We start from the raw sequence: 55,894 nt of genomic DNA, 5'->3' as shown, positions 1-55,894 counted from the left end.
CGCCGCCCGGCAACCGGATCGGAAGCCGCGCGACGGGGGCGGAGCGGGATGGAACTGCGGGACATAGAGATCTTTCTGACGCTCGCCGAGGAGCTTCACTTCGGTCGCAGCGCCGAACGCCTGAAGGTCTCCCCGGCTCGTGTCAGCCAGGCGATCAAGAAGCAGGAACGTCGCATCGGGGCGCAGCTTTTCGAGCGGACCAGCCGGCATGTACGCATGACTCCCCTTGGCGAAGAGTTGCACCGGAGGCTGAAGCCGGCCTTTGAGGACATCCAGGCGGCCATGGCCGAGGTGACGGCCATCGCCCGTCGGCCTCCCGCCACGCTGACAGTGGGGGTGATGGGTGCGCAGATGCATGAGATGCGCTCGGTCCTCGACCACTTCCGGTCCCGGCACCCCGCCGTCGAACTCCGTTTCAAAGAGGTGTTCTTCAGTGATCCGTTCGGAGCGCTGCGGGCCGGTGAGGTCGACACCTTGGCCGCCTGGCTGCCGGTGCGCGAGCCGGACCTCACCGTCGGCGTGGTGCTGCGCGAGGAACCGCTTCGCCTGATGGTGGCCGCGGACCATCCGCTTGCCGGGCAGGTGACGGTGAGCATGGAAGTGCTCGGCGACCACAAGGTGCCGAGCCTGGCCGGCTCCGTGCCCGCCTACTGGGTGAGCGCTGTCCTGCCGCTCTACACACCGGCGGGGCGCCCGATCCGCCGCGGCCCGTCCGTGGCCACCTTCTACGAGGTCCTCGCCCTCGTCGCGATAGGGGATGTGGTGTGCACTGTCCCTGACGAGGGGCGGCGCTACTACGCACAGCCCGACATCGCCTTTGTGACCATCCACGATGCACCGCCCGTCCAATGGGGCCTGATCTGGCGTACGGACCGCGCGACCCCGCTGGTGCACGCACTCGCCGAGGCGGCGACGGAGCACGGGGCCCGATGGTGCGGTAGGGGCGGGCCCCTCGGCCCGGCCTGCTCCCCTCACGGCGCCGTCGCTGCACCGACCGGAGGCACACCCGAAGCTCCCGGGCGATGACCTTATTGTCGTGATGCCCGGCGAGCATCTCGGCCGCCGCATCCGGATGCCCTCGCGGAACACCCGCCGCTCGTCCGTCAGCCCGCCTCCCTGCGAATACCTCACGCACCAGGCGTACCGCGACGATCACTGTTGTCAGCCCAGGCGACAACACCGCTTCGACCTCAGTCGTTCAGAGAAGAACTCGTCTCTGCCCAGGCGGCCGACGACTCCGTGGGTCCGGCCCAGCGGGCGAGGCGCTCGCCGGTCGCGGCGAGCGCGGCGTCGCCGGCGGCGTGGCCGTGGGTGTCGTTCGGGCCCTTGAAGTGGTTTTTCCGGACTGAGCGGAGGCGGCCAGAATCGAGGGGACGCAGCCGCAGAGCTGGCTGCACGTATCCTCCGAGCCGTGACACCGACATATGTGCTGGACGGCAGGCAGATCAGAACGCTGGAAGACTTCTGGCGAGTCATCGGCGAAGCGATCAACGGCCCCGGGGGCTACTTCGGCCGAAACCTCGACGCCTTCGCCGACTGCCTCAGCGGTGGCTGCGGGGCACCCGACGACGATGACTACGTGGTTGAGTGGCGCGACCACCAGGTGTCTCGCCAACATCTCGGCTATCCGGAGACAGCCCGCCAGCTAGAGATTCGGCTGTCACGCTGTCACCCCACGAACCGCCCCAAGGTCGGCGCCGACCTTGCCGCAGCAAGGGAAGAGCGCGGAACCACTGTCTTCGACTGGCTGGTCGAGATCTTCGAGGATCGCGCTCCTGGCGTCCTGCGACTCCGGTGACAGGTTACGAGGACGCCTTGTTCAGCAGGGCTCTCCATGACGGTGGGGCGAGGTACGGCGTGTTTGGTGGGTAAGCCGCACCTCGCGTGCATTCAGGGTTGTCTGATCTGGGGAATGCCCAAATCAGTGACCCGGGTCTTAGTCCGGGCTCGACACCACGAACGAGCAGGTCGACACCGACGCCGGGGAGGATCGGTCCGTCCGAGGTGGAGACGCTGGAGGCGATGTGGGAGCGGATCGAGCAGGTCGTGCCGCGTCATGAGCCGGCGGCGGCGGTCGCCGCGCTGTTCGAGCTGGCCCTGCCGCTCGACTCCGACGCGGACGAGGCATGGCGGACCCAGCTCGTCACCCGCTTTGGCACCGTGCGGCCGTTCCTGAAGCTCCTGGTGACGGTGGTCGATTTCGGCGCCACCCCGGAGGGCCTGCCCGTCCTCACCGCCCTGAAGTCGCTGCCGGATCTCATGGGACGCAAGAAGGTCGGTCCCGCCGAGGTCGACACCGGGCTGCTCACCGGCTCGTGGCGGCGGCTGGTGCTGTCCACGCCTCATCTGGAGCCGGGCACGGTGGCTGGAAGGCGTACGCGTTCTGCGTGCTGGAGCAGCTGTGCACCGGATGCTGCGGAGCAAGCAGGTGTTCGCGAAGAACTCCTCCAAGTGGGGCGACCCCCGCGCGAAGCTGCTGGACGGAGACGCGTGGGACCAGGCCAAGCCAACCGTGCTCGCCTCACTCAACCTGCCCGCCGAGGCCGGTGAGCACTTGGCGGCGCGGGCCGCCCTGCTGGACGGCACCTACCGTGAGGTCGCCGGACGGGTGCCGGCGAACTCCCAGATCGTGTTCGACGACGACGGCCGCCTGCACTTCGCCGCCCTGGAGCCGGAGCCCGACCCACCTCCCTGCGTGACCTGCGGGAGGCGGTGGAGGCGATGCTGCCGCGGGTCGACCTGCCGGAGGCACTGCTGGAGGTGTTCTCGTGACCGGCGCCGACCAGGCGTTCACCTCGGTCGCCGGCGGCGAGGCCCGGCTGAAGGACCTGCACGTGACGATCGCCGCGCTCCTAGTCGCGCACAGCTGCAACGTCAGCTACACCCCGGTCATCGGAGCCGCGGACGCGCTGAAGTACGGGCGGCTGTCCCACGTCGACCAGACCTACCTCCGGCTGGCGACGTATCGGGCGGCGAACGCCACACTGATCGACTACCAGGCAGCCATCCCGCTCGCGCAGGCGTGGGGCGGCGGCTTGGTCGCCTCCGTGGACGGGATGCGGTTCGTCGTCCCCGTGCCGTCGGTGTACGCCCTGCCCGACCCCAAGTACTTCGGGCGCCGGGGCGGCGCCACCTGGCTCGACATGATCAACGACCAGGCTGCGGGGCTCGGCGGGAAGGTGGTGGCCGGCATCCCACGCGACTCCCTGTACGTGCTGGACGTCCTGTTCGACCGCGACGGCGGCAAGCGCCCCGAGATGATTGTCACCGACACCGCGAGCTACAGCGACATCGTCTTCGGGCTGCTCACCCTGGCCGGGTTCGCGTACGCGCCACAGCTCGGCGACCTGCCGGACCAGAAGATGTGGCGCATCGACCGCACCGCCGACTGCGGCGCCTTCCAGGACGCCGCCCGCGGCCGGGTCGACCTCGCCCGGATCGAACGCCACTGGGAGGACATCCTCCGGATCGTCGGCTCCATCCACATTGGACCGTGCGCGCGTACGACGTGATCCGGATGCTGTCGCGGGACGGGCGCCCCACTCCGCTCGGCGACGCGATCGCCCACTACGGGCGGATCGCCAAGACCCCTTGCACATCATGCGCCTGGCCGACGAGCCGGGTTACCGAAGGCAGATCAAGAGCGCAGGCGAACATCCAGGAGGGCTGCCACGCGCTCGCCCGGAAGATCTTCCACGGCCGCTCTGGACAGCTCTACCAGCGCTACCAGGACGGCATGGAGGACCAGATCGGCGCCCTGGGTCTTGTCCTCAACGCCCTCGTGCTGTTCAACACGCGGTACATGGACGCCGCGGTACACCAGCTGCGGGCGGATGGCTTCGACGTCCGTGACGAGGACGTGGTACGCCTCTCGCCGTTTGTGAGGCATTACACCAACATACTTGGCCGCTACTCCTTCCATCTCCACGAATTGAGTGGCGGCCTGCGGTCCCTGCCCGACCTGGATGCCCCGGACGACGAGTGATCGGCTCCGGGGTGAGGCCCACCCGTCAGTGCTGTTCAGCGGCGGGTGAGCGCCGCCGACGGCAATATTGCGCCCACCCGTGCCGGCAGGCGGGCTCGGTCAGCACCGCGAATCGTGCCCGGCCCGAATCCGTGCCGGACGGCATGGGGCGCCCACGCTGTCAGTGGGCGGTCCAGCCACCATCGACCGGCAGCACCGCACCCGTAAGGTAGGACGCCGCTGGGCTGGCCAATAGGACTGCGGCGCCGACGAGTTCGTCGGGGTCGGCCCAGCGTCCCATGGGGACTTGGTGGTCCAGGAAGTCCCGGACATGCGGGTCGTCGTCGACGCCGGCGTTCAGCGGTGTGCGAAAGGGACCGGGAGCCAGCGCGTTGACGCAGATGCCGGTGCCTGCGAGTTCGACGCCGAGGCTGCGGGTGAGTTGGGCCACCGCGCCCTTACTGGCTGCGTAGCCTGCCCGGCCTGCGGCACCGACCAGTCCCAGAGCGCTGGCCAGGGTGACGATGCGGCCGTACCCCGCCTGCCGCATCGCGGGCACAACAGCCTGACACGAGAGGAAGGTTCCGACGACATTGACGTCCAGGCAGCGCCGCAGCGTGGTGGCGTCAAGCGCACCGAGTGCGCCTCGGGCCTGGATTCCGGCGCTGGTTACGAGCACGTCCAGGCGGCCGTACCGGTTGACGATGTCCTGGGCAAGGTCGTGGACCGAATCGTCCTCGGTCACGTCGCAGGACATACCCGCGGCAGTACCTCCGGTTCGGGCGATTATTTCCTTTGCTGTCTGTCTGCATGCCTCCAGCCGTCGGCTGGCCACCACCACTGTGGATCCGGCGAATGCCAGGCCCAGCGCGATGGCCCGGCCGAGCCCGGTTGAGCCCCCGGTGACGAGTGCCACCTGCCCGGTCAGATCGGTCCCTGGGCCGAGGGAACCCCTGGTCACGGGCCGACAGCGAGCAGGAGCCCGCCCGTGATCCGGAGGAGTTCACTGGCGGTGGTCGGGAAGACCGTGCGCGGCGTCCCGGCGGCGGCCCAGAGCTGGGGGTAGTCGCTCAGGGCTGCATCGACCACGGTAGGAAGCGCCTGGGGGTGGCCGACCGGAGCCACGCCTCCGATCGCCTGTCCGGTGGCCTGACGCACCTGTTCCGGGGTGGCGCGCCGGAGCTTGCCGCGTCCCCACCGGGCGGCGAGTGCTGTGGTGTCCACCTTGTGCCGACCGCTGGTCAGGACGAGAACGGGCTCGTCGTCGGAGATGAACACGAGGCTGTTGGCAATTGCGCCCACGTCGCACCCAAGGGCCTCGGCGGCCTCGGCGGCCGTGCGCGTCGACTCTGCCAACTCGCGTACCTGGCCCCTGATGCCGGCCTCAGCGAGGATGCGGGCCACCTCCATACTGCGGACGGGCAGGGATGTGCCCTTCTTGGGCGCCATGTGACTCCTCCATTCAACGTCGCACCGTCGTGCGTTCCATATACGGAACGTTCTGTGTGTGGAACGATAGATCCCTCAAGAGGCTTGGATCAACCGGCCTCTGCAGACGGGAAGGGGACTTCATGGATCTGGCCGCCAGTGTCGGCTTGCGCTTGCGGGAGTTGCGCGAGGCGCAGGGGATGTCACTGTCCGAGCTGGCGCGCAGGTCCAAGATCGGTAAGGGGACGCTCTCCGAACTGGAGAGCGGCCGGCGCAACCCCACTCTGGAAACGCTCTACGCTCTTACGACAGCGCTCAAGGTGCCTCTGAGTACCGTTCTGCACGATCTCGCGTCTCCCGCCAAGATCTCCGGTCACGCCGTCGAAGCCGTCCTTATTGAGCGGTTCGAGGCTGATACCTCCGTTACGGAGACCTACCGGGTTCGCATCCGCTCCGGAGCGACGCAGGAGTCCGCCGCTCATTCTTCGGGTACGACGGAGCACATCATCGTCTTTGCCGGCATGGCGCGCGTCGGTGGGCTCACCGACTCTGTCCTGGTCGGCCCGGGCATGCACGGCAGTTGGGCCGCTGATGTCCCGCACCTTTATCAGGCACCCGCTGGAGACGTCGAGGCCCTGCTGATCGTGTGCTACCCGCAGTGATGCGCCATCGGTACCGCTGGGCCGACTGCGGTCAGCGCCTGCTGCCGCCGGGCGCGAGGAGGCTGGTGATCTCGGCGATCGCCTCCGACGAGGGATGGAAGTTCGTGCCGACGTTCTCCGGCTTCTTGTGTCGGGCTTCCCTCCTCCTGCCTTGTCGCGGGCCGTTGACTGATGCTCACCCGCCCGGTGCTCGCGGGGCCGGGCCCGTCACGAGATCCACCCGAACCTCGTTGCTGGAGGCATCGTGCATCACCGCTCAGATCTCGCCGTCCTCTCCGGTGCCACCGTGCTGGTGACCGGTGGCGCGGGACTCATCGGCTCCCGCATCAGCACCCAACTGCGGAGCCTCGGGGCCCGCCCGGTGTCCTTGTGCGCCATGAACGCCTACCCCGACCACGTGTACGCCGACCTCTTCGACGTCCACTCCTCGGACCCGGACACGGTCCTGGGCGACGTCCGGGACGCGCCCTGGTCCGCAAGGTCGTCGCCGAAGCGGACTACGTCATCCATGCCGCCGCCCTGGCGGACGTCGCCGCGTGCACCCGCGAGCCGCTGGCCGCGATCGACACCAACGTCGCTGGCACCCAGACCGTCCTGGATGCCGTGGCCGCTACCGACCGCGTGCGCCGCTTGGTGTTCGTCTCCTCCGCCAGCTTCTACGGCGACGGCAACCCTGAGGAGACCGACAGCCCTGTCCTGCTGACCATGCGGCAGTTGCTGGAGTCCGTCCACGGCCGGATCCCGCCCCAGTTCCACGAGTTCACCCGCATGCGGCCCAAGTCCGTCTACGGCAACGCCAAGGCGTGGGGCGAGGAACAGACTGCTCTGGTCCTGGGCCAGGTCGGCACCTCGTACGCGATCGTCCGGTACTTCTCCGTCTACGGCGAACCGCAGACCATCAAGCAGAACTCCCACTCCTGGGTCGTGGCTTGGTTCGCCGCCCGCGCCCACCTGGGCCTTCTTCTGCACCTGAACGGCGGAGGCCACCAGGTGCGGGACCTGGTCCACGTTGACGACGTCGCCGAGGGCACCCTGCGCGCCCTGATCGGCCCGAGGGCGCACACCGAGACGGTGAACATCGGCACCGCGTGCCCACCACCGTGCGCAAGGTCGCCGAGCTGGTGCAGCGCCACTATCCGCACACGGCGTTCCTGGACACGCCGCTGCCGGCCGGTGACCCGCTGGGCGGGTACGCGGCCGTCCGGAAGATGGAGAACGTCCTGGGCTGGAAGCCGAAGGTCAGCGTCGCGGAAGGCGTCGACCGCTACGTGAAGTGGCTCCGCAGCACCCCGGCCGCCGCGCCGGACTGGCTGCGGCAGGCCGCCGCGGTCTAGATGACCGGGGGGCGGCCCAGCCGGGTCAGCCGCCATACGGTGCGCCAGTGCACAGGGCGGCGCGGGCCGCCGGAGGTCCTGGCACCTTCGGCGAAACCGCCGAACCAGGCCCGCACACCGGCGAGCGGCCGCGTGCGGGCCACGGTCAGGCCGATCCACACCCCGAGGTAGAGGGGGACGAGCGGCGCGGGAAGGTGCGGTTTGGCCAGCCAGACCCGGTTGCGGGCCGTCATCCGGTAGTAGACCGCGTGCCGTGCCGGGGACGTTCTGGGGTGCTGGAGGACCAGCTCCGGCTTGTACAGGACGTCCCAGCCCCGGTCGATGGCCCGCCAGGCCAGGTCGGACTCCTCGTGGGTGAAGAAGAAGGCATCCGGCCAGCTGCCGGTCCTCTCTAGCATCCGCATCGACAAGGCGTGCCCGCCGCCCAGGAACGTGGTCGCATCCACCCCTCCGCCTACATCCACCCCTCGGCAATCATCGGCGACGACGTGATCATCGGCCCCGACGTCAAGGTCCACGAATTCACCACCGTCCGCAAGGGCAGCCTCCTGTGCGGGCGCCCAGGTCGACTTCAACTACGAAGTCACCGCCGCCTTGGTCGGAGAAGACGCCGTTCTGGGATGCCGGATCGGCATCGACCGGACCATCCTCGGCGCCCGGACCCATCTCTCCGCCAACGTCACCGTCGCCGCCATCAACATGACCACCGACATGCGCACACCCGACCGGGAAGTCATCACGTTGTACCACGACCGGCCTGTACCGAACGGGCACGACCCAGTTCGGGGCCGTGATCGGCGACGACACCCAGACCGGCAACAACATCAGCATCGGCCCCGGCGCGGCGATCGGCCGATGCTGCCAGATCGCCAGCGGCGTCACCCTGGCCATCCGCACCATCCCGGACAACTGCATCGTCACCTCCCCGCACACAGCCGCCGGTCTGGGGATCCGTCACCCCTGTGATGATCGGCGTCGCAGAGCCCCGGTCCCGCGTTCTGGAGCGGGGCCCAGGCACGTTCCACGGGCCCACCACCCGCCGTAGCGCGCCGGAGATCCGGGCACTGGGAACCGACTTCTGTCGCCCCCTGCCCGCAGTGTGGTGATGTCGCGGTGCTGGGCGGCTTGGGTGAGACGGGCTGCGGGGCGCTCCCGGGAGAGAGCGCGCCGCGGGGTGCGTGTCTGGCGTCGTACGGCGAGGCACGTACCGGCCTCGGTGAGGAGGGCGAGAGCCGCGGCGAGGAGGTACGGGTGGGGCGCGGCTCTCACCTCCCTCGGGTGCCGTGAGCGGGGGTGGGGTCTCATCGGGGTGGGCCGCTGGTGTCGTACAGCGGGGCCAGCAGGCGGTAGGTGTCGGCGACGAGCCTCTCGGCCTCGACCACCAGCGGCGGCGCAGGCTCTGGGAGGTACGGCACGGGCCGCTGGCGGGGGCGGCGCTTGCGCCACCGGGACTCGGCCCACGCGTACAGGCCGGACGCGCACATGAGGATGGGGATGAGCAGGGCCAGCAGAATGTCGCGCACGGCGGGGACTCCTTGGTGGTGGTGGGCCCCGCGCTGGTGTGGGCGGGGTCGGGTGAACAGGTCTTTTGGCCGGCCAGCGGGCGGTTCGCCCGGATGACCTCGGTACGGGCCTTGTCCGCGGTCGCGTTGCCGGCCAACGTCGACTGCTCGTAGCGGCGTCGGCCGGCGTACAGCTCGGCGTACAGCGGACTGTCGTAGCCGGACAGCAGGATGGTTGCCGTGCACGAGTGCAGCGCGGCCGCGAGCTCCTGGTGCTCGTCGTCGTTCGTCATCTCGCACCGGTAGTTGCGGCCCCAGCCGCGCGTCGACCCCAGGTACGGCGGGTCGACGTACAGCAGGACCTTCGGCTGTGCGCCGTACTCGCCGATTAGGTCCAGGGCGGGCAGACACTCCAGGGACACGCCCATCAGCCGCTCGGCGGCCGCCGCGAGACGGTCGCGGTAGCCGTCGAGGTAGCCGGGCCGACCAGGCACACCCGGTCAGAAGGGCTCCGCCCAGCGCGGGGTGGGCTGGGTGTACACCTCCAAGAGCTCGACGACCAAGGGGCACACCTACTACGCCCGCTGGCTCTACCAGAAGCCCGGCAAGCCGATGAAGGCCGCGACGAGCTGGACCAAGGGCCGGACGGTCGGCGACTTCAACGAGGTCTCCTGGGGCAGGGACGGACACACGGGCCCGCAGTTCCCCAGGAACACGAAGGTCTGCATCCAGTACAAAGGCGCCGCCAAGCTGTGCCGCACCCTGGGCTAGCCTGCTCCGGCCATCCCCGCCGGGCGACGGCGGTGTGCAGGTCGATCCTGGCCAGCAGATCGTCCAGGTCGGAGGCAGTGAACTTCCACTGGAACGGCTGTGCCGTGGCGTTGTAGCGGTCTTCGAAGGCTCGGAGCCGGTCCCCGACCTGGGCAAGGTCGGTGAAGCCGTTGGGCGCCACGACTTTGCGCTGCACGACGGAGAAGAAGATCTCCACCTGGTTCAGCCAGGAGGCGTGCACCGGGGTGTGGACCAGCACGGCGTTCGGGAACGCGGCGACAATGCGGTCCGCTGCGGCCTTGCCGCAGTGGGAGGAGCCGTTGTCGACGATCCAAAGCACGCGCTTCGCGCTCGCGTAGGGCTCCTGGCTCATGACTTGGGCGACCAGGGTCATGAACGGGCTATGCCGGTGGTGGCTTTGCAGCGGCCGAACACTGTGGCCTGGTGGACGTCGAAGGCGGCCAGGTAGGCCAGTGCGCCGCCGCGCCCGTACGTGTGGTTGACCCGCATCGCTCTCGCCTGGCCGGGCACGAGGCTGGGGTGGCAGCGGCAGAGGGCCTGGATGGAGGTCTTTTCGTCCGCGCTGATCACGTACTCGTCCACGCCGAGCGGCTCGCCGTCCCAGGTGCGGCCGTACAGATCCAGGACCCGGGCCGCCTTGGGCCGGAAGTCCGGGTCGGTGATGAAGATCCACGAGCGGTGCTGCCAGGGTTTGATCGCGTCCTGGTCGAGCCAGCGGCGCACGGTGGAGGCCGACAGGAAGGGTGCGATGCCGCGCTCGACGGCCTCGCGGGCCAGTTCCGGGCACGACCAGCGCGACAGCGGCGCGCCGGCCTCGGCGGGAAGCTGGCAGGCCAGCGCCTTGACCTCGGCGACCTGCACGGGGGTGAAGTGGGCGGGACGTCCGGTGCGCTTGCGATCGGCCAGTCCCGGCAGGCCCGGGTTGGCGAACCGGCCCCGCCACGTGCGCACGGTGTCCACGTGCACTCCGACCTCGACGGCATTGCGCGCGTTGGACCTGCCCCGAGCCGCCCGGAGCACGATCTGCGCCCGCGCCCGGTGCTCGGTCTTGTGGCCCCAGGCGGCCTTCTTCAACCTGTGCCGCTCGGCGGCGCTCAGGACTATCGGGCGCGCGGTGGCAACAGGCAAGGCAGTGCCGATCAGCAGAAGTGGATCACGAACGGCCGCAGCCTGCCGCATCCGCTTTCCCCCTGGGCCCGGCCCGTGCTAGGGCAGCGGGCCCTGGCGCTCACGGGGATTCCGGCGGGCGTCGATATCGAGCGGGCGGCTCAGGAGAGTTCGTGCCGAGTGCCGTCGGCGACGGCGTGGAGCTTGTCGGGGTTGGCCACGTTGTGGATGGTCGAGACGCGGCCTTCCGGGTCGAAGTCGAAGGTCAGCGTGGCGATCACGCGGTCCGGGCCGCGGAAGACCACGCCCGGGCCGCCGTTGATCCAGGTGAGCTCTGCCCGCATCTGCCCAGGCCCGATGCCCTGGTAGGTCACGGTGCCGAGCGCGGCGAACCAACGGGCCACGGTCTCCAGGCCGACGACCGGCTTGAGGGCCTGGCGGACCTTGCCGCCGCCATCGGTCCACAGCGTCACGTCCGGGGAGAGCAGCTCCATGAGGATGTTGATGTCGCCGCCCGTCACCGCAGCGAAGAAACGCTCGGTGACGTCGCGTTGGCGGGCGCGGTCCGCGGTGAAACGAGGTCGGCGGGCCTGGACGTGCTCGCGGGCACGGTGCGCGGCCTGCCGGACCGCCGGCTCCGAGCGTTCCACCGCGTCCGCGATCTCCGCGTAGCTGAAGGCGAAGACCTCCTTCAACACGAAGACCGCGCGCTCCAGGGGGCTCAGCGTCTCCAGGACGACCAGCAGGGCCATGGAGACCGAGTCCGCCATGGCGACGCCGTCGGCGGTGTCCGGGCCGGTGAGGATCGGCTCGGGCAGCCAGGGCCCGACGTATGTCTCGCGCTGGTGGCGGGTCGAACGGAGCCGCTCCATCGACAGGTTGGAGACGATCCGGGTCAGGTAGGCCTTGGAGTCGGCGACCTGGGAACGGTCAGCCGCCGACCACTTGAGCCAGGCGTCCTGGACCACGTCCTCGGCGTCGGCGGCGGAGCCGAGGATGCGGTAGGCGACGGAGAAAAGCAGGGTGCGGTACTGCTGGAAGGCGAGCTGGTCGGGGCTGGTCTGCTGCGGCTGGGTCACTTGGCGCTCCGTGTCCGGGTGTAGCGGCCGCCGTGCGGCCAGAACGCACCTGAGGCAGGCATCTTCTTCATGCGGGCGAAGGTCGGCCACGGCGCGGCGGTGACCGTCTCCTTGTACTTCGCGGCTCGCTGGCCGGTCAGCACGAGCCGGCGCGGACTGTCGTCGGGGTGGGTGAACTGAACGACGGCGTCATTGCGGCCCAGGCTGACGGGTGTGTGGTAGTAGCCGAAGCGGAAGGGCTTGGGCTCCTTGCCGGCCAGCACCCGTAGGATCGAGAGGGCCGCGTGCACACCGGTGGGCATACCGCCCTGGCAGGTCCCGTGCATCACGCCGTAGCCCTGACGGATCGCCGCCGCGTCGCCCACGGCGTAGACCTCCGGGTGGGAGACCGAGCGCAGCGCACTGTCAGTGACCACACGGCCGCGCTCGTCGACGGTCAGGCCCGCGGCGGCAGCCAACGGCGAGACGCGAGTGCCGCTGGTCCACAGCACCGCGGCCGCCGGGATGCCGGAGCCGTCCGCGAGCTCGACGCTGTCCGGCAGCACCTTGGCCACCTCGACGCCGCTGAGCACCCGCACGCCGACCCGGGCGAGCGCCGCGTCCAGGTAGGCTTTGGCCTTCGGGTGCATGCTCGCGCCCGGCTCCTGCCGACCCAGCAGCACCACCTGGAGCTCTGGGTGCCGCTCGGCGATCTCCGCGGCGGCCTCGACACCGGTGAGGCCGCTGCCGCCGACCACGACGGTCCCGCCGTCGAGCCGGGTCAGCCGGTCAGCGAGGAAGCCGGCGTCCTGCGGGCTGTTGAGGGTGTAGGCGTGGTCGTCCACGCCGGGGACGGCGACGGTGTCCGCGATGCTGCCCAGGCCGTAGACCAGGGTGTCGTAGCGCAGGACCCGGTCGTCGTCGATCCGGACGGTCTTCGCCTCGGCGTCCACGGCTGTGACCCAGCCGCGGACGAAGGCGGCGCCGGTGCCGTCCAACAGCTCCGGGATGTTCATCTCGGCCGTCTCCTGGCCGGTGGCGGTCATGTGCAGTCGGAGCCGCTCGGTGAAGTTGACGTAGGGGTTGACCAGCGTCACTCGCAGGTTCCCACGCTTCCTGGTACGGGCCGCGAGCTGGATCGCGGCCGAGAGCCCGGCGTAGCCGGCACCCAGGACCAGGACCTCGTGCTGCTGCGCTGCTGTCGCATTCATCGCTCTGCCATCTCTATTCGTGTCGGTTGTTCCCGCCGTGCGGACGACCACCAGACGCAAGCTGCCCTTCCGTTCGTGACATGGAGCTGATGCGACCTGCGTCACATCGCGAAGAGAGAACGGGCGCGCGGCGTCAGCACCCCAAGCGCCGTGACGCAGCATTCAACCATGATCGAACTGGCCCCGCGCGGGAACTGACGAGCCAACAGGAGCCGCAGGTCAGCGGCAGGGCTTGGTGCTTCCACGCCGCCCGCGAGCACGACCGCCTCTACACCACCCCCCGACCAGCAGAACTACGTCCTCACCGCTTGATCGCGAGCTTCACTCGAAGCGAACCGCACCCGGATCGCCGATCGCCATCGCCTCGATACCTGAACGGCGGCGCCCACGACCAGCTCCGGCGTCAACCCCCGAGGGACCTCCGAAGCCGACCACTAAGATCCGCCCGTCGGCGAGCACAGGATGGGCGGGATCGAGGTGATCGCGATCAGCTAGCCCGCGTGCCCGAACCGGCGGCTTACTCAACCGTGACCGCACACCCTGAGCATCGTTCCCTGGGCGTGACCACCCATAGAACCCTTACAGGACTCCGCGGCGGGGCCCCTGATGTGGGCGGGCACGATGCGGTCCTGGTGTTCGCATGTGCCGTCAGCGTGGGCGCGGGGGTTCATGCACATGTTGCGCCGGTCGGGGCGTATGGGCCAGCGGCAGGACCATTGCGGGGCGTGGCGGCCGGTGGAGCTGGCTGCGTCCTGTTCGGTGGCCGCCGAGCTGGGCCGGTGGGCGGAGTGGACGTTGATGATCCGCACCGTGGAGTTCTTGGTGATGCCGTCGCGGCGGTCACACTTGCGGCCGGCGCGGTCGCGCGGCACTGCTTCGACCTGGGTGAGCTGGGACGTGCCGGTCTGGGCCATTAGCTGCCAGGCGGTGTAGACGACCTGGGCCCATTCCTTGGCGGTGTCCGGTTCCGGCTCGTCGAACGGCACGCCGTACAGCAGCACGGTCTCGTTGTCCCAGCTCAACGGCGTGAGGCAGGGGCCGCCGGTCTGGACGTCGCCAGCGGTCATGGTCGTGGTGTCCGGCCGACTATCGACGACCGTGTCGGGGGATATGCCGTCGGACGCGCTGCCGGTGGGGGCGTAGAAGGTGAGCCACACGCCGTTGAACTGGGGCGGGATGTCGTCCAGGGCGCCTTGCTCGCGCTGGTTGTACCAGCGCACGACCGGTCCGCCGGTTACCTCGACGTCGTCGGGCGCCCACTCGCCCCAGCTCACCGCGACGATCGGTGTGGTGATCGTGGTGCGCGCCGTCGCGGCCCATGGAGGTGCCCACCAGCACCTCGGCGACGTCCTGGGTGTAGCCGCCGATCGGCTCGGCGAACACCATGAACCCGTACGGGGGCGGGCAGCCTCGACTCCCTGACTGATTCGGTGGGCGGGCTGGCGGCTGCGGCGAGTGCGAGCGAGGTCATGTCGGCGCTTGCGCAGTACAGGGTGGCTTCGGACAGGCGGCGCTGCTCGGAGCGCGACAGCAGGACCGAGGCGACCGCGCCGGGGGAGGCGTCCATCCCGGGCACGGTGGGGAGTACGGCGGTGTGCCCGGCGTTAACGGTCTGGGCGAGCATCTGCCTGCCCGCCTTGCTGCGGATGTCGTTACGCAGCTGTGCGCGCCCCTCGGCGACTTCGCGGGGTGCCGGCGGTGTCCATGCTGGGCTGGCCAGCCTGGCGGGGGTCGGGGTAGCCATGAGCGCGGAACGTAATATCAAAGAAGCGCTCCGTACCACCACGGTAGCCAACGGCCGCACTGCGCGCCCTGCCGTCCACCCCCGGAGGCCAGCCCCGCCATGGCGGCCACCGACCCGACCCCGCCTCCGCCACGCCCGCTCCAATCGGCCGGCTGCCGCCGTTCGATCGAGGCACACAGCCAGGCCGCGCCGCCGTCCCGCGTGGCCCCGGTCATCGCACAGGCGGTGGAGCGGCAGACCGCCGCGCCGCGCCCACTGACCCGCCGCGCGCTCCCCGAGCGCGACGACGTCCCGGACGACGCCATCGCCAACTCGGCGGTCAGAGCCCCGAGTTTGGCGAAATTCACTCGATAGTGGCGAGAAGTCGCTCACACATCGGGAGTGTCATTTTGTGACGTCGATCACGCAGTGAATGTAGATCATGCCATTGAGTGACTATCTGCACAGATCAGAGGGGCGCTGGCCACTCTAGTGATCACTTTGAGCTTCGGAGTGACCGTACCGCGTGAAATTTGTGGGGCCGAGCGTGCGTGTTCGGCCGATTGGGCCGGTTGAGTGATCCCCAGCGGTGCCCCGGGAGCCGCCCTTTCCGTCAGCCCTCAACGAAGAGGACCGAAGAGACCCCATGACCCGACGACGTTTCTGAGGACGGCCGCGTGCCTGTGGCCGAGGAGGCCCCGCTCCAGCTCCCACTGGAGTTCGAGGCCCACTACCTCACCAACCAGGAGACGTTCCACGACTTTGCGCTGAAGATCCTGCTGACCAACGACCGGGCGGAGAAGGCCGTCCACCGCGCCTACGTGGAGATCCGCACCTGCTGGGACACCCTGCTCACCGAACCCGACCTGCAGACACAGACCTGGCAGATCCTGCGCCGCGCCATCATTGATGAACTGATCGGCGGCTACCGCGAGGAACTCGCCGCGCGCGACAGCGGCATCGGCCTGTACCCGGCCCTCGCAAAGCTGCCCCCGCGCCAGTTCGACGCGATCGTCCTGCGCTACGTCGGCGGGTACGACACCAAGAAGATCGCCTGGTACATGGGCCTCACACCCAGCACCGTCACTCACCACATCCGCAAGGCCCAAGAGCGCCTCGCTCCCATCCACCGCCGCGCCACGCGGCCGATCAAGAAGGAGGACGCCCAGTGAGCGATACCTGGGAACAGCTCTTCGCCGACGCCGACAACGCCGTCTGCGAACCCCGCCGCGCCTTCGATGTCGGCGCCGGGCTGCGCCGCATCGCCCGCGACACCGCCCACCTCCCGTCCCCCGATCCGGCACCCATTGGCGGCCACCCCAGCGCCCGGCGCCGACTCGGCGTCATGACCCGGGTAGTAGTCACCCAGGCCGGGGCGGCCGCCCACATGGAGGAACTGACCGCGCTACTCGGCGGCGACGCCACCGTCGCGCAGTTCGACGGCTGGACCGACGGCGTCGACATCGACGGCGTCCACGTCTTCGCGTGCATGCTCTACCTCGCCCACCACCCCGAAAGCGCCCGCTTCTGGTGGCGCTTCGCCGCCGGCGCCGGCTCCAGCGGCGCGGCGTACTGTCTCTACCTCGACCACCTTGCTCTCGGCGATGAGCGTGAGGCGAAATTCTGGAAGCGGCAGGTGACCGCTCTGTTCTGCCCGGATGCGCCCCGGGGTCGCGAAGTCGACACTCAGGCCTTCCTCAAGGCGCTGGAGCACTTCACGAACGACTCCGCTCGCCGCAACGCCAGCAGGGCAGTCCTGACCGGCGGACTGGAGGCCGACGTCGACCAGCTGGCCGACCGTCACACCGCCGACGGACTGGTCTGCCGCCCCGACGCCCGCCTGACCGACCGCATCCACGAACTCGCCGGCCGCCCCTGAAACGCAGAATTCCGGCGGGGGGGCCGAAGGTTCCTAGGCCGCCCAGCCCCCGCCGGACCACACACCAGCGCCCCGAAGAACGGAGCATCTACCGGGAAGACTAACCGTCGCACCCGCATATGGGAGACGACCCCGCGAATCCGCCGCGGCCGCCACTGGATCGCCCGCCGACGCACCGCCCTGATCTCCAGCGCCCTGCGCGGCGCCGCCTACGCCACCGGCGGCGGCATCGTCGGTCTCGGCTTCTACCTGCTCCAGCAGCAGATCTGACTCCGGCAGACCCCCGGTCCGTCAGACGCGCGGCGGTCCGCAACCTCTGGGTGCAGCCCGCCGCCCGTCTGCAGGCGTCAACCATGGTGCTGCGACGCCGCCCATCCCGGTGATCTCCAGCCCTTAAACCTCTCGGGGTGGCTAGGAGCGTGTCTCCGTAACGGGCAACTGACCGGGTGGTCGCGACCGGCCGGATCGCTCGCGGTCGCCGGCCGGTGTCCTTGGGCGATCGGTGGCCGGTCCTGGCGGTCCGGAAATCGGCCCGATAGGGCCGGTGGCCGCGCCGGTCAGGCGATCGCCGCGGCGAGTCCTGCGGTTCCCGCGTGCCGGAAGGCTTTGCGGAAGTTGTGGCAGGCGGCCAGCAGCAGCCATTCTCCTCGGGCTCCGTCCTCGCCGCGCAGGAGTAGCCGGCGGCCGTTGTGGCAGGTCATGATCTGGCCGAAGACGGGCTCGACGATCGCTTTCCGGCGGGCGTAGGCGGCCTTGCCGGATTTCGTCCGGAGCTTGCGGGCCATGCGTTCCTTCAGCGTGGCGTTCTTGGGGATACGTCCGCGTGGTGCGGGCGGGACCTGCTCGTCGTGGGCGAGTCGACCGGTGGCCATGAACGTGTCCGTGTCGCAGGCCAGTTGGCGCTCTCGTGCGGCCTCGAGATTGGTCTCGGAGCAGTAGCCGGCATCGACCAGGGCCTGCTTGGGGTGGACGCCGGTGTTCTGCGCGGACTGGTCGAGCATCGTGGTGTAGTTCCGCGCGTCCGAAGGATCGGCCGTCACGTCGGCGGCGATGATGACCTGATGCTCTTCATCGACGACGGCCTGGGCGTTGTAGGCCTGGATGTAGGCGCCGTCGCTGTTCTTCATGATCCGCGAGTCGGGGTCGGTGAAATGGGCCTGGGCCTTGGGCTTGCGCCGCGACTTGGCTGCTGCCTGATCGCCCGCGTCGGCGACGGCCCGCTCGTCGCCGGTGCCGGCACGCTCCTGCCGGCGGCGTTCTTTGTCCTCGGCATGGCGGCGGCCTCGGCTTCGATCTGTGCGCGGGTGGCCTGCAGCTTCGCCAGACGCTTCTCACGCCGGTCCAGCTCGGCTGGCAGGTCCGCTTCCTTGCCGTCACGGCCGAAGGTCTCGTCCTCGGCCGTGTCGGCGGCTTCTGCGTCGGCCAGCAGGCCCTGGGCCTTGGCCTCCAGCTGGGCGATCTCGGCCTCGATGCGTTCTTCTTTGTCGACCAAGCGGCCGTAGCTCATCGCCTTGTGCTTGGAGGCGCTGGCTTCCAGTTTCGTGCCGTCCAGCGCGACGCGGCCCATCTTGACCATGCCGAGCTTGGTCGCGAGGTGCAGCGACTGGGTGAACAGGCCGGCGAGTGCGTCGAGATGGCGACGGCGGAACCGGGCGATCGAGCGGAAGTCCGGTTCCTGGCCAACGGCCAGGAACCGGAACGCGACGTCGTCGGCCAGGCGGCGCTCGATCGCCCGGGAGGAGCGGACGCCGGTGGTGTAGCCGTAGATCAGCAGACGCACCATGAGCCGCGGATCGTAGGGCGGGTAGCCGCGTTTTTCGGTGTGGTCGGCCAGGACCGGCGAGAGGTCGAGCACTTCGTCGACCAGGTCGGCGACGAACCGGGCCAGATGCCCCTCGAGCAGCCAGTCCTCCAGCGACGGCGGGAGCAGCAGCATCTGATCGGGGACGAACGCCCGGAAGGTCTTCTTCACCGCCACCGTCGGCGCGATCTCCGCCTTCACCACCGCCGCCGGATCCACCTCGAACAGGCCATCCCCACCAGACATACCAGGACTCTCCCATATGGAAGATCGCGAACAGGAAGCAGCATCGAGCTCAATCGCCTGATCGACCGCCAAGATCCGCGGACAGCGCCGCGTAGATGTACTCGCTGCCCCAGCGATCCCCGTCGAGGTCGTTCTCGACCAGGTGCGCCTCCCGGCGCATCCCGAGGCGCTCACAGACTCGCACAGACCCGGTGTTCTCCACATCCAGCTGTGCGTAGAGCCGGTGCACGCCCAGCGTGTCGAAGGCAAACCCGGCCAGCGCCGCAGCCGCCTCGGTCGCGTAGCCGTGCCCCTGGTGACGTGGGTCGAGAGTCCAGCCGATCTCGGCCTGGGCTGCGCGGGCATCGGCCAGGGCGAGGCTCACCTCGCCAAGGACGCCGGGCTCATCGCGTCGGCAGACAGCGAGCGCCAGCTTGTCCCCGTCGGCGCGCCAGACCGTCTGCGCCGCGCGCTCGGCGGTAACCTGCTCGCTGCGCTCACGCGTGTGCGCCGGCCGGTACAAGTAGCGCGCCACGCTCGGCAGGCTCTGATAGGCGTACAGGTCGTCGGCGTCGCCGGGAGTGAACAGACGCAGCGACAACCGGGCCGTGGTCAACGGCAGCAGCGAGGATACGTCCATGCGGACCTCCGGGACGCGGATGTGGATCAAGGCGCGGACTGATTTTCGCATCACGACTGCCCGGCAGCCACGCCTTTTCAAGAGCAGCGCTCGGCAGCCGCACTGCGATGTGGGACCGGATCGAGCCGTTGATGGCAGCCGATCCGGTCCGCGGTCGGCGGGGGCACGAGCCCAATGCCTACCGCCAGATGCGCGCGAAGTTCCGCACTGCCGGGCACCGCGCAGGAGAGGAGCGCCTGCGGTCCGCCTGGGCTCGTGTCATCAGCACACCCCAGCTCGTAAAGGGCCTGGCGAAGATGCGGGCCACGGCTGGGGCGAGTTTATGGCGGGTGACACCACGCTCATGACCACATTCGACGCCCTCGGCCCGGCCGCCGCCGTACACATCGCAATCAGGACACATGCCACGCTCGCCAATCGTGCCGAATGAAGACAGACCCCACTGCTAGCATCACCGCAGGTCACGAAGCGTCGCCCCCGCGCACGCGGAGGTAGTGCCCTCGCCGCCCTGCGTAACCGGGATGGCTGAAGGTAGGGGAACGGCGCAAGGCCCGGCTCGAGGACCGAACGTCTGTCGTAGGGAGCGGAACAGGGCTGTACAGTGCCCTTCCGGCGGAACACCGGCCCCACCCGCACCGTCCCCCCCCGCATCGCTCCTTCACCGTGTGCTGAACATCCTCGGCATTGCGCCGCATGGTCCGGAAAGGGCCCCTCAACTCTGTGATCACTCGTACCCGGCTGAGCGCTCTGGCCACGACGGCCGCCCTCGCCTCCACAGGCGGTCTCCTCACCGCCACCCCGGCCTCGGCGGCCGTCACCTGCACCGCTCCGGTCTGGAAGGTGCAGTTCTTCGCCAACACGTCGTTCAGCGGCACGCCCAAGCTCACCGGCTGCGACGCCACTGTCAACGAAAACTACGGCACCGGCGACCCGGCAGGCGTCGCCCTGCCCAGGGACAACTTCTCAATCCGCTGGTCCGTCACCCGGGACTTCGGTTCCGGCGGGCCCTTCACGTTCTCCGCCGCCACGCAGGACGGCATCCGTGTCTACCTCGACGGGGTGCGCAAAATAGACCTATGGCGGAACGTCTCCACCACGCAGAGCAAGACCGTCAACGTCACCGTGCCGGCGGGACACCACACCCTCCGGGTGGACTACGTGGCCTGGACGGGCTCGGCGAACGTGAAGTTCACCTACGCGCCCCGCACGTCGGCCACCGTCGACACGGTGCGGCCGCTCGCACCCACCGGCACCGCGGTCAGTTACGACCGAGTCGCCAACAAGGCCACACTGCGCTGGTCGGCGAACAAGGAGATGGACCTTGCCGGCTACCGTGTCTACCGCAGGCTGAGCTCCACCGCCTGGTCGAAGGTCAGCGGCACGGCGCTGGTGACCGGCACCTCGTTCGTGAGCTACCCACCCGCGACCGGCGATTCGTTCCTCCACGAGGTCCGCGCGGTCGACAGGGTGGGCCGCGAGTCCCTCGGCAGCGCCGACCAGACGGTCGTCAGTGTCGACCGGACGGCGCCGGCGGCGCCGGGCGTGCTGACGGCGGCCGACGGACCGGGCGGGACGGCACTGGCATGGCAGCCGGTCGCCGGTGCGGCGAAGTACACCGTCTTCCGGCAGCAGCAGGGGCAGACCGACACCGGTGTCGCCCACCCCGTGGTCCAGCTGGCCACGGTGACCTCCGCCTCCTGGACGGACACCACCGCCGCCGAGCGGACGGGCTACACCTACGCCGTCTCCGCCACCGACGCGGCCGGCAACACATCGGCGACACGGACCACGGCAGGCGCCACGCACGGCGACTACGCGCCCGCTGCGCCGACCGGCGTGACGGCCCTCTTCCAGCCGGGCAACGGCGTCGTCATCAGCTGGACCCCCTCGACGAGCGACGACGTCGTCCACTACCGCCTGTACCGCTTCGGCGTTCTGTATATGGACGTCTGGGGCAGCAGCTACACGGACATGTCGGTCCGCCACGGCACTACGTACGCGTACACCGTGACCGCCGTGGACAAGGCGGGCAACGAGTCCCCCGTGTCCGCCTCGGCGTCCGCAACGACCGACGGCGATCTGGTCGCCCCGGCGCCCGTCACCGGCCTGAAGGCGACGGCCCGCGAGGACGGTGTGCTGGTGGAGTGGCAGCCGAGCACCGAGCCGGATCTGCGGCGGTACGAGCTGTTCAAGGCCGTGCGGCACGACGATGGTGAGGGCGGCGACGTCTGGCTCGCCCACCGAGTCGACTACATCGCCGAGTACGCCACGTCATTCCTCCACGGCAGTGCAGCGGACGGCGAGACCGTGAAGTACGCCGTGGTGGCCGTGGACGACTGGGGCAACTCCCTCCGCGCGGACGACCCGAGCGTGAACTGGGTCGACGTCACCGAACTTGGCTTTCCCGCCACGAGCTGACGCATCCACGACGAGGCCGCCGCACCCTGACGAGGGTGCGGCGGCCTCGGCCGTACGGCCGGTTCGCCGCTTTGCCCCCTAAGTCTCAGGGGCCAGAACGACCTTCCGAGGTTGCGGCGGGACTCAGTGCGGGATCTCCTGCGCCGCGATGGCCTCCGCCTTCACGGGCTCGTTCCGCTCGCCGACGGCGAGCCCCCGGTGCTCGCCGCCCGGGACGTGGCGGCCTCCCGCGACTTCTCGCCGGTGACGGCCGGGCCGCCTTCCTCGGACTGGAGAACAGCGAGGTACTGGGTGGTCACCGGGCAGGCTCCTGCTGGTCCGCAGTACGCGGGCCGGGTAATGCGCCGGGCGGATAAAGGTGTCCTCTGACCTCGAAGCTGAACCGATTGCCATCGAAGCTGGACGGCTTGAGCGCCGCGCTCTATCTCCTGCGCGCCTCTGCAACCAGAAACGCCGCTCCAACGATGACGAGCAAAACGATGGCGATGATCCAGAAGGGCGGGGAGCCCTCACCTGCTCCCTTAGCTAAGAGCTGCATGTGCGACATGTCGATTCCCGTGCCATCCGTCGTAACTGATTACGGCCCGCCATCCGGGTACCCGGTCCACGCGTACGTACCCGGTCAATCCGAGCCGCTATGGTGCAGGTGAAGGGAACTGGGCCGACCGGTCGTTGACCCCGCCTCCTTCAGTGCCCCGCGCTCCGCGAGCGCGGGGCACCGCACGTTCCCGGGCACGCACGAACGGAATCAGCCCGGGGATCCGTCTTGCGCGGGACGCCGGGCAGCAGAGGCCAGGCGGCTACGGCGTCGGCTCGTAGGCGACGACGGTGGTGGTCGGGCAGTCCTCGGCGAGGCCCACAGAGCCTCCCGCTCCGCCTCGTCCGCAGCCAGGCCCAGCGCAGCTTCGTGCCGACCCAGGTCGCGGCATAGACGCATTGGTAGGCGGCGTCCGACGGCAGCCACCGGCCTTGGACCGGTTAAAGGCGGCGGTGACGGCGATCGGGGAGTCGGGGCTGTCCTGGTCGTTCGCGTACGCCTCGCGCCATTCCGGGCTCCACGGGGTCTGCTCAGCCGGCAGGGCGTGTCATTCGGACGGTGCGGTATTCCGGGATTGCGGTCGCGTTCTTCAGTGTGGTGCCGCGGGTCTTCAGCGAGGTGGTCAGCCGTCGGTGGGCGCGGGTGAGGATGGTGGACCCGGGCATCGCAGAGGGCGGTGGAGCGGCGGAATGCCGCGATGCGGCGAGCTGTCCCGCCGGGCGTTCCCCGAGCCCGATGGTGCCCGGAGGATGTGCCGACCCCGATCGAGCGGCGACCGTCCTGAACATCGTCTGGCTTGGGTAGCCACCCGGTGACAACGCCTCGACCCCGGCATAGCAACGACACCGTTGGCGAATTCGTACAGGCCGGGCTCGCTCTGGAGTGGTCATCGCGGTGGGGGAGCGGTAGTCCTGCACCGGCCCCGAACTACTCCTCCCCGGGCTCGAAGTCTTCCAGGAAGTAGCTGTCGTGTCGGATGCGAAACCGCTTAAGCTCTTCGCCACCGCGCTGCGCCATCTCCGCGACCCGCTCGAAGTACTCCTCGCGTGGGGCGCCTGGGGAGAAGAGCATGAGCATGGACATAGGCTCGTCGGTCACGTTTTTGAAGGCGTGCAGGCCGCCGACCGGTACGTACAGGAAGTCGCCCGCGCGGCCCGTGACCCACTTCTCGCCGTTGTACAGCTCCAGTTCGCCGGAGAGGATGTAGAAGGACTCCGACATCGCCCTGTGGAAGTGGGTCTTGGCCCCAGCGGACCGTGCACCCAGCTCCACCTTGTACAGCCCGAATTCGCCGCCGGTCGACTCGTTGGTGGCGAGGTAGTGGGTAGAGGCGCCGGGTGAGTAGATGTCCGGTGGGCTGTCGGCCGGGCGGAAGGCCGCGTTCACTTCGCCCTTGTTGCCGTGGTAGCGGGCTTCTGGGTACTCGAGGTATTCCGGGTACGACATGATGCGCTCCTCGTGGCAGGTTCCACCAGCATGGTGGCTCCCGTATCCAGAAGGGGGCATCGGACTTGCGGATGATCTTGGGTTGCCCGGGGGCTGAGGGCTGGGGACCTAGAGATCGTCTTCAAAGGTCAGATCCAGAGCAGGATTGAGGCGATGGTGACGGCGGCTTGGCAGGACTCGCGGGTCTTGTCGTAGCGAGTGGCCAGTCCGCGCCACTGCTTGAGTCGGTGGAAGCAGCGCTCGACGACGTTGCGGCGACGGTAGAGGCATCGATCGAAGCCGGGCGGTCGTCCGCCGCGGGTACCGCGGTTCAGTCGGCCCAGGATCTGGTCGACGCGATCGGGGATCGTGTGCGGGATGCCGCGTCGCCGCAGGTATGCGCGGATCCTCCGGGAGCTGTAGCCCTTGTCGGCGACCACATGGTCGGGTCGGGTCCGCGGACGCCCGGGCCCGACTCTGGGCACGGTGATCGAGCCCATAACCTGCTCGAAGCAGGTGCACTCGTTGGCATTTCCGCCCGATAAGACAAAGCCCAGAGGGCGACCGAGCCCGTCGCAGGCCAGGTGGACTTTCGTGCTCATCCGCCACGGGACCGGCCGAGGGCGTGATCACCCGCTTCGTCCCGGTCGACTGCCCCCTTTTGCCGCCGGCCCGTTCAGTACCACCCGGTCGTCCGAACGGGGCCGCCCCGCAGTCCCCGAACTCGGCAACAACCGCGACAGCACAGCCCACTCAGCATCCGAAAGCTCATGACGACGCACCACGACAAGCATGATCCCTCATCACCTGATCACCTTTGAAGACGCCGCCTAGGGACCACGGCCTCATCGGTGGAGAGGCAGTATCCCAGGAGGGGCGAAGGTGACCGAAGCGGGAGGCACGGCAGTGCGCAATCAGCTCACCCATACCGCCCTCGCCGAGCTGCCGCACCAGTCGGTAACGGCCTCCCAGGGCATGTGTGGGAGGCGCAGGCGGGCGTGCCGCACGGGTGGATCGACTGATGACCCGCAGTCTCACGGCGAACTTGAGCGCCATGACTTCCGAGAGCCAGCAGCTGTGCCGCATCTGCGGACCGACAATGCCCCGACCAAGATCGGCACGGAAGGCCGGTTCATCGCGCCCAACCATCCGACCACCGCCCCCGAAAACCTCCCACGGCCGCGAAACGCACAAGGGACACGCACTTCCAGATCGGTGCCACAGGCACGGCATGCCAGTCGGTGCCTGACGCAGGCGCCACAACGGCAGGCGCAGCTTCAGCGGCGCGGCCCCTGATTCCTCGGCCGCGATACTCCCTTCACGTACGGTGTGCCGCGTCTCCGGGTCCATGTGCGTGCGCCGGGCCGATGCCGTCGGCGTCCACTGTCGGCCACCGGGCGAGGCTGTGTCTGGTTCGTGCCAGAAGTCCGTACACCACGCGTTCCAGAGGCCTGTCCGTTCCCAGCAGCCGGTTGCAGTGCAGGTGCGCCAACGACGCCGCTACGCCGCTGCCCGGCGCAGACCACTCGGCGGGCCGGGAGACCGGCGTGACCAGGGACGTGATCGCCCGCCGACGTCGCTGAAGGCTGTGCCGGACCTCCTCCGGAGGAGAACCGCCGTCGAGAAGCATGCGGAGGGTGGCGCCGGACTCCCTGAAGGGCGCTGCCGACGCGGTGCGCTCACCGGCCATGGCGGTGGACAGAGCCTCTCGGTCGGCCGCCGCCAGCCCCAGCGCGGCCAGGAGATCGTCCACCGTGGCCACCGCGAGCAGAGCGCGGTCGAGCGGCACCCGGCCTCGTACGACATCACGTACCAGGGAGAGCACCATCGTGCTGTCGGCGGTGAACACTCCTTCGGCCAGGCCCATGCCCCGTACTCCTCCGAACCTCTCGATCTCCCGGTCGTAGGTGTCGAACACGAGCCGTTCCACGGCTCCTGAGGCAAGGTCCGCGCGCAGCGCGCGGGTGACGTCGGTGGCCAGCTCGGACCAGTGTTCGCCGGGCTTCAGCTTGAATCGGAGCCTGAGGTGGTGGAGGGGATCCGCGAAACGCAGGAAGTGCCACTCGGTGCTCCTGCCGGTGGCCGACACCTGTTGCACCAGGTCGTGGATCGGCCCGGCGAGGAGGTCGTCCTGATTGACGGTCGGCGCGTAGATCTTCGCGAACACCCACCGCGAACCCGGTTCGGCGAGCCGCGTTCGCCGGTCGACGGGGGAGTACCGGCTGCTCGCCCGGTCGTCGTTCCTCTTGGTGCGCGGGCCTTTCCCCCGGGCGAGGGCGACGGGGATGACGATCTCGGCGGCATGGTTCCCGGCCGGGCCGGGGAGCCATGCCTGTTCGGGGTCGGGGTAGCGCTCGTGGAGCGAGACATGGCTGGATCGCCGGAGGGCGCGGCGGAGCTCCTCCATGTCGTCCGCGGAGTCCAGGTCCACGGTGACGCGGTGGTCGCCCTCCGCGAGGTAGACCAGGTCGGGCACCTGCCACAGCTGTCGGAATTCCGTGAAGGCGCTTCGGAAGTACTTGGGTTCCGCCGGCCGCATCGCTTGTCGGTCCAGCCGCCAGCGGGCGGGCGTGAGAACGATGCGTCCGCGCTCCAGCCGTGGCAGGAAGGGGAGTTGGGCGGCGGCACCCCAATCGAACTGTTGGAGCCGCTGGGTCTCGTCGATCTGGCGCAGGAAGCGGACCACACGAGGAGCGACCGACGGGTTGAGCATGTGGGGTGAGTGGAAGCGTACGTGTTGGCCGGTTACGGACCATCGGACGACGAGGGCGTCGTCCTCCAGGGAAACCGTGAGGTCGGCGAGGCGGAGAGCAGGCGGGTCGGTCGCCTGCGTCCCGACACCGACCGGGAGCACATGGTCGTGCACAGGAGGGCAGAGGGCCACGTTGGCGGAACGAGGCCGCAGAGGCTGGTACACGATGTCGGCGTCGATGACATCGTGGGCCGGTGCGTCGCCCGCGGATCGCAGCGACCTGATCAGGCCTGGTGCCTCGTCTCCGAGGAGGAAGGCGAAGCGCCCCAGGGTGCAGCCGGCTTCCCGCGCCCCCACGATCGGTGAGACGACGATCCGGAAGGCGCCGGAGTCGATGTCCGCCGAAGAGGACGCTGCCACCGCGACCACCAGCTCCAGCGTTTCGGGCAGGCGCCGAGGATCCGGTTGCCGTTCGATCCGCGCCAGCGTTCGGTCGTCGAGCGCCACGGTCCGGCTGCCCGTCCGGAGGGCTTCGGCCGCCAGCACGAGCAGGGTCTCGTCCCGCTCGGCCCGGGTGGACGATTCGTCCGCGGGCAGGGCGGAGTTGGTGTCCTCCGGAAGCCCGAGCCCTGTGTAGGGATTGATCACTTCCAGTAGGGGCACCTGGCGCCGGGTTCCGTAGCGGGTGTGAAAGGCCGCTCGGTAGGTGACCGCGTCGGGCGGCCGGTCCGGCTGTGAGGACGTGCGCAGCAGCAGTTCCACCGCCCTCGCGGCTTCCCGTCCGACGGTCCGGTCGAGCAGCGTGCCGGACAGAGCCGCCGTCGCATCCGTACGGAACGGTGGAGAGGTCGCCGACGCGAGCTCCTTCGCCCGTACGGCCAGCGCGCGGCGTGCGGGAAAACTCTCGGCAGGGAGCAGTCCATCGCACCGGTTCAGCCCCTCGACCAGGTCCCGCAGCCGTTCGGTCCTGCCGGCTTCGTCGCGCAGCACGGCCATCCGGTCCATCAGGTACCGTGCCGGGTCCGGCACGGTCAGCGGGGGGTGCAGGCTGCTCAGCAGCACACCCGCCTCGTGGAGCCGGTCGATGAGCTGTTCGCACACGGAGTCCGCCGTGCCGGGGACGGCGGTACGGACAGCCTCGACCAGCCGCGGGTAGGACACGGGGCGACGCGCGGTCTTGAGGAGTTCCATGACAGGTGCGGTCGCCCGCAAGGTCACACAGTGGGGCCGGCGGACTTCCGGCGCGCCCAGGGGGTCCACCAGATGGAGCCGCCCGGCCGCGACGTACACCGCCGGGTGGAGAGTGAAGGTCAGCTGACGCCGGATGCTGCTGTCCGCCTCGAGCTGTTCGACCAGGGTCATGAGCCAGCCCATGTCGAGGTGTGTCCGCACACGGTCCGGGATCCGCCGCACGGCGAGGTCGGTGTGGTCGCCCCAACTGCCGAGTGAGACGCCCGCGAACATGCCGTAGGGGGTCGGGCGGCACGACATACGGTCGAGGTAGCGGCGGGCTTTTCTGATGCTGCGCTCGGACGGTGCGCCGCCGGGTCCGTCGCGATGCAGTGAGTCCCACATCGCCTCGCTCCCGATCCACAGGGCGAGGCTGTTCAGGGGGGCGCTCAGCAGATCGATCGCCGAGGTTGCACGCCGCGCCCCCGTGCCGGCCGGGAGGAGCGGAAGCCTGACCGTGAATCCGTCCAGTGGACGGTATCTCCAGCGCTGCTGACCGGGCTCGCTCATCGGACGAGGAACAGCCGGTCCCAGTCCGGCGCGTCGTTGACCGCCGCAGACAACAGCACCGCGGCCACTCCTGCCGCGCCGTTGAGCAGCCCCGGGCTGTCTGTGGTAGCACCTCGTGCCTGAACGGCCCGGTATCCGAAGCGTGCGACCGGGTCGAACGATCCGGCCAGGCGCTGGTGCAGTCGCCGGGCCTCGGCCGCGAAACCCCCGATCCCCGTCTCGACGGCGGTGCGGTGGAACAGATGCGCGAGTCCTGCCTCACCGTGGCAGAAGGTGGGGGCGACCAGACGCCGCTCCCGGTCCGGTCGCCGGCGTATCGCCTCGATGGCGTTCAGGGCGGCGCGGACCAGGGCCGGATCGGCCAGGGCGCGTCCGCCCAGAAGCAGCGAACGCGCCACTCCCGGCGCCCCGTAGCACCACGCCGCGTGGATGGGCGGCGCGGATCCGGCCGCTCGCGGAACGGAGTCGTCCATGGGCCAGTTGGCGCCCCACCGGTCGGCCACCTGCCGGTCCAGGATCCAGGCCGTTCCTGCCCGCAGCGCCGCCTCGGAGCCGGCCACCGTGATCCCCCTGAGTCGGGCCAGTGCCAGAGCGGACACCAGGCCGGGCAGACCGTGCGCGAGCCCGCAGTCGGCCGCGTCGCTCCGCGGCCGCAGGGGCAGTCGGCCTTCGATGAGGTGAGCCGCCAGCCAGGTCAGCAGCGGCCCTCGCAGGGACGCAAGCGCGTCGGCTTCCGGACGGCGCGCGAGATAGGCGGAGATGCCCGCGGCGCCCGTGATGACGTCCAGGGCGCGGCGGGAGTCCCCGCCGGTCTCCGGCCGGTCGATCCAGGCCGCGACGTACTCCGCCAGACGCCCGTCGATCGTCCGCCGTAGCCGTCCGTACCGCTGGCCCCTCCCGGACAGACACAGCGCCACGAACCCGAGGCCGGCCATTCCCGAGGAGATGCCCGGCGGCAGGTACTGGACACGTTGCGCCGCCTCCACCGCCACGGACAGGTGCTCGTGCGCCGACCGGTCCCACCCCTCGCCCTCCCGGCACCGGTCGAGACAGCCGAAGAGCAGTGCCAGACCCGCGAATCCGGAGGCCGTGCCGTGATCGTGCCACCTCTCGCTCAGCAGGCTGTCGCTGCGCACCGCCTCCACCACGTCGTCGACAGGTGCGAGGCGCCTCGCGATCCGCAGGGCCACATCGAGCTGATCGGTCGGCGCCCGTACGGTGACCGGAGCGGCGGCCGTCGAAGCGTCACGCATGCAGTGTCATCGCCATGGCCATGTGTGCCGGCAGGGCAGCGCTGCTCCCGAGATTCTCGACCCCCATCACGGTCGGCGGCTGAGCCTTCGTACCCAGCCAGTCCGGCTCACCGTCACCGTAACGATCGAACAGCTCAGCGGCGCGTTCGAGCCGTTTGTGGAAGAAGGGATTCTCGGCTCGTCTTGCCTCGGCCTCCAGAACGAGATGTCCGACGAAATCCGGGTGTAGCGCTTCCAGATGGGCGAGCGTCCCCGCCAGAGTCGCCCGTGAGTCCTCGAACAACCTCTGGGCCGTGGCGAGGAACGTGCTTTTGTCGCGCTCAACGTGGCGTCCCAGATGCTGCAAGGCCCTGGCGTAGAGAACGGAGACATAGGTCCGTGTGATGTCACTGTCCGGTTGCCGGACGTCCTCGAAGGCCGCCAGATAGAGATCACTGATGGTGCCCTGCGGCAGTGCCGCGATGGTGTTCAGTGCCGCTTCAAGCTCCGGGTCCTTCGCCATCCGGTTCGTCACCGAGGTCTTCAGGTGCTCGAAGGTGCGGTGTGCCTCTTCCTCCATCTCGGGCGTCGGCGGCGGCAGATTGAGAGGTGCGAGGTAGGCGTGCACCGGCTCGTACAGCGGAGAAGTCGTCAGCGAGTAGCGGGTGATGAGCCGTTCGCGCTCGCTCGTGCTATTGGTATTCATCGTTCACCCCGATTTGGGCTTCACCACTGGTGTGTGATCGCCCCTGTTGTGGGATCGCGTCAGCCGAAATGGCACCCGCACGTGCCACCGCAGGTCTCGAAACAGGAGAAGTCGCAAGTGCTGCCCGGCTGCGAGGGATCCGGGTCGTCGCAGTCCTCGCGGGGCTCCGTCTGCGATGGTTCGATCCGCATGTCCAGATCGAACTCGTCAATGACCAGTGACATAGCGATACCTCTTCCCTGACCCATACCCCCAGATAGGGAGTTGTTGATGCGTCAATCTTTGCAGCGGGTCGGACGGCAGAGCCGGCACGACCGGCCTAGCGAAAATCACACTCTCCCAGTTTCCCACCAACCAACCGGCGTGTCGCGGCGATCGGGCACCCGGAACCGGTCGGGTCCCGAGCCTAGGAATACCGAGCCTACCCATTCGATGTTCAACCATTTCTCCTTACGCATCGCCTGTGCGGGTGCAATCCTGGAGACCACCCCCGCGCGCCGCGGCTCCGGCGGCCCCCGTCAATCAAGAATGGGCAGAAAACCACAACCAGCAAGGGTGCGCCATGACCACGACAGCTCTCAACTATGAAAGCAACAGGATCACCGAGCTCATGGAGGCGCCCACCGAGGAGCACGACGAGCAGTGGCTCAAGGAAGCGCTGCAGCAGGCCGTCATGCTTGAACTCGCGACGCTTCCCCCTTACTTGTGCGGCCTGTGGTCGATCAAGGATCCGAGCCAGAGCCCCGATGTCTTCGGGACGATTCAAGAAATCGTCTTCGATGAGATGTCCCACATGGGCTTGGTCTGCAACATGCTCACCACCATCGGAGGCACCCCCCTCCTCGCCGACGGCAAACTGGTGCCGAAATATCCTGGCCCACTTCCCGGCGGCGTTCGTCCTGAGGTGACCGTTTCCCTCTCCGGACTGACCAAGCAATCACTGGAGATGTACTCACAGATCGAGAAGCCGGACGACCCTGTCGTCGAGGCCAGGGAATTCCACACGTCGATCGGAGCCTTCTACACGGCAATTCTGGACGCATTTCAAGTACACCAGAACCTGATCTCGGGAACCCGACAGGTGATCAAGGGTATGTCGCACCATGGAAAGGGGAATGATGTCTTCAAACTCGCCTCTTTCGATGACGTCGAGAAAGCAGTAAAGATCATCAAGGAGCAGGGCGAGGGAACCGTCGCGTCACCGGAGAACCCCTTCCCCGGACAACCCAGCGAACTAGCCCACTTCTACTCCTTCCGGGAGATCTTCCACGGCCGCAAGCTGATCGTCGTGTCGGAAGACCCGAAGAAGTTCGACTTCCAGGGCGCCGAAATTCCCATGCCGGAGGTGTTCCCCATGGGAACGGTCCCGACAGGCGGCTGGGCGCTGGGCGCACTGGAGGTTCCCGGCGAGGTGAGACAGCTCACCGACACCTTCAACCACCACTACAGCTCGATGCTGCGATTCATCGAGCAGGCATGGCAGGCGGAGACGTCGGGCGCGGCGACGCAACTGCTGAACAAGGCCGTCGGGCAGATGTTCCAACTACAGGCGCCAGCACAACAGTTGATGCAGATTCCGCTGCCCGACGGCAGCGGCAGAACGTACGGTCCGGAGTTCCGGTACGTCGAGGCGGAAGCGTGACCAGAGTGGCCTCGACCCCGTCCGCCATGCTGTGACCTGGACGGAATCCGTATCGAAGACGATGTTCTGACGGGCCGCCCCATGGCAGGAACCGACTGGCGGCTCGGCGAATCACCATTTCACAGGCGGGCCGACGTGGTAATTTCCGAACAGGTGCGGAAGAAGGTCGACTGCACTGTCAGCCGTAGCCTCTCGACCGAATTCGAGGCTCGGGGGTTGCTGCTCAGTCATGCCGCTTACGCTTCGGCCATGGCCGAAGCCGTCCGTTCAGGCGAAAGGCTGCTTCAACGCGTCCTTGAGATCTGTTACGCGAACGGCCGGGAGGGGGTCATGGACGTCGAGTTCGATGACGATCAGGCCGCGATGCGCATCGGGTTGGGGCTTGCCTTCGGCTCGGTCACGGCGAGCTTGTTCGCGTCGCCCAGGCAGACCAGCCACGAGCAGGCAGCCGCCATCGAGGTTTCCTGCGCCGCGTTCAACCTGGGCGCCGGCCTCATCGACGGTCTGTGTGACGGCACTCCGGCACTCGGGCTGGAGTTGCTCCGGATCTTCCAGGCCCTGGACTGGGCCGGAGCCACACGCGATCCGTGGCCGACTGGGCGGCTGCAATCGGCCCTGCCTGCTCCGCTCGCGGCGGATCCGACCGCGGCCTTCACCGCCCGAATCATCGAGACATTTCTCGTGACCCTGCACGCCGGCTACCCGGGCGATGAGGGGGCGGCGGTGCGCGATCGCGTCGGGGCCCTCTCTGAGGAGGCCCTGGAGGCGGAACGTCGGACGGTCCAGCATTCGCCGGAGTTCGCCACACGCGACCAGCTGATCGAGTGCTCGCGACGGACCTCCGTCATGCCATTCCAGATCATCGAGCAACTCGCGACGGGAGCCCATGCCATCGCCTCACCGACGGCGGGCACGCTGCTGGGCGAGGCGATGTGGCGCATCGATGACTTGGTCGATCTCGCTCAGGACGCTGGCGACGGGGCCCTGAACTCTGTCCTGCTGGCCGCAACAAGCAAGCCGTGGTCTGCGAATGCCCGCGACGGCGTGGCCGCTCTCGAAGAGGTGACCACATCGGACGTCATTGCGCTCACGGCGGTCGAGGCCGCGGAGCGCCTCGAGGCGGGGCTGGCAGCAGCTTCGGACGGGAAGGCCGACAACAAGGCCTGCCGACTGTTTCTGGCGTTCGTCCACCGATACGCCGAACTTGCGCCGAACAGCTAGGGTCTGTGGCGAGGTCGCGGCCATCCACCGATGGCCGCGACCTGCACTGTCACCGGCACAACGGACTTGGCTACGCCTCGTCTCGTGCCCCTGTGCTGACCATGACGTCCAACAACTCCGAGTCCTTGACGGACCTCTCGGCGACAGGGGGGACGTACAGTGTGCCGACGCCTGGCACCCCTGCGAGCTCGGTCGCCAGATCACTCACCTCCAACGACACCACCGAAGAACGGATGAGTGGGTGGTTCTTGCTGGTCACCAACTTGACCACGTGGTCGTGGGGATAGAAACGCAGCAGGTAGTCCCGCAGCGGCTCGAACTGCCGCGACGCGTACGGCCCCGTGGGGCAGGTCGGATCCCCGACCACCGTCGGCTGCCAGATCACGCACGTGACGTCACTCTGGATGGGACGTTGACGCAGCAACAGGTCGGTGGCCTCGTACATCTGGATGCCACCGTGAGCGATATCCGTGCCGAGGTCGACCAGCAACGTATCGAACGCCGACACCCCGGCGAACACCTCGACGTGCAGGCCCAACTGCCCCGCGGCGCGATTGATCAATGTCGTGGGGTAGCAGTACACCCAGGGGTGGCCGTAGACCGCCAGGCAGACGGGCGTATCGACGAGGGCTGCCGACACCACCTCGGCCGCCATCCGGTGATAGGTCGGGAGACGGTTCAGGCCCGGCTCGTACAGGTAGCTCAGATCGGTCACGCGCGGACACAGGCTCTCGATGTACTCGGTGATCCCGTATCCCGATGCGACGACGAACGTGTGCTTGCTCCGCTGGATGACCTCCTCGGCCTCACGCGTGAGCTGGTGCGTCCCGACGATGCCGGTTCCGACGATGCCGATGTCGAACGGCCACACTGAGGCTTCGTTTCCGCTGGTCTGCTCGTTCATCCGACCAACCGAACCAGACGAAGTGTCGACTCACGGCGCTCGTCATCGTTGCCGGCCAGGCGGATCGACTCGATCTCGTGCGCGATCAATTCGGTGACAGCCTCCTCTTTAGGCGCCTGCGCCTCTGCCCGGTTGATCCAGTCGTGAGTGCCGGAGATCGTGACCTTGATCGAGCGCATGCTGCTCCCGTGCTGCAGCGCGTCGGCCAACCGCTGGGGATCACGGAGAGTGGCCTGCTCTTCCGGAGTCAGCGAATAGCTGGCGAGCGCTGTTTCCGGGTCGGACTGGCATTGAATATAGAAGGCATAGTCGTGCTGAACGCGAGCGATTGCAGCTTTGAATCCGTGGCTCATGGTCCCACCTCGATTCGTTCCAGATCACGCTATGAGCGGCCATCTCCGTCGCCAACGAACCACGCCGTGTCCACGTTGCCGAGTAGGCCGCCCACCGGTCCTCTTGGTTGAGGCCGTTCAAAACTGGAATTCGGCCTGGTCACACCGTCGATCACCGACCGTAATGATGGTCTTTGCCGGACCTCTTCCATCACATGATGGGGCCCCGCCACACGGTGCGCATGTTCTGATGGGCATTTGGCGGTACTGGCGCCTATCCGTATCACTTGGTGGCGCAGGAGCCGTGGTCCGTCCGCGCGAGCACAACCCTGGCGCCGTCGTGGCCTCGCCCCGATCGGCCGGCAAACCCGTGCCCGGAATGGCACGCTGTGGCAGCGCACCCGGCGAGTTCCTGCTGCGCCTGCTCACCGACCGCACCCCGCCGTTCGCCTTCCCGCCCTCCACCGGACCGTTCCCCCACTGGTTCGCTTCAAGGGAGCTGTCGGAGCACTGACCCCTGCCGAAAGGCCTGCCACCGGCGGATATGGTGTGTAGGCGTTTGGTACGCGTCATGTCCAGTGGATGCCGAGTTCGGCCAGTGCGGCGAGTTGGTGTCCAACGTCCAGCTTGTCGCGTCTGGCTTGTGTTGCTGTACCAGATGCTGGAGCTTGGTCTGGGTCCCGCGAGTGGGGAGCGCCGGCTCTTCTCCACCGCGCGCAGCTGCTCCCGGGGTGCATTCACCGTTCGCCCACGCGGGTCCTCCCGGTTGCTGGAATCAGTTCGAGCCGCGAGGGTCAATTGGTATGACAGATACTACCCGGCCCCGGCTCTGCCCTAGTGCCCAGCACGACATGGAGGAGAGTAAGGTGCTGGGGGTGGTCAACGGCACCGTTGATGAGCCTCGAGTTCTTTACCTTGCTGAATTGAAGCCGCCGAAGCCTCAGCTGCTCGAAATGGCTTCCCCTTTCCATCCCACGGAAGTGTTTCGATTCGCGGCCCCATGTGTTGGTGACAGGTGTCAGAACTTTGATGGTGTGAATTGCACGCTGGTGCGTCGCGTGACGGAGATTCTTCCCCCGGTTGTTAGCCAGCTTCCGCCGTGTCAAGTGAGATCAGACTGCCGGTGGTGGCATCAGGAGGGAAAGGAAGCTTGTCTGCGCTGCCCTCAAGTAGTCACTACAACCTGGGGGCCTTCGGACGAACAACAGCGGGTGGCGAGCCCCGATGCAGAAGGGTTTTCTCATGGCAAGTGAAGGATCTGGACGAGTCGATCTCGGGGATGTGGTTGAGGCCACGGCGCGCGCCCTCGATCGCGCCGGTGCAACCCGAGCCACACGGCCTCCGTTCAACGTCACTGTTGGAATCATTTGGTCGCCGGGAATGCCAACTGCAGACGAAGGAAACGTACTTGAGGGAGGTAAAGTCATCCCTCCCGAGTTCTTCAGAGCGTGGGCGCGCTCGGCTGGACAGCTTCACAACAAACTCGTCCAGGAGATGGTGGACAAAGGGCTCCCCCGGCGCGAGAGAACCCAGATGCACCTGGAAACGCTGCAGCGGCTGAAGGTGATCACCGAAGGTGAGGCGGCGGGAATCACCAAGATGCTCGAGATCGTTCGGAGTGAGGGGTCCACGTCGGAGGTCGCCAGTAAAACCCGTCGCATCTACGAAACGTCATTCGATGACGAGCAGGCCAGCGCGGTGGCGCAAATGATCGCTGGGGTAATTTCCGCGAGCTCCGAACACGTGAATGACACTGCAGGAAAGGGGGGCACCCAGGTGCAGAGAATGGCAAAGGGTGTGGCCTCTGCCGACGGTGAGGGTGCAGTTGAGGGTGCAGGCTTCGGTGGTCTGATCGGCGCAGAAGTCGGAGCAAGTGCCGGCGGAATCGGTGCCCTTCCCGGCGCTGGCCTGGGAGCCTTGCTCGGAGGCCTCGTCGGCGGTGGGCTCATGTCGGTTGGCGCTTGGCTGGACAGTTAGGTGAATCTGAATGGCACCCCGTCGGTCGATCCGGCGGGGTGCCGAGGCTTTTGGCAACGAAGGCCCCGCTTGGTCCTCTGATTGGGGGGCTAACGAGCTCGTGCACGGTAAGCGGTGAGACGTCGAGCCCCGGATGGTTGATCATGGTCGGATGGTGGGGACCGTGAGTCGTGCAATGATCGTCAGCAATCGCCGGATCACGGCGCTGTAGGCCGATGTGATCGCTGAACTCGTTGCCGAGTTGAGCCCGTTATGGCATGAGCGTCACCAAGCCAAACTGACCTCTCGGCCGCGGAAGCGTGCTGTGGGCGCCGGTGCGAAGCACCGGTTCGTGTTCGTCGACCGGCTCCTGGCCACCCTCGTCCATCTCCGCCACGGGGCCACTCACGACGTGCTGGCCTGCTGGTTCGGAGTCGACCGCTCCACCATCACCCGGGCCATCGGCGAGATACGGCCCCTGCTCGCCGAGCGGGGGTGCTCGATCAGCCCCGGCGTCCGGCTGCGAACACTGGCCGAAGTCATCTACCACCTCGGCGCCAGTGGGCAGACCGGCATCATCGACGGCACCGAAATCCGGGTCCGCCGGCCGCCAGGCGGGCGCAAGGACCGGGACACGTTCATCTCCGGGAAGAACAAGCAGAACGCCGTCAAGACCATGGTCCTCACCGACCAGAACGGGCGGGTGCTGTTCTGCAGCCCGGCCAGACCAGGCAGCTGCGCGGACATCACCCATGCCCGCCAGTCGGGCCTGGTCAAGCTCCTGGTGGACGGCCCAGCGGTGGAGATCCTCGCGGACGCCGGCTACCAGGGCCTCGGTGCCCAGACCGGTGGACGCGTGGTGACGCCACCGCACCGCAAGTTCAAGAAGAACGCTCCCGGACTGGTACGAGGAAATGCACGAGCGACAGCGCAAGGCACATTCCTCACGACGGATCCGCGTCGAGCACGGCATCGCCCACCTCAAGAACTGGCGGGCACTGGCCCGCCACCTCGGCCGCCGCGAGCACATGAGCGACACCGTCCAAGCCGTCGCCGGCCTGCTCTCCTACCAGCAGACCGCGGACCTGGGCCCTCGACGACAGAGGTGAGCACTGGCCCATCGAAGCCCTCGGTGTCTCACCGCTTACCGTGCACGAGCTCGTTAGCCAAGGGACGGCGCCGGGCAGGGTCAGCGGCAGCTCGTGCCGGTATGGAGTGTGCGAGTCAGGCCCGGTGCCAGCATGCTGGGGCAGTACCACCGGGCCGCTTCGCACTTGTCGACCAGCTCGGCCACGCCCCGCGGCCGGCGTCGTCCGCCTGCTGACGTGACCTGCGGCCGCCCCAGCGTGGCCGCCTCGTGGACGGCCGAATCGCCGACGAGCGCACCACATCTGTGACCGCCCGCGCCTGGAACCTCACACGCACCGGGCACCGGCACCCGCCCCTGCGCCGCTGGTTCGCCCTCCACGCACCACTGCGCCCCCGCGCCACGCCGCCATTATTTGTTTTTCGCGACGTATTTGTTTTTCGCACGACGTCCGACCGACTGGTCGAGGAGCCGCCAGCCGTCCGCCGCACCCGGCGCAGCTGGGTCTTCGTCCACAGGAAGGCAGATCCTCCGGCCACTCGAGTTCCAGCCCTGGGCACTTCGCGCGGACCCGTGTACGCACCACGTACGCCTTTGGTACGCCTCATGCCCGGCCGGTGTTTGGACGGTCGCCCGTCTCCCAGGGAGGACTTCTGCCCCTGGTTGCGGCCTCCGGGCTGGGCCTTATTTGGGCGCTGCGCGCGGGCCAGCGGGCTCGGGCTGGTGGCCGCTACTGGGCCGGTGCCGCGCCCTTGGGTCGGGCCGTGCCGGGGTTGTCGTGCCGGTCCCACGTCGCCGTTCTGCCGTGCGCCGTACGGGGCCTGCCAGGTCGCCGTACGGCGCGCCGGCCCCGGGGCCGCGCAGCCGCGCTCTGCTGTGCGTTGGGCTGGTCGTCCGCGCCGTTCGGGCGTTGCGCCGCGCGCGACCTGCTGCTGCGGCGTTCGCGCGGGTCGCTGCGTCGGTGCAGCTCCCACGCCGCTCCGCCACGGGCTTGCGCCGGGTCCGGGTCGAGCTGGCCGCGTTCGCCGCCTCCGCGGGTTCCGGCAGCCCGGGCCGTTGTCCGCCGTCCGCTGCCCGCCGTACGACCTGCGCGTGCTCGCCGCGCTTCGCCCCCTGCGTGCGCGCGTTCCGCGCTCTGTGCCCGTCGCTCCGTACGGGCTGGCGCGTCAGTCCCGCTCCCGCGTCGCCGCTCTTCACCGCCCCGGCGGGCTCCGGCGTGCGCTCGGGCCGGTGGACGCTCCGCGCTGCCGTGCGCGCGGCCGCGCGTGTCGGCACCGTCCCGCGCCGTCCCGCGCCGGGTCGCGGTCGTGTGTCCGTCGCCCGTCGTGCGGCCGCCTCCGCCGCGCCCGCCCGCTCTGCCTTCGCCGCAGTCCCGGACCGTTCGCCGTCGCCGCTCCACGCGCTCCGCCGTCCGCTGCCCGCCGTCCCCGCGCCCGCCGCCCTGCGTGCCGGGGCCGCGCCGTGCCGCCCCGCCGCCTTCCCCTGGGCTGTTGCCCGCCCCTCCCGCTGGGCTGTTGCCGACCGGCCCGCGTCCGCTTCGCCCTGTACGGCTGTCCGCCATCGCCGCGCGCCGCTCCGCCGCCGACCCCGAGGCCACCGCCGCGCTCCGCCGTACGGCCGCGCGCTCGCGGGCCGCTCCGCTTCGCGCCTGGACCGGCTGGTCAGCGCGCAGCAGCGCCTCGGGGAGTGCTCAGTTGCCGAGAGCTTGGCGGAGGGTTTCGCGGCAGTCGATGACGTCGTCGACGCCGACGAGTTGCAGGACCCGAAGGACGGAGTCGGTGGGTGCGGCCAGGCGGAGCCAGCCGCCGACTTTGGTGACGGACTGGTAGGCGGCGATGAGGATGTTGATGCCGGTGGAGTCCATGAAGGTGACCTGGCGCATGTCGATCACGATGCGGGGCCTGGCGGTGTCGGTGACCTCCAGGGCCCGGCGCAGCTGATCGCCGGTGTGGTGGTCGATCTCCCCGGCCAGGGTCAGCACGCGGACGCCGTCCGTGAAGGTGGTCACGACCGACAGTCCGCCGACCTGTTTGGTGTCCGTCATTTGTCCCTCGGCCATTCGGTGATACTTGCACACCAAGACCTTCCGCCTGAAGTGCTGCCCTGCACGTCCGGGCGATGCTGCTGTGCCGGTGGGGAGCCGACGCAGGAGAGTGGAGCGTGTACCGCGCGGGCGCGGGTACGCGCGGGGGTGTGAACGGGGTGGCGGAAGTGGGCCGTGATGGAAGCAGTCTCTGTGGATGAGGGCGGCACCGCACCAGGCGAGCAGGTCATGCAGACCACGGTGGCCCTGGAAGGTGACGGCACGGTCATCGCCCAGGCCCGCCACCTGGCAACGCAGTTCCTCACCCGGGCACAGACCGAGCGCGGGGTGCTGGTTTCCCAGCGCGCTGTGGACCTCACGCAGCTGGTGGTCAGTGAACTGGTCACCAACGCCCGCAAGTACGCGCCCGGCCCGGTGCTGATGGAACTGCGGATCACCGGCGAGACGGTGGAGATCGTGGTGTGGGACTCCGACCCGGAACTGCCGATCGCGCAGGCCGCGGACACCGGCCGGGTCGGGCAGCACGGCCTGGAGATCGTCCTGGCCGTCGCCCAGGGCTTCGAGGCGCAGCGGGAACCGGTCGGCAAACGAATCACCGCCCGCCTCGCCCTCCTGGACATCCCCGACCGCGCCATTGCCGACCAGTAAGACGGCGTCGCCCTGACCACCGGGCAGCCGCAGTGGTACGGCGGCCATGCCCTGGTCGACCCGCGCCCGACGCACCCCCCGCGCCCTGGGCCCGGGGATGAGCAGCCGCTGCTTGTGACCACTCTCCGCACCCGGAGCGGCCACGAACCCGGGTGCGGTGAGGCGTTTGGGTACAGTGCCTGGGTGCTGACTGTCTGGTCGGCGCCTTCCTGGGGGGGATGAACGAGACGAGGGTTATGCCCGAGCAAGCGAGCCCGCCTGCGATAGCACCGAGCGGGCCTGTGGCCGCGTCGGCCGAGGCGGCGCGGATGGCGGCGGTGCGCCGTTACGACATTCTCGATACCCCTCCGGACGGCGCCTACGACAGAGTCGCAGCGCTGGCCGCGCGTCTGTTCGAGGTGCCGGTGGCGACGGTGACGATCGTGGATGAGGACCGGATCTGGTTCAAGGCCACGCACGGTCTGGACGGCGTCACCGAGATCGGCCGCGACCCGGGCCTGTGTGCCTCGGCGGTGCTCACCGATGACACCACCGTCATCCCCGACACCCTGCTCGACCCGGTCGCCTGCTCCAATCCGCTGGTCGCCGGCCCGATGGGGGTGCGGTTCTATGCCGCCGCTCCGATCATTACCGCCGACGGGTATCGGCTGGGCACGGTCAACGTCCTCGACACCCGCCCCCGCGAGATCAGCCAGGCGGATTCGGCCACGCTCGCGGACTTGGCGGCGGTGGTGCGTGACCAGCTTGAGCTGCGGCTGTCGGCGCTGCACGTGGTGCGCGCCGAGCAGGAGCGCCGCAAGGTCGAGCAGGAGAAGCGCCGGGCGGAGGAAGAGGCCCGGCAGCGGGCGGAGCGGGACAAGGCGGCCATCGCCGCGTTCGCCTCCACCCTGCAGCGCACCCTGGTGCCTCCCGTCCTGCCCGCGGTACCGGGCTTGGAGCTGGCCTGCCACTACAAGACCGCCTCCCCGCAGGAGGTGGGCGGCGACTTCTACGACGTCTTCCCCGTCGGCGGGGACCGGTGGGCGTTCTTCCTGGGCGATGTGTGCGGCAAGGGCGCCGAAGCCGCCTCGGTCACCTCACTGACCCGCTACACGCTGCGGGCCGCAGCCCTCGTCGACGCGGACCCGATGGCCGCGCTGAATGCCCTGAACACGGCGCTGCTGCTGGACGCGGCGGTTGGTACCCGCTTCTGCACCGCCATCTTCGGCGTGCTCGATCCTGCCCGGGACGGCGGTTTCACGGTCACCCTGGCCACCGGAGGCCATCCGCCCGCCTACTACCTGAGCCCCACCGAGGAAGGCGGTGTACAGGTGGAGCCGGTCCGCGCCGAGGGCGGCATGCTGGTCGGCGCGATCGCCGAAGCCGCCTTCGCCTCACGCACCCTGCACCTGGCACCCGGCCAGGGACTGCTGCTCTACACCGACGGGCTGACCGAGGCCCGCACCGCCGATGGCCACATGCTCGCCGACACGGGCCTGTTCGACTTCCTGGCCCGCCAGTCGGCGCCGGTCAGTGCCGGCGCCCTGATCGACGACACCGTCGCACTCCTGGACACCCTCCCCGACACCGAACGCGACGACGTGGCCCTGCTGGCCCTGTCCGTCCCCACCCCCGATGCCGCTCCCGCGGGCATCACCACCACCGTCCACAGCGCCGCCGCCCCGACCGCCGACGTCTCCGTCGGGCAGGAGAACCGACGCCCATGACCGACGCACTCCACATCGACGTCCCGCACACCGACGGCGCCCTGGCCGTGATCGCACTGTCCGGCGAATTCGACATCACCACCGCACCCGCCGTACGAGCACGCGCCCTGGGCCTCATCGCGAACGGCCACCCCGACCTGGTCGCCGACCTGTCGGGCATCACCTTCTGCGACTCCTCCGGCCTGGGCGCCCTCGTCGGCATCTGGCGCTGCGCCAAGGACGCCGACGGCTCGCTGACCCTGGCGGCCATCCCCGACCGGCTGAGCCGCCTGCTCAGCGTCACCGGGATGGACACCTTCCTGCCCACCTTTCCCAGCGCCGACGCCGCGCTTGCCGCACGCCAAAGCAACCGCACCACTGCCTGAAACCTCGCTCGCCAGGGCGGCTCCAACAGCTGGCTAGCACATGACCAAGCGCGCGCCGCGACCAACGTACTGGTCGCGACGCGCGCTCATCCGCTCCGCCAGGCGCTACACGTCGGGCCGCGGCGTGCAGCACACCGGATGCTGCCTTTCCCCGCCGGGTTAGTGGGACTCGTCGTAGGGGTCGCGGCTGCCGGACTTGGCCAGCCCGCGGCTGATCATGTAGCCGACGGTCAGGATCACGATGTACAGCCATGCCTTGTCGGCGCGGAAGTAGTCGGTGTGTCCCTCTTCGGTGCCCACGGCCATGGAAGGATCAGTATCGACAGGCGACGGGGACGGTGTCCGGCAGGGCCGGTGCCAGCAGGATCGGCTGGGTGGCGGCCTCCGTAGCGTCGAACAACACCGACGCAGCCCAGCAACAGAAGGCGGTGCCCCATGAGCGCACCCACACCCACCGGACACGCACCCGAAGGACGCGGCCTCCAGCCCCTCCGCCTTCGACCGGCCTTCCCCGGCCCTGCTGGCACGCGCCGACCGCGGCTACGCCCGCTTCCTCGGCCAGCACGACCAGGACCAGGACGACGGAGTTGGCGGCGGCGAGGACCCCCACTGGTGACCGCCGGCCACCCGCACACGACGCTCTCGGCAGCGAGGCCAGCCATGCACACCAGCACCCACACGGTCCTGTACGACCCCGACGGCCTGATCGAAGCCGGGCTCCCGCTCGATCGCGAACCGTACGAGTGCCTCGTCAACGCCGTCCTCGCGTGAACCGACCAGGACACCCTCACCGCCAGCGACTTGGAGCAGCTCGCCCTCCAGCTCACCGGCCACGCCCGCGCGCTTGCCGCTGACGTCCGGCGCCACGCTGCCGCCCTGCCGGAGAACGACGGCCGCGGCGCCCTCGCCGACGTCATTCTCCGCGAAGCCGCCGGCTGCCTCTCCCAGCCGAGCGAGGAGTCGAGCAGCGCGGGCAGACTCTGCTGCTCGCCTCGCAGACACACCGCGGCCCGGCCGCCGACGGGGGTTGCGGGCCGGGCCGAGTGGGACGTGGGGTCAGAAGGGCATGTGGCCCCGCATGCGGCGGCCGGCCGAGCCACTCTTGCCGACTGCCTTCGAGCTGCTGCTGAACGGCTTGCTGAAAAGGCGGCCCAGCGGGCCGGGGGCCTTGCCGCCCGCGCGGGAACCCAGGCCGAGGGTCTTCTGAGTACCGCGCTCGGGGTGCTTGGAGAGGCGGGGCAGGAAGAACGCCAGAACGGCGAGTATGACGCAGACGGCGATGATTCCGGCGATCATCATGGTTGGACCCCACTTCCTCGGTGGTGCGCTGACGCTTCGTCGTGTGCGACCGCGTGTACCCGTCGAACCCTCGGTCACGCCCCGGCTCCGGCCGTCGTACGGCCGCTGGCCGAGGTCGCCGTACGGCCGAGATCGCCTCAGGCCCCGGGCCACTCCGTCATACGGCCGCCGGCCGGTACCCGCGTCGTCCTGGCGGCCTAGCACCGTGCGCGGCGCGGCCAGAGAGCCGGTGACCGCCCCTACGAGGGCTGCGGTGGTGGCCCGCACCTTGTGCTTACGCCACGCCCGCGCACCGCCTGTATATGGCTCGTCGAGCCGTTTGAAGCACAGGCCCTCGACCCCGGCGGCCGTCCATATAAGCCACTCCGCGGCTGTGGCCGGGTCGGTGGTCGACGGGCACAGCGTGAACGGCGCCGTAAGGCCCCGCCGCGTGAACAGCGCCTCCAGCTCGCTCCGCCGCCGTACGCAGGGCATGCCGGTCAGGTCCAGGCCGCCGGTGTGGACCAGGCCGAAGGCGACGTAGCGCGCCGGCCACTGTCGGCCCGCCTGCGCTGCCGCTCCGCGGCGAATGGGCACGGACCTCTCGGCGCCTACCTGGTACGGCACGCAATCGTGCCGGCGCCGACCGGGCGACTCACCTTCACGGGCCGTCAGGGGTCGGCGATGGGCCGACCGGGAGACGTCCGGGTGCGCGTCGACGTGAAGCTAGACGGCGCGCTCGGAGTGGCCGTCTCCGGCGACGCGGTGACCGCCCTCCGGGCCGAGCTCCACACGAACGGCCGTCTCTGAGTGCTGGGGGAGATGGCGTGGGTGACAGACCGATGCCGGTGGAACCCGGTGGCGAGCTCGGCGTCTGAGAGTTGCCGGGTTGTCACGAACTCGCCACCGGCCTCACCGACGGCGTTCCGTGTCCGGTGTGCGGCTCCTGCTCCCACCCGAACCCTGCCCACGCTCCTGACGGGCACCCGACGCGCGAGGACGAACAAGCTGCCGAAGACACCCACCAGCTCCTCCAGCAGCAGCGAGACGAGATCGCAGCCGAGCTGCAGCAGCTGCGCGAAAACGCCGCCGCCGCCAGGGGCGAAGTCGGCGACACCTCGCTGGACATCCTCAAAGCCGACCACAACACACTCACCAATCAGCTGGCCGACTCCCTCAAACGTGCCGCCGACCGCAGGAATGTCGAGGAGGAATTCCTCGCACTCGATCGCGAAGACACGGCCATGACCCAACAGGACAGCACCGCTACCGCCGGCCCGTCCGACCGCAACGCCAACTACGACAACCTGTCCAAACGGCAGGCACAACCCACCGCGATACTCGACGCCGCCCGCGGCACCGCCACCACCCTCGCGGCCCGCATCGACGACCTCACCCGCACCGGCGACCACCTCGAGCAGGCAGCCGAGGCATCCCACACGGCAGCCACCGCCAGCCAAACCCTGCACACCCGCACCAGCGAAGCCACCGATGCTGCCACATCCCAGGGGTTCAGCACCCCCACCGAAGCCGAACAGGCCCTGCTCAGCGAGCAGGCCCTGACCGACCTCGAGGAAGAGATCAACCAATGGCGTGAGGCCCGAGCCTTGCACCAAGCTGTCCTCGACGACCCCGCCCTGCAAGAAGCCACCGCCCAGCCAGCCGCCGATATCGAAACGGCGGCAGCCCAGCGCGCAGCAGCACGACCAACACGCCCAATCAGTCACCGCCTCCAGCTGTCAGTCCGCGCTGGAACGCTTGCTGTGCCTTGTTCGGGCGCTTTGTCGTACGAGCCGCCGCCGGGGCGGGAGACGTGGCCTGGTCGGGCTGCACGCCCAGCTTCGACAGCCGCTCCTGCTGCTCGGGGAGAAGCTGCGCCCAGGTACCCGGGTTCTTCTGCCGCTCCAGCCATTTGCCCAGGTGGTCGCCCTCGAACAGCACCCCCAGGTCCTGCATCCGAGGCGGTGCGGCAGGCTGTCCGGCCGGGCGCATAGGGTGGGCCCGGCCGGGGCCGCGAGGGTCAGGGGGCGGTGGTGAGGGCCTGGTGGATGTCGAGGGTCAGGCGCAGGCTGTCGGTCGCCGCACGGGGGGTGAGCAGTGTGTCCGGGGCGCCCGTGGTGAGGCAGTTCAGGACGTGGTTGATCGCGGTGCTGTAGTTGCCGGTGGGGGTGAGCTCGATCTCGCGGCGGCCGGCGGCCGTGTACTCGGTCAGCCGCATCTGCGGCCCGGTCTGCTCGAAGGGGCGTTCGTGCAGTTCCAGGACGCCGTTGGTGAAGGTCGCCTCGAAGCCGTGGGCGACGCCGTAGGCGGCCGGGACCATGGTGGAGGCGGTGAATTCGACCACCGCGTCGTCGTAGGCGAGGATCGTTTCCGCCCCGGCCCGCTGCGAGTCCGCGGCCACGGCGCGGGCGTGAAGGTGCGGGGCAGGCCCAGGGCGGCGGCGACGTAGTCGAGGTCGGAGAGCATGACCTCCAGCGCCAGCTTGTCCACGCCCAGGGGCACCGGCCCCCAGATCGGGCCCGCCTTGCGGTAGGAGCGCAGCGACTTCAGCTGTTCCAGCGAACCGTCGGCGATCGTTTGGTGCAGGTGGCGCACGGCGGGGTGCAGGCGCATGAACAGGTCGACGAACACCCGCTTCCCGCTCGCCTCGGCCGCGGCGCAGATCCGCTCGGCCTCCTCGACGCTGGGGGCGAGGGGCAGCTCGCACAGCACGTGCTTGCCCGCGTCGAGGGCGCGCAGGATGTGCTCGGTGTGCAGGTGCGTGGGCAGGCAGATGTCGACCAGGTCGACGGCCGGGTCGTCGTAGACGGAGTCGAGGTCGGTCGTGGTGGCGAAGCCGAACTTGTCCGCGAAGCCCTCCAGCTTCTGCGGGCTCCGTCCGAAGACCACGACCTCGACGTCGGGGCGGGAGGCGTAGACGCCGGCGTGAGCGATACCGAATCCGGTACCGAGCAGTGCGATCTTCATAAGGGTCTCTCCTGGAGCGGGGGTGCTCTTCTCCTGGGGCCGGCAGCGGCTGCGGCCGACCACCGGGCATGACTCCACGCTAGGACCCTTCGAGGACATCAGGTGTCCTCCAAGAACGGCACACTGGGGGCCATGACGACCGACATGCCCGCCCGGATTCTGCGGCTGCTCGCCCTGCTCCAGACCCGCCGCGAATGGTCGGGCGCCGAACTCTCCGACCGCCTCGGCGTCACCGTGCGCACCGTCCGCCGCGACATGGACCGCCTGCGCGAACTGGGCTACCCGGTCGACAGCGTCAGCGGCCACGCCGGCGGCTACCGCCTCGCCTCCGGCGCCGACATGCCCCCGCTCCTGCTCGACGACGACGAAGCCGTCGCGCTCACGGTCGCCCTGCGTACCGCGGCCGGACATGTCACCGGCTTCGAGGAAGCCGCCCTGCGCGCGCTGGCCAAACTCGAACAGGTCCTGCCCGCCCGCCTCCGCATCCAGGCCGCCGCCCTCCAGGACGCCACCACCACCCTCGCGTGGGACACCCCCTCACCCCGGGCCGCCCCCGCCGTCCTCACCACCTTGGCCGCCGCCAGCCGCGACCACGAGATCATCACCTTCGACTACACCACCCGGCACCACGCCCACGCCTCCCGCCGCGTCGAGCCGCACCGCCTGGTCGCCTACGGCAGCCTCTGGTACCTCATCGCCCACGACACCCACCAGGACGACTGGCGCATCTACCGCCTCGACCGCATCACCGACCCCGCCCCCACCGGCTTCCGCGTCCCCGCCCGGGAACTCCCCGCACCGGGCCCCGACCCCGCCGCCTACCTCGCCTCGAAAATCGCCGGAGCCCCGGCGCGCTACCGGGCCGTCGCCACCGTCCAGGCCCCCGCTGAGACCGTGCGGGCCCGCACCGGAGCACTCGCCGACCGCGTCCGCGCCGTCACCGGCACCACCTGCACCCTGGACACCTCCAGCGACTCCCTCACCCGCATCGCCCAGACCCTCACCGCCCTCGATGCCGAATACACCCTCGACGCGGACCCCGCCGTCACCCACTACCTCCGCCGCACCACCCGCCGTACCGCAAATGCCCTGAACGATTGACGGCCGACCTCTCAGTGCTCCAGGGCGAGTGCGCGGTGGCCTCGATCGCGCGAGCTGGACTGATCAGTAGATCCGGGACAGCGACGCTTTATCGGGGCGCGCGGCATGAACGTGCCGAACACCCGCCCACCGGGTACGACGTGCGCGAGGTCGGAGCCCCGCCGTTTCGATGTAGCCGGGGCACAGTCCGTCCGGACTTATGGTCTTCCCGGTATCGGAGCGGCGTCCGTTCCCTACATGGCGAGCGGTGACGAGCCAGTAGTCCCCGGGGGACCCCCATGAGAAAGCCGGTGGCCGGCCCGAGGCACTTGTCCGGGGCCTCACCCCGGGAGCGGTACCACGCCTCGATGTACAGGGCGGCGAAGGACAAGGTGTGGAAGCCGTGGACTCCTCGCATGAAGCGAGCCTATGGGGCGGGTTTCGCCGGGCTGGCCCCTGTTGCGCGACAGAGCCGACGCTCATGCTGGGGCGCCTCGCAAAGCGCCTTTCAGGACGTCCACCAGGGCGTTCGCCAAGGCGCCCTGGTGGGCGCTTCACAGGGCGCCTCACGGCCGTACGGCGGCCGGACAACCGCGCAGGTCAGACCAGGACGGTTGGTCCCGGGACGTAGTGGGTGCGATCAGGCATGAGGATGACGGTGGCGTCGAGGGGGCCGTCCAGGCGGTGGCCCCTACCGTTGTAGCGGGGGGTGATGTAAGACCATTCGAGGTTTCCGGCGATCATCCACTTCAGCGCTTCCAGGTACGCGGTGATGTCGGCGCCTCGTCCTTGCGGCCGGGCACGGAGTTGTTCGCAGAGCTGGTGGAAATCGTCCTCGACGCGGTGGACCGTGGCTGCGATGCGGTCGACGGCGCCCTGGAGGTCGCCGCCGTTGTCGGCAAGCGCGAGCTGGATCTCGTTCATGGTGTCGCCGCTGTAGAGCTCCTTTCGGTAGGAGAAGATGTCGTTGACGGCGATCCAGTGACGGCCCACCAGCGTGTTGAGGCGCCGCAGCTCGGGTAGCCGAGAGGTGGCATCGCTCAGGTCGATGCCCAGGCCGAACTCGGCCAGCGGGAAGCAGCACTCCCCGATCGACACCGCCCGGTACGCCTCGTAGGTCGCCAGATCGATCGCCTTGGCCTCTTTCACCAATTCCCGTTCGAGGCGGCACGCACTGAGGAAACCTTTCAGCGTGTGCGCGTAGCGTTCCCACACGCCGGGCGGCATGACTGACATGCTCTGTTCGCGCAGCAGGTGGAAGGCCCGGGTGTAGGCAGTCTGGTCCGGGATCGGTCGGCCGTCGAGGACGGCGGGCAACAGTGGGATGCCCAGGCGTCGCAGTTGTGACGGCGGATGCTGGGCGAAGGCGTCGTCGATGCTGAACAGGACGTCGATCCAGTGGCAGATCAATCCCACTCGGTCGGCGCGGGCGGTGGCGTACACCAGCAGGTTCCACAAGGTGGTGCGGTGCTCCAGGAATTCCTGCAGGCTCTTCTCGTCGGCGAAGGCGCCGCGCATGCGGTCGGCCAGCCACTGCCGGAAGCGTCTTTCGTCCTGCTCGATACCTGGACGGCGCAGGGCCGGGGTGAACCGGGGGAAGAGCGGCAACCGGAACGAGGGATAGGCCGACAGGTCTTCCGACGGCCGAGCGCCTGGGGGTATCCCTGGGCGGGGGCTCGTATCGTCGCCGGTCACCGCTCGTCCCGTGAGCTCGGGGGGATGTGATGGCCGTGCGCGGAGATGCGGCGGTGAAGGGTCAAGGGTCCGCCCTCGGGGGTGAGGAGGAAACGCGGCACCGCGCGAGCCGGCTTCCCGTAGGGGGCGCGCAGTTGCCACTGGCTGCTGATCCCGGCGAGGGCGAGGACGGCTTCGGTCATGCCGAAGAACTCGCCGAGGCATTTACGCCGCCCGCCGCCGAAGGCGGTGAACGCCTGGCGCATGGCCGGCGTGAGGCGCTCAGGCCGCCACCGGTCGGGGTCGAACGCCTCAGGGTCGGCGAAGACCTGCGGGTCCCGTTGCAGGGCGTAGGGGGAGATGATGACGTCTGCGCCAGCGGGGATGGCGAAGCCCGCAACCACGGTGTCCGCGAGGGCGACCCGGCTGAGCATCCAGGTCGGTGGCCACAACCGCAGCGCCTCCGTCAACACCCGCCGTGTGAGGGGCAGGCGCGGCAGGTCGTCGAACACCGGCAAACGCCCGGCAAGAGCGTTATCGACCTCAGCCCACAGCTGCTGTTCGACGTGGGGACAGGCGGACAAGGCATGAAAAGTCCACGCCAGGAGTGAGGCGCTGGTCTCCACTCCTGCCGCCAGGATCGACATGACCTGGTCGCGGACCTCACGGTCGTCGAACCGCGGCCCGCCGTCCTTCGGACAGGCCATGACCTGGGACAGCAGGTCGCCCCTGCCGGTGTCGGATTCCCGGTACTCGGCGATGACGTTGCCGACGGCCCGGGCCAGGTCCGTGCGTGCGCGGGCGAAGCGCCGGTTGGCAGGTAACGGCAGGCGGTGCACCCAGGGCCAGGGGATCAGCATGTGGCGGAACATGCCGCGCAGCAGCACCGGCAGCGCCCGGCCCATCGTGTCCGCCGCTTCCTGCCCGGCCGGGGCGGAGATCAGGGTCCGTGCCACCACCTGTGCGGCCAGCTGGTACATCTGCTCGCCCACATCGATGGTGTCGCCTTCCCGCCACGTTTCTATGGCCTGACTGACGCATTGGCTCATGACCGGCGCGTACGCGGCGACCAGGTCGCGCTGGAAGGCGGGGCGCAGGACCGGCTGCTGGCGCCGGTGGTCGGCGTTGCTGCAGGTGATCACTCCGTTGCCGACGAGGACCCTCGCGGTCTCCATGAACGGACCGCCCTTGTCGAACTGGGACGAGACCAGCACCTGTCCTGCCGCCCCGGCCTCGTTGATCAGGTAAGCCGTACGGTTCGCGATCCGCACTCGCGATACCGCCGCCTCGCCGCGCTGGTCCATGAGGAATCCGAGCGGGTCCCGCAGAAGCCGGTAAGCATGCCCGATGAGCGGGAGCGGACCCGCGACTACGGCGATCTGCTGCTGCACAGGCCCCAGTCCTCCTCGTGTCCCCCCGATGACACGGGGCCGTACTGCTGCCAGGTGAGAGATACCCGCGCTCGGATGAAGGCAGTCCGTCTTTCTTCGGGCCCAACTGCGTGGCCGCCGCGTACCGGCTCCGCCGCCGGCGGGAGCGGGCGGAAGCACCTGCTGACCACCGCATCAGTGCCTAAGACACCGAGTCCTTCGAGGACGAGCGTTACCACGACCGGCTGCTGGCGTGGCAGACGTACAGCGGCCCCCGGGTGCGGGGTAGTTCTGTAAGCCGCGGTCGAACGCCGCGCGGTCGGTGTCGCTCAGCTCGTAGCCGGGCCGTACGGACGGCTCGTCGTCTTCGGCGGCGCGACCCACCGCCATCTTCCGCCTCCGATACGTCCAGCGCGGTCACGACAGTACGGCCGTGCGCGGCGGTCAGCACCTCGTCCTCCCGTACCTGGGACAACCGTTTGACGGCCGACCGGCGCTTCTCCGCCGACGCCCTCCTCATGAACCGAAGTGTCAGTGGTGTCGGCGCCGCCCTGTCCGAACATGCGCCCGCATCCACACGGCCGAGTGAACCTTGACCGAACCGGTGGCGTGCCCGCGCCCGAGTGGACACCGCAGTTGGCGAGTTTCGCCCACTGCGGCACTGAGCCCGCAAGCGGGCTACTCCGGGCGGACCTGCGCCGCCTGCATGCCCTTCTGCCCCTGCTCGGCGACGAACGAGACGGTCTGGCCTTCTTTGAGGGACTTGAAACCATCGGACTCAATGGCCCTAAAGTGCACGAAGAGCTCGGGGCCGCCCCCTTGCGGAGTGATGAAGCCGAACCCCTTCTCCTCGTTGAACCACTTCACCGTGCCGGTTTGCCGGTCAGACATGCCCACTCCAAAGACTGCGTGGCGACCCAGCGCCGCCGAATCGATCTTGGCATGGCGGATGCCAGGTCGCGCCCAAGACTGCTAAGCGCGCAGTCACAGTCCGGCACATGACTCGGATACGGACATGCGACCCGGATGTCCTGTGACGTGCTTGCCACCGCAGCACCGCTGGAACCCTGACAGGGAGAGACACCTGCGTCGAAGCCGTGAGGGCGTGGAGCGTGACGTCGCTCAGTGACTCGGGATCACCTAGATCGTTGTGTGCTTCATGAAGATCAGCAAAGCTCGGCAGTCAGTAATTGCTGTGGCCGCGATGGTGACGCTCAGCTCCGCCCTCTCGATCGCCCCCACGCACGCCGCGGGTGCCATGCGGTCGGTAACGGAGTGCACACCCCAAACCGATTCGCGGAGTGCGGACAACTGGAGCTCAGTCGTGTCTCGCAACTGCATCAGCGACTACGCCGGTGCGCATGCCAGCATCGAAGCCGAGTGTTGGAAGGGCCAGACCATCGGCTGGAGCAGGACATCATGCAACATGGGCGGAGACCTGGAGATCCACAAGGGAGACCAGATCATCGAGTCGATCGAATCCTTCGGATTCTGGGTAGGGCAGGATGGCGGCCAGCGCATCTTCCGTTTCAACTGTGCAGGCCACGGCGAATACACCTTCACCACCAAGCGAGTGGGTGTGAGCCTTCCCGATGGCTACAACGGCGTGGACATCCCCGACCGCTCAGTCACCGTCACCATGTGCTGACGCCGTCGAAGCCCGAACCACCACTCCTGCGCCTAACTAACAGCGCGCCGTCCGGAAGGCTGGCTAGAGCACCGGACCCCCGGCCTTCAAGAGGCCAGGGGTCCGGTCACGCCGCTGGAGCGGTCAGGGGCAGTCCGGGGCGGTTTGGGGGATCGTCACCGGCTTGGCCCAGTCGACGCCGAGTTCCCGGAGTGCGGTGAGCTGTTCGGCGGTGAGCTTGTCACGCCTCGTACGAGTGTTCGAAATCCATACGCCCAGTCGTACAGGCACCGGCTCGGTCTCGCCGTCGACGTCGGTCTCGACGACCGCGCCGCGCGGGACCGGCCGGTCACCCTCCTTCTCCACCCACTGCGTGAGGGCCGCGAGGCCTCGCTGGAATGCCTGCTGTGCTTTGCTCGTGCCCTTCGTCGCAGGAGCGGCTGCCGGGGCGGGAGGCGACGCCTGGTCGGGCTGTACGCCCAGCTTCGCCAGCCGCCGCTGCTGCTCGGTCGACAGCTGTGCCCAGGTCCCCGGCTTACGCTGCTGCCGGAGCCACCGTCCGAGGTCATCACCCTCGAACAGCACCCCGGGTTCGATGGCCGGCAGGTGGCCGTCGGCGTCGACCAGGTCGGCGAGGTGGCGGTAGTGGCGTTGCCAGTTCAGTGGCCAGGGGCAGTTCCAGTCCTCGTCGATCGCGGTCAGCTGTTGCGCGCGCTGCTCTGCCCGCTGCGGGTCCTTCCCGAGTCCGCCTTTCCTGCGGAGGTTGGTCATGTGCTGCCCGATCGGCACGGGGCTGCCGCCGGCCGGGTCGTCCCACATCGCGTCCTGCCGGGGCGCGAGGTGCCCGGTGGCCCGCCGGTAGGAGCGGAGCGCTGCGAGCTTGTTCTCCCACGCTTCCTCGCCCGGCTCCCACACCATCCCGGCCTCCGGCGCGTCCAGCAGGGTCTTGCGCCGCTCCTCCAGCTCCCCGGCCCGCAGCGCCTTCCTCTGCTGATGCACCCACCGGCCAAGCGGGAAATCCTTCGTGACCCCTACTTCCACCTCGACGTCGTAGGGCACGGTGTAGAGGCCGGTGATCTCGTTCTCCTTCCGCCACCGGATGAGGGCTTGGTAGCCCTCCAGCCACACCAGTGACTCCGGCCGGTAGACCCGGGTGCGCAGGAAGGCCGCGATGGTCGCCGGGTCGCGCGGGCTGGAGAAGTGGAGCAGGGCTGACTCGGCAGCTGCGCCGGTGTCGCCCTGCTCCTGGTCCTCGCCGTCGCCCGTGCCGCCGGCGCCGACGATCCGCCCCTCTTCGCCACGCTGCACGTGGACCTTGCGCTTCCCGCTGGTGAGCGCACGTGAGGCGAGCTGCTCGACCAGACGCTCATCATGCGAACGCAGGCCCTGGAGGACCGCAACAAGAGGGCGAAACGAGGCGCTGGCGACCATGTCGGTCGGGTCCTCGCCGGGCTCCAGGAAGATCGGGACGATGATCCTGGCCACCTTGGTGGAGCCGTCGCGGTTGAGTCGGAGCGCCCGGCCGATGTTCTGCACGATCTCGACCTGGGAGCCGCGGGTGTCGGCGAAGCAGACCGCCTCGACTCCCCGCTCGCCGACGATGTCGACGCCCTCACCGAGAACGCGGCAACTGGCGAGGAACGCCCGGTGCACTCGGTGCCCGGCTGCGTCGATGCCGCCTGCGAATTGGCGCAGGGCCTCGCGTCGCTCGGTGACGAGGTGGTCGCCGCACAGCCATGCCGACCACACTCGGTCCGGGGGTACGTGCCGGCCGGCCTCCAGCTCGTAGAAGTCCGCGTCGATCGACGACTTCGGGAGCTTGTCCGCCTGCGCCAGGTCCTCGCCCGAGACCTCGCCGGCATACAGCTTGGCTGCCGTCTTGGGCAGCTTCTCCGCGAATGCCGCGGCTTCCTCGACCTTCTGGTGGAACGTCATGACGGTGCGCAGATTGCGGGCGGCGGCGTGCTCCAGGAGCGCGGTCTGCAGCAGCGCCAGGCGCCGGCCGCGCCGCGCTTCCTCCGACTCCCCGATCACGGGGGAGGGGTCGCGGATCTCCAGGACGTCGATCTCGAAACCGGCGAGGATCTCGCGCTCGATCGCCTCCGACAGCCCGAGCTCCGCGATCCACGCACCGTAGGTCCCCTCCGGGTCGTCGGCCATGGTCGCCAGCTCCACCTCCTGGCCGCCGGTGCCCTTCTGCGGCCGGGGAGCGGCGAGGATGCGCGGGGTCGCGGTCAGGTAGAGCCGGAAGTCGGCGGGGATCCGCTGGTTGTCGTGGATCGCCGCCCACGGCCGCCCGAGATCACCGGCGGTTCCGTGTGCCTCGTCCACGATGGCGAGGTCGAACGGGGCGATCTGCTGGCCGTAGAGCCGCTCTCCGCCCGCCAGGGCAGCCTCCAGCGGCCCGCGGACCTTCTCCTGCCCCGTCGGGTCTTCGGGGTCCTCGCGGTCCACGAGCGAGGCGTAGGTGGCGAACACGACGATCGGCCCGGAACCCGCCCACAGAGCGAGCTGGATCGGGTTGGTGGTGGTGCGCACCCCCAGTTCGTTGAGGACCAGGTCGTTCTCCAGCGAGCACACCGCAACCATCGGGGCCCGGTGACCGACCTGGCGCCACGCCTGGGCGGTCTGTACGAGCAGGTCCAGGGTCGGCACGGTGACGAGGATCCTGCCGCCTGGGAAGGCCTCCAGCGCGCACGCGGCGGCCGTGATTGTCTTGCCCGAGCCGGTCGCTGACACGATGGTGCCCCGGGCACCCAGCGGGGGCACGGATGATCTTGCAGGGAATCCCACCCACCTACGAAACGCGGATCGCTGGTCTAGCTGGTGTTTCTTGAGCTGAATTGCTGACATTTCTATGTCTCTCTTAAGCTTGAATCCCCGTGGTCTTTCAGGTGGGCAAGCTCGCACCGGGCTCCCCACTCTTGATGGGCGTGCCCGTCGTCCGGGTCGTAGTGGCCTCACGCGTACGGACGACGCAGTCCCGTCGCTGTTCACCGTGCGCGCCGTGCGCAGACCGCCCGTCCTCACTGAGCGCCTCCAGCGCCTTCCAGCGCCCGGCGCCGCTCCGCGGTGTCCGGGCGCGGCAACGAGGTCTCCCGGACGTACGCCTCCAGACGCACCACGTCACCCCGCTCATGCGGTCGCATGTACGCGAGATGTACGCCCTCCTCAGCAGCCCCGGCCGACCGCCCCCCCCGGCCGCGCCCAGCGCCGGTCCGCGATACCCACCAGGCCCTCGGCCGCGTCACGCCGTCGCCATCCCGGTCTCCGCGAACACCGCGCCCCGACAGGCCGGCGCCATGCCGCGCCCAGCTCGACCACCTCGCTGCGCCCCAGGGCGACCGCCCCACCCTCCAAGCCCGGCCACCAGGTCGTCCACGTCCTGGGGAACGCCCCCCCAGAGAGCCCGAACACCTCCAACCGGGGCATTCACGCCCGGCTGTCTGGTGCCGCGTCACCCGGCGCACAGCCCCCACGCTCAGCATGAGGCCGGGTCCTTCGCTCCGAGAACAGGGACTCACACGTTTTTGCCAACACTACATGCTGCATCAACGCGAGTCACGCGCTACACCAATCCTGACACGAACGAGCGACCCACCCCTCCCAGCCAGCCCGGCCCGCGTCAGCGGGCCCCAGCGGCCCTGGAGGCGCAGCCGAAAGGGCCGTTGAGGCGAGGGAGCGAAGCGGACGAGCCGACCCGGGATGGAGCGCAGCGGAAGCCCGGTAAGCGGGGCAACGCCCCGCCCGGTCCGGGAGCGCAGCGAACGGACCGTCACCCCGCCTGCGCAGCAGGCGGGGTGAGCGGGTGGCGCAGCCACCCGCCAGCGCTCCCGCGGAGCGGGAGCGCAACCCCCGCGCGCAGCGCGGGGGTTCGCTTGCACATCGCGCAGCGATGTGGGACCCGCTCCGCGGG

The 55,894-nt window shown here is 69.1% G+C and carries 48 protein-coding genes and 9 pseudogenes; 27 read left to right on the top strand and 30 right to left on the bottom strand.

What is annotated here, in order from left to right; translation table 11 throughout:
* Positions 1–48 precede the first annotated feature (48 nt).
* Complete coding sequence (locus ACZ7LK_RS10870; protein ID WP_392273198.1) at positions 49–1,026, top strand: LysR family transcriptional regulator; 978 nt, start codon at positions 49–51, stop codon at positions 1,024–1,026.
* A gap of 180 nt (positions 1,027–1,206) precedes the next feature.
* On the opposite strand, the pseudogene ACZ7LK_RS10865 reads toward ACZ7LK_RS10870, so the two are convergent.
* Positions 1,207–1,337, bottom strand: a pseudogene (locus tag ACZ7LK_RS10865) (diguanylate cyclase domain-containing protein); the annotation flags it as partial.
* A gap of 74 nt (positions 1,338–1,411) precedes the next feature.
* On the opposite strand from ACZ7LK_RS10865, the gene ACZ7LK_RS10860 reads away from it, so the two are divergent.
* The 3 genes and pseudogenes from ACZ7LK_RS10860 to ACZ7LK_RS10850 all read left to right on the top strand — a co-directional run bounded on the left by ACZ7LK_RS10860 (position 1,412) and on the right by ACZ7LK_RS10850 (position 3,985).
* Positions 1,412–1,798 carry a barstar family protein gene (locus ACZ7LK_RS10860; protein ID WP_471139690.1) on the top strand — a complete coding sequence of 129 codons (387 nt, stop codon included), beginning with the start codon at positions 1,412–1,414 and terminating at the stop codon, positions 1,796–1,798.
* 206 nt (positions 1,799–2,004) lie between these two features.
* The gene (locus ACZ7LK_RS10855; RefSeq protein WP_471139688.1) at positions 2,005–2,550 is read left to right on the top strand and encodes a hypothetical protein; all 546 of its coding nucleotides are present in this window, start codon (positions 2,005–2,007) and stop codon (positions 2,548–2,550) included.
* A gap of 218 nt (positions 2,551–2,768) precedes the next feature.
* Positions 2,769–3,985, top strand: a pseudogene (locus tag ACZ7LK_RS10850) (transposase).
* 160 nt (positions 3,986–4,145) lie between these two features.
* Here ACZ7LK_RS10850 and ACZ7LK_RS10845 read toward each other — a convergent pair.
* Together ACZ7LK_RS10845 and ACZ7LK_RS10840 are read right to left on the bottom strand one after the other, a co-directional pair.
* Positions 4,146–4,880: an SDR family NAD(P)-dependent oxidoreductase gene (locus tag ACZ7LK_RS10845; protein ID WP_471139686.1), complete on the bottom strand. Its 735-nt coding sequence runs from the start codon at positions 4,878–4,880 to the stop codon at positions 4,146–4,148.
* A gap of 41 nt (positions 4,881–4,921) precedes the next feature.
* Positions 4,922–5,413 carry a YbaK/EbsC family protein gene (locus ACZ7LK_RS10840; protein ID WP_392273201.1) on the bottom strand — a complete coding sequence of 164 codons (492 nt, stop codon included), beginning with the start codon at positions 5,411–5,413 and terminating at the stop codon, positions 4,922–4,924.
* A 122-nt stretch (positions 5,414–5,535) separates the two neighbouring features.
* On the opposite strand from ACZ7LK_RS10840, the gene ACZ7LK_RS10835 reads away from it, so the two are divergent.
* From ACZ7LK_RS10835 to ACZ7LK_RS10825, 3 genes and pseudogenes are all read left to right on the top strand, one after another.
* Complete coding sequence (locus ACZ7LK_RS10835; protein ID WP_392273202.1) at positions 5,536–6,054, top strand: helix-turn-helix domain-containing protein; 519 nt, start codon at positions 5,536–5,538, stop codon at positions 6,052–6,054.
* 171 nt (positions 6,055–6,225) lie between these two features.
* Positions 6,226–7,077 (top strand): annotated as a pseudogene (locus tag ACZ7LK_RS10830) (SDR family oxidoreductase); the annotation flags it as partial.
* 65 nt (positions 7,078–7,142) lie between these two features.
* Positions 7,143–7,388, top strand: a complete 246-nt coding sequence (locus ACZ7LK_RS10825; RefSeq protein ID WP_471140675.1) for a hypothetical protein — start codon at positions 7,143–7,145, stop codon at positions 7,386–7,388.
* On the opposite strand, the pseudogene ACZ7LK_RS10820 reads toward ACZ7LK_RS10825, so the two are convergent.
* A pseudogene (locus ACZ7LK_RS10820) lies at positions 7,385–7,831 on the bottom strand (glycosyltransferase family 2 protein); the annotation flags it as partial. The gene ACZ7LK_RS10825 and the pseudogene ACZ7LK_RS10820 sit on opposite strands and share 4 nt — an antisense overlap.
* On the opposite strand from ACZ7LK_RS10820, the pseudogene ACZ7LK_RS10815 reads away from it, so the two are divergent.
* Positions 7,802–7,879: pseudogene (locus tag ACZ7LK_RS10815) on the top strand (hypothetical protein); the annotation flags it as partial. The pseudogenes ACZ7LK_RS10820 and ACZ7LK_RS10815 sit on opposite strands and share 30 nt — an antisense overlap.
* Positions 7,880–7,910: 31 nt before the next feature.
* Here the strand turns inward: ACZ7LK_RS10815 and ACZ7LK_RS10810 are convergent.
* Positions 7,911–8,303 carry a hypothetical protein gene (locus tag ACZ7LK_RS10810; protein WP_471140672.1) on the bottom strand — a complete coding sequence of 131 codons (393 nt, stop codon included), beginning with the start codon at positions 8,301–8,303 and terminating at the stop codon, positions 7,911–7,913.
* Between ACZ7LK_RS10810 and ACZ7LK_RS10805 the strand changes: the two genes are divergently transcribed.
* A complete protein-coding gene (locus ACZ7LK_RS10805; protein WP_471140603.1) occupies positions 8,212–8,433 on the top strand; it encodes a hypothetical protein in 222 nt (73 codons plus the stop codon). The two genes, ACZ7LK_RS10810 and ACZ7LK_RS10805, sit on opposite strands and share 92 nt — an antisense overlap.
* A 256-nt stretch (positions 8,434–8,689) precedes the next feature.
* Here ACZ7LK_RS10805 and ACZ7LK_RS10800 read toward each other — a convergent pair whose 3' ends face one another.
* A complete protein-coding gene (locus ACZ7LK_RS10800; RefSeq protein ID WP_392273205.1) occupies positions 8,690–8,911 on the bottom strand; it encodes a hypothetical protein in 222 nt (73 codons plus the stop codon).
* 513 nt (positions 8,912–9,424) lie between these two features.
* Here ACZ7LK_RS10800 and ACZ7LK_RS10795 point away from each other — a divergent pair.
* Entirely contained in the window at positions 9,425–9,661 is a 237-nt protein-coding gene (locus tag ACZ7LK_RS10795; protein ID WP_471140669.1) for a hypothetical protein, read from the top strand.
* On the opposite strand, the gene ACZ7LK_RS10790 is transcribed toward ACZ7LK_RS10795, so the two are convergent.
* From ACZ7LK_RS10790 to ACZ7LK_RS10770, 5 genes are all read right to left on the bottom strand, one after another.
* Complete coding sequence (locus ACZ7LK_RS10790) at positions 9,549–10,034, bottom strand: transposase (RefSeq protein WP_471140601.1); 486 nt, start codon at positions 10,032–10,034, stop codon at positions 9,549–9,551. The genes ACZ7LK_RS10795 and ACZ7LK_RS10790 overlap by 113 nt on opposite strands.
* A gap of 17 nt (positions 10,035–10,051) precedes the next feature.
* Complete coding sequence (locus ACZ7LK_RS10785) at positions 10,052–10,810, bottom strand: helix-turn-helix domain-containing protein (RefSeq protein ID WP_471139682.1); 759 nt, start codon at positions 10,808–10,810, stop codon at positions 10,052–10,054.
* Positions 10,811–10,950: 140 nt separating this feature from the next.
* Positions 10,951–11,868, bottom strand: coding sequence for an RNA polymerase sigma-70 factor (locus ACZ7LK_RS10780; protein ID WP_392273209.1), 918 nt, complete (start codon positions 11,866–11,868; stop codon positions 10,951–10,953).
* Complete coding sequence (locus ACZ7LK_RS10775; RefSeq protein ID WP_392273210.1) at positions 11,865–13,058, bottom strand: NAD(P)/FAD-dependent oxidoreductase; 1,194 nt, start codon at positions 13,056–13,058, stop codon at positions 11,865–11,867. Before ACZ7LK_RS10775 ends, ACZ7LK_RS10780 begins: the two co-directional genes overlap by 4 nt.
* A gap of 521 nt (positions 13,059–13,579) precedes the next feature.
* Complete coding sequence (locus ACZ7LK_RS10770) at positions 13,580–14,332, bottom strand: hypothetical protein (RefSeq protein ID WP_471139679.1); 753 nt, start codon at positions 14,330–14,332, stop codon at positions 13,580–13,582.
* Between the two features lie 1,126 nt (positions 14,333–15,458).
* On the opposite strand from ACZ7LK_RS10770, the gene ACZ7LK_RS10765 reads away from it, so the two are divergent.
* Positions 15,459–15,953: an RNA polymerase sigma factor gene (locus ACZ7LK_RS10765; protein ID WP_471139676.1), complete on the top strand. Its 495-nt coding sequence runs from the start codon at positions 15,459–15,461 to the stop codon at positions 15,951–15,953.
* Positions 15,950–16,660, top strand: coding sequence for a hypothetical protein (locus ACZ7LK_RS10760; protein ID WP_471139674.1), 711 nt, complete (start codon positions 15,950–15,952; stop codon positions 16,658–16,660). The genes ACZ7LK_RS10765 and ACZ7LK_RS10760 overlap by 4 nt, the downstream gene beginning before the upstream one ends.
* Before the next feature lie 557 nt (positions 16,661–17,217).
* Here ACZ7LK_RS10760 and ACZ7LK_RS10755 read toward each other — a convergent pair.
* Both ACZ7LK_RS10755 and ACZ7LK_RS10750 read right to left on the bottom strand, forming a co-directional pair.
* A pseudogene (locus ACZ7LK_RS10755) lies at positions 17,218–18,632 on the bottom strand (IS1182 family transposase).
* A 124-nt stretch (positions 18,633–18,756) separates the two neighbouring features.
* Positions 18,757–19,326, bottom strand: coding sequence for a GNAT family N-acetyltransferase (locus ACZ7LK_RS10750; protein ID WP_471139671.1), 570 nt, complete (start codon positions 19,324–19,326; stop codon positions 18,757–18,759).
* Between the two features lie 720 nt (positions 19,327–20,046).
* Here ACZ7LK_RS10750 and ACZ7LK_RS10745 point away from each other — a divergent pair.
* A complete protein-coding gene (locus ACZ7LK_RS10745; RefSeq protein ID WP_471139668.1) occupies positions 20,047–21,744 on the top strand; it encodes a PA14 domain-containing protein in 1,698 nt (565 codons plus the stop codon).
* A gap of 161 nt (positions 21,745–21,905) precedes the next feature.
* Here the strand turns inward: ACZ7LK_RS10745 and ACZ7LK_RS10740 are convergent, their stop codons facing one another.
* The 6 genes and pseudogenes from ACZ7LK_RS10740 to ACZ7LK_RS10715 all read right to left on the bottom strand — a co-directional run bounded on the left by ACZ7LK_RS10740 (position 21,906) and on the right by ACZ7LK_RS10715 (position 30,077).
* Entirely contained in the window at positions 21,906–22,043 is a 138-nt protein-coding gene (locus ACZ7LK_RS10740; RefSeq protein ID WP_471139666.1) for a hypothetical protein, read from the bottom strand.
* Positions 22,044–23,209: 1,166 nt separating this feature from the next.
* Positions 23,210–23,728 (bottom strand): cupin domain-containing protein, encoded by a 519-nt coding sequence (locus ACZ7LK_RS10735; protein ID WP_471139664.1) that lies wholly within the window; start codon positions 23,726–23,728, stop codon positions 23,210–23,212.
* Between the two features lie 128 nt (positions 23,729–23,856).
* Positions 23,857–24,380: pseudogene (locus tag ACZ7LK_RS10730) on the bottom strand (IS5 family transposase); the annotation flags it as partial.
* Positions 24,381–25,025: 645 nt separating this feature from the next.
* Complete coding sequence (locus ACZ7LK_RS10725; protein WP_471139661.1) at positions 25,026–28,139, bottom strand: lantibiotic dehydratase; 3,114 nt, start codon at positions 28,137–28,139, stop codon at positions 25,026–25,028.
* The gene (locus tag ACZ7LK_RS10720; RefSeq protein WP_471139658.1) at positions 28,136–29,392 is read right to left on the bottom strand and encodes a lanthionine synthetase C family protein; all 1,257 of its coding nucleotides are present in this window, start codon (positions 29,390–29,392) and stop codon (positions 28,136–28,138) included. Before ACZ7LK_RS10720 ends, ACZ7LK_RS10725 begins: the two co-directional genes overlap by 4 nt.
* Positions 29,385–30,077, bottom strand: coding sequence for a hypothetical protein (locus ACZ7LK_RS10715; protein ID WP_471139655.1), 693 nt, complete (start codon positions 30,075–30,077; stop codon positions 29,385–29,387). Before ACZ7LK_RS10715 ends, ACZ7LK_RS10720 begins: the two co-directional genes overlap by 8 nt.
* 562 nt (positions 30,078–30,639) lie before the next feature.
* On the opposite strand from ACZ7LK_RS10715, the gene ACZ7LK_RS10710 reads away from it, so the two are divergent.
* Together ACZ7LK_RS10710 and ACZ7LK_RS10705 are read left to right on the top strand one after the other, a co-directional pair.
* Positions 30,640–31,719, top strand: coding sequence for a ferritin-like domain-containing protein (locus ACZ7LK_RS10710; RefSeq protein ID WP_471139653.1), 1,080 nt, complete (start codon positions 30,640–30,642; stop codon positions 31,717–31,719).
* Between the two features lie 81 nt (positions 31,720–31,800).
* Entirely contained in the window at positions 31,801–32,940 is a 1,140-nt protein-coding gene (locus tag ACZ7LK_RS10705; RefSeq protein WP_471139650.1) for a thioredoxin domain-containing protein, read from the top strand.
* 70 nt (positions 32,941–33,010) lie between these two features.
* Here ACZ7LK_RS10705 and ACZ7LK_RS10700 read toward each other — a convergent pair whose 3' ends face one another.
* Positions 33,011–33,844, bottom strand: coding sequence for an SAM-dependent methyltransferase (locus ACZ7LK_RS10700; protein WP_471139648.1), 834 nt, complete (start codon positions 33,842–33,844; stop codon positions 33,011–33,013).
* Positions 33,841–34,197, bottom strand: a complete 357-nt coding sequence (locus tag ACZ7LK_RS10695) for a hypothetical protein (RefSeq protein WP_392273253.1) — start codon at positions 34,195–34,197, stop codon at positions 33,841–33,843. Before ACZ7LK_RS10695 ends, ACZ7LK_RS10700 begins: the two co-directional genes overlap by 4 nt.
* A gap of 358 nt (positions 34,198–34,555) precedes the next feature.
* On the opposite strand from ACZ7LK_RS10695, the gene ACZ7LK_RS10690 reads away from it, so the two are divergent.
* The 4 genes and pseudogenes from ACZ7LK_RS10690 (at position 34,556) to ACZ7LK_RS10675 (ending at position 37,241) form a co-directional block, all read left to right on the top strand.
* The gene (locus tag ACZ7LK_RS10690; protein ID WP_471139645.1) at positions 34,556–34,690 is read left to right on the top strand and encodes a hypothetical protein; all 135 of its coding nucleotides are present in this window, start codon (positions 34,556–34,558) and stop codon (positions 34,688–34,690) included.
* A 728-nt stretch (positions 34,691–35,418) separates the two neighbouring features.
* Positions 35,419–36,153 (top strand): hypothetical protein, encoded by a 735-nt coding sequence (locus tag ACZ7LK_RS10685; protein ID WP_471139643.1) that lies wholly within the window; start codon positions 35,419–35,421, stop codon positions 36,151–36,153.
* A gap of 217 nt (positions 36,154–36,370) precedes the next feature.
* Positions 36,371–36,949 (top strand): annotated as a pseudogene (locus ACZ7LK_RS10680) (transposase); the annotation flags it as partial.
* A 97-nt stretch (positions 36,950–37,046) separates the two neighbouring features.
* Positions 37,047–37,241 (top strand): hypothetical protein, encoded by a 195-nt coding sequence (locus ACZ7LK_RS10675; protein ID WP_471140666.1) that lies wholly within the window; start codon positions 37,047–37,049, stop codon positions 37,239–37,241.
* Positions 37,242–38,909: 1,668 nt separating this feature from the next.
* Here the strand turns inward: ACZ7LK_RS10675 and ACZ7LK_RS10670 are convergent.
* Complete coding sequence (locus tag ACZ7LK_RS10670) at positions 38,910–39,263, bottom strand: STAS domain-containing protein (RefSeq protein ID WP_471139640.1); 354 nt, start codon at positions 39,261–39,263, stop codon at positions 38,910–38,912.
* 177 nt (positions 39,264–39,440) lie between these two features.
* Between ACZ7LK_RS10670 and ACZ7LK_RS10665 the strand changes: the two genes are divergently transcribed.
* The 3 genes from ACZ7LK_RS10665 to ACZ7LK_RS10655 all read left to right on the top strand — a co-directional run bounded on the left by ACZ7LK_RS10665 (position 39,441) and on the right by ACZ7LK_RS10655 (position 41,982).
* A complete protein-coding gene (locus ACZ7LK_RS10665; RefSeq protein WP_471139636.1) occupies positions 39,441–39,911 on the top strand; it encodes an ATP-binding protein in 471 nt (156 codons plus the stop codon).
* 281 nt (positions 39,912–40,192) lie between these two features.
* Complete coding sequence (locus tag ACZ7LK_RS10660; protein WP_471139634.1) at positions 40,193–41,617, top strand: PP2C family protein-serine/threonine phosphatase; 1,425 nt, start codon at positions 40,193–40,195, stop codon at positions 41,615–41,617.
* Positions 41,614–41,982 carry an STAS domain-containing protein gene (locus ACZ7LK_RS10655; RefSeq protein ID WP_469464856.1) on the top strand — a complete coding sequence of 123 codons (369 nt, stop codon included), beginning with the start codon at positions 41,614–41,616 and terminating at the stop codon, positions 41,980–41,982. Before ACZ7LK_RS10660 ends, ACZ7LK_RS10655 begins: the two co-directional genes overlap by 4 nt.
* Positions 41,983–42,141: 159 nt before the next feature.
* Here ACZ7LK_RS10655 and ACZ7LK_RS10650 read toward each other — a convergent pair whose 3' ends face one another.
* A complete protein-coding gene (locus ACZ7LK_RS10650; protein ID WP_471139631.1) occupies positions 42,142–42,288 on the bottom strand; it encodes a hypothetical protein in 147 nt (48 codons plus the stop codon).
* 354 nt (positions 42,289–42,642) lie between these two features.
* Here ACZ7LK_RS10650 and ACZ7LK_RS10645 point away from each other — a divergent pair.
* Positions 42,643–42,933: pseudogene (locus ACZ7LK_RS10645) on the top strand (DUF6415 family natural product biosynthesis protein); the annotation flags it as partial.
* 105 nt (positions 42,934–43,038) lie between these two features.
* Here the strand turns inward: ACZ7LK_RS10645 and ACZ7LK_RS10640 are convergent.
* The gene (locus ACZ7LK_RS10640) at positions 43,039–43,281 is read right to left on the bottom strand and encodes a DUF6411 family protein (protein WP_064070239.1); all 243 of its coding nucleotides are present in this window, start codon (positions 43,279–43,281) and stop codon (positions 43,039–43,041) included.
* A 270-nt stretch (positions 43,282–43,551) separates the two neighbouring features.
* On the opposite strand from ACZ7LK_RS10640, the gene ACZ7LK_RS10635 reads away from it, so the two are divergent.
* Positions 43,552–44,070, top strand: a complete 519-nt coding sequence (locus ACZ7LK_RS10635; RefSeq protein ID WP_471139629.1) for a PhzF family phenazine biosynthesis protein — start codon at positions 43,552–43,554, stop codon at positions 44,068–44,070.
* Positions 44,071–44,141: 71 nt separating this feature from the next.
* Positions 44,142–45,254 (top strand): hypothetical protein, encoded by a 1,113-nt coding sequence (locus ACZ7LK_RS10630; protein WP_471139626.1) that lies wholly within the window; start codon positions 44,142–44,144, stop codon positions 45,252–45,254.
* A 26-nt stretch (positions 45,255–45,280) separates the two neighbouring features.
* Here the strand turns inward: ACZ7LK_RS10630 and ACZ7LK_RS10625 are convergent, their stop codons facing one another.
* Together ACZ7LK_RS10625 and ACZ7LK_RS10620 are read right to left on the bottom strand one after the other, a co-directional pair.
* A complete protein-coding gene (locus ACZ7LK_RS10625; RefSeq protein ID WP_471139624.1) occupies positions 45,281–45,478 on the bottom strand; it encodes a hypothetical protein in 198 nt (65 codons plus the stop codon).
* Positions 45,469–46,227 (bottom strand): Gfo/Idh/MocA family protein, encoded by a 759-nt coding sequence (locus ACZ7LK_RS10620; RefSeq protein WP_471139622.1) that lies wholly within the window; start codon positions 46,225–46,227, stop codon positions 45,469–45,471. Before ACZ7LK_RS10620 ends, ACZ7LK_RS10625 begins: the two co-directional genes overlap by 10 nt.
* A 132-nt stretch (positions 46,228–46,359) precedes the next feature.
* On the opposite strand from ACZ7LK_RS10620, the gene ACZ7LK_RS10615 reads away from it, so the two are divergent.
* A complete protein-coding gene (locus ACZ7LK_RS10615; protein WP_471139619.1) occupies positions 46,360–47,328 on the top strand; it encodes a helix-turn-helix transcriptional regulator in 969 nt (322 codons plus the stop codon).
* Positions 47,329–47,907: 579 nt separating this feature from the next.
* Here ACZ7LK_RS10615 and ACZ7LK_RS10610 read toward each other — a convergent pair.
* From ACZ7LK_RS10610 to ACZ7LK_RS10600, 3 genes are all read right to left on the bottom strand, one after another.
* Positions 47,908–49,002: a terpene synthase family protein gene (locus ACZ7LK_RS10610; RefSeq protein WP_471139617.1), complete on the bottom strand. Its 1,095-nt coding sequence runs from the start codon at positions 49,000–49,002 to the stop codon at positions 47,908–47,910.
* Positions 48,999–50,372 (bottom strand): cytochrome P450, encoded by a 1,374-nt coding sequence (locus ACZ7LK_RS10605; RefSeq protein WP_471139614.1) that lies wholly within the window; start codon positions 50,370–50,372, stop codon positions 48,999–49,001. The genes ACZ7LK_RS10610 and ACZ7LK_RS10605 overlap by 4 nt, the downstream gene beginning before the upstream one ends.
* A gap of 657 nt (positions 50,373–51,029) precedes the next feature.
* Entirely contained in the window at positions 51,030–51,242 is a 213-nt protein-coding gene (locus ACZ7LK_RS10600) for a cold-shock protein (RefSeq protein ID WP_392277611.1), read from the bottom strand.
* Between the two features lie 268 nt (positions 51,243–51,510).
* Here ACZ7LK_RS10600 and ACZ7LK_RS10595 point away from each other — a divergent pair, with 268 nt between their 5' ends.
* Positions 51,511–51,999: a hypothetical protein gene (locus ACZ7LK_RS10595; RefSeq protein WP_471139611.1), complete on the top strand. Its 489-nt coding sequence runs from the start codon at positions 51,511–51,513 to the stop codon at positions 51,997–51,999.
* A gap of 123 nt (positions 52,000–52,122) precedes the next feature.
* Here ACZ7LK_RS10595 and ACZ7LK_RS10590 read toward each other — a convergent pair whose 3' ends face one another.
* The gene (locus tag ACZ7LK_RS10590) at positions 52,123–54,831 is read right to left on the bottom strand and encodes a helicase associated domain-containing protein (RefSeq protein WP_471139608.1); all 2,709 of its coding nucleotides are present in this window, start codon (positions 54,829–54,831) and stop codon (positions 52,123–52,125) included.
* Positions 54,832–55,894: the final 1,063 nt, after the last annotated feature.

It is taken from the genome of Streptomyces sp. NPDC039423, from assembly GCF_055598725.1.
The sequence above is the reverse complement of the archived record's forward strand: the minus strand, read 5'-3'. Positions and strand labels throughout refer to the sequence as shown.

Excerpts from the sequence above, each read along its gene's own strand:
- ACZ7LK_RS10870 (WP_392273198.1), top strand. The coding sequence starts at position 49 with ATGGAACTGCGGGACATAGAGATCTTTCTGACGCTCGCCGAGGAGCTT.
- ACZ7LK_RS10840 (WP_392273201.1), bottom strand. The coding sequence starts at position 5,413 with ATGGCGCCCAAGAAGGGCACATCCCTGCCCGTCCGCAGTATGGAGGTG.
- ACZ7LK_RS10835 (WP_392273202.1), top strand. The coding sequence starts at position 5,536 with ATGGATCTGGCCGCCAGTGTCGGCTTGCGCTTGCGGGAGTTGCGCGAG.
- ACZ7LK_RS10810 (WP_471140672.1), bottom strand. The coding sequence starts at position 8,303 with ATGCAGTTGTCCGGGATGGTGCGGATGGCCAGGGTGACGCCGCTGGCG.
- ACZ7LK_RS10790 (WP_471140601.1), bottom strand. The coding sequence starts at position 10,034 with ATGAGCCAGGAGCCCTACGCGAGCGCGAAGCGCGTGCTTTGGATCGTC.
- ACZ7LK_RS10775 (WP_392273210.1), bottom strand. The coding sequence starts at position 13,058 with ATGAATGCGACAGCAGCGCAGCAGCACGAGGTCCTGGTCCTGGGTGCC.
- ACZ7LK_RS10750 (WP_471139671.1), bottom strand. The coding sequence starts at position 19,326 with ATGGACGTATCCTCGCTGCTGCCGTTGACCACGGCCCGGTTGTCGCTG.
- ACZ7LK_RS10735 (WP_471139664.1), bottom strand. The coding sequence starts at position 23,728 with ATGTCGTACCCGGAATACCTCGAGTACCCAGAAGCCCGCTACCACGGC.
- ACZ7LK_RS10725 (WP_471139661.1), bottom strand. The coding sequence starts at position 28,139 with ATGAGCGAGCCCGGTCAGCAGCGCTGGAGATACCGTCCACTGGACGGA.
- ACZ7LK_RS10720 (WP_471139658.1), bottom strand. The coding sequence starts at position 29,392 with ATGCGTGACGCTTCGACGGCCGCCGCTCCGGTCACCGTACGGGCGCCG.
- ACZ7LK_RS10715 (WP_471139655.1), bottom strand. The coding sequence starts at position 30,077 with ATGAATACCAATAGCACGAGCGAGCGCGAACGGCTCATCACCCGCTAC.
- ACZ7LK_RS10710 (WP_471139653.1), top strand. The coding sequence starts at position 30,640 with ATGACCACGACAGCTCTCAACTATGAAAGCAACAGGATCACCGAGCTC.
- ACZ7LK_RS10705 (WP_471139650.1), top strand. The coding sequence starts at position 31,801 with ATGGCAGGAACCGACTGGCGGCTCGGCGAATCACCATTTCACAGGCGG.
- ACZ7LK_RS10700 (WP_471139648.1), bottom strand. The coding sequence starts at position 33,844 with ATGAACGAGCAGACCAGCGGAAACGAAGCCTCAGTGTGGCCGTTCGAC.
- ACZ7LK_RS10695 (WP_392273253.1), bottom strand. The coding sequence starts at position 34,197 with ATGAGCCACGGATTCAAAGCTGCAATCGCTCGCGTTCAGCACGACTAT.
- ACZ7LK_RS10690 (WP_471139645.1), top strand. The coding sequence starts at position 34,556 with ATGGCACGCTGTGGCAGCGCACCCGGCGAGTTCCTGCTGCGCCTGCTC.
- ACZ7LK_RS10685 (WP_471139643.1), top strand. The coding sequence starts at position 35,419 with ATGGCAAGTGAAGGATCTGGACGAGTCGATCTCGGGGATGTGGTTGAG.
- ACZ7LK_RS10675 (WP_471140666.1), top strand. The coding sequence starts at position 37,047 with ATGCACGAGCGACAGCGCAAGGCACATTCCTCACGACGGATCCGCGTC.
- ACZ7LK_RS10670 (WP_471139640.1), bottom strand. The coding sequence starts at position 39,263 with ATGACGGACACCAAACAGGTCGGCGGACTGTCGGTCGTGACCACCTTC.
- ACZ7LK_RS10665 (WP_471139636.1), top strand. The coding sequence starts at position 39,441 with ATGGAAGCAGTCTCTGTGGATGAGGGCGGCACCGCACCAGGCGAGCAG.
- ACZ7LK_RS10655 (WP_469464856.1), top strand. The coding sequence starts at position 41,614 with ATGACCGACGCACTCCACATCGACGTCCCGCACACCGACGGCGCCCTG.
- ACZ7LK_RS10650 (WP_471139631.1), bottom strand. The coding sequence starts at position 42,288 with ATGGCCGTGGGCACCGAAGAGGGACACACCGACTACTTCCGCGCCGAC.
- ACZ7LK_RS10640 (WP_064070239.1), bottom strand. The coding sequence starts at position 43,281 with ATGATGATCGCCGGAATCATCGCCGTCTGCGTCATACTCGCCGTTCTG.
- ACZ7LK_RS10625 (WP_471139624.1), bottom strand. The coding sequence starts at position 45,478 with ATGCGGCTGACCGAGTACACGGCCGCCGGCCGCCGCGAGATCGAGCTC.
- ACZ7LK_RS10620 (WP_471139622.1), bottom strand. The coding sequence starts at position 46,227 with ATGAAGATCGCACTGCTCGGTACCGGATTCGGTATCGCTCACGCCGGC.
- ACZ7LK_RS10615 (WP_471139619.1), top strand. The coding sequence starts at position 46,360 with ATGACGACCGACATGCCCGCCCGGATTCTGCGGCTGCTCGCCCTGCTC.
- ACZ7LK_RS10600 (WP_392277611.1), bottom strand. The coding sequence starts at position 51,242 with ATGTCTGACCGGCAAACCGGCACGGTGAAGTGGTTCAACGAGGAGAAG.
- ACZ7LK_RS10595 (WP_471139611.1), top strand. The coding sequence starts at position 51,511 with ATGAAGATCAGCAAAGCTCGGCAGTCAGTAATTGCTGTGGCCGCGATG.
- ACZ7LK_RS10590 (WP_471139608.1), bottom strand. The coding sequence starts at position 54,831 with ATGTCAGCAATTCAGCTCAAGAAACACCAGCTAGACCAGCGATCCGCG.